The following is a 57,671-nucleotide window of genomic DNA, read 5'->3' on the forward strand; positions in this document are numbered from 1 at the left end:
GGCCTCGCGGTTGAGTTCGTGGGCGATGGCCTTGTCGCCTCGGCCGGCGATGTAGTCGCGGAAGATTCGTTGGACTACCGGTGCGGTGGCCACGTCGAGTGACAGTATCCGCAGTCTGAGGCCGTCGGATGCGCGATTGGGGTTCGGATGCGGTGGACCGTCGACGACCATGTATCCATAGGGTGCTCGGCCGCCTTGGTGGCGGCCTTCGTTGAGGACTTGGGCGTCCATGCTGGCTCGGGTGCGCTGTTGGACGTGTTGGCGTTCGGACTCGCTCAGGCCGCCGAGCATGCTCATCATCATCGAGTGGGTCACGTTGCGTGGATCGAAGCGTCCACCTAGCTCTGGGACCCACACTTCGACCCCGTGCGCTTGAATGCGCGGTGCTACAAGGCTGAACTGATTGCCGAACCAGCAGCGCGTTCCCTCGCCAACCACGATCGCCGACCAGCCGCGGGTGTGACTCTTCAGGTCCGACAGCAGACGCGCGGCCTCCTCGCGGCGATGCCACGGCACCGAGCGCGACTGGCCCACATCGAAGTAGTCCTCGACGATCGAGCCGTCTGCTACGAACTTCTCCGCGTTGCCGCGCTGCCACCGGTACGAGGTTTCGGGGTCTTGGTTGTCCTCGGTGGAGCATCGCCCGTAGAAGGCGAACCGCCGATCCGTACTCGGCTCAACGGTTTCGGGGGCGAGCCCGAGAAGTTCGTCGAGTACGGCCCATTCGTTGGACTCGGTCGGCATCGTCTTTCTTCCTCTCACCAGAACCGTCACGGGCATGTCGAAGAAGCAGCTGAAGCAGCAGCCTAGCTGCGGCAGGGGACAACTCCGGGGGCTCGTCTGGGCAGACAACCTCGATTGATCCAGCGGGGCGTCTGCGAGAAGGATGCGCAACCATCGGCTTCAGCGCTCACGGCCACAGGGTAAGGCCAGCGCGGCAAGTCGAAAGCCGGTCGACTCGGTAGTCCCTTGGGCTGGTTGGTCATCGACGTTTCGATGTGACTGATGAGGGCGGTCTAAGTCCGGGGCGCATATGCGATCGGCATTCCAGGTATCTGGCGTGCTGTTGCCGAAGTGAGCGACAAACCGCTTGTTGTGAATCAAAGGCATGGGACACCACATTCTGGCCCGTCTAGCCTGATTCACCCGCCTACATGAAACCTCATTTTCTGCTTCTGCGCTAGTGATGGCGACTGCGATGCAACCTCGATAGCAGAAGCGACCGTCAAACTTAGTGTGTCCAACCACAATCTGCTGCGGTGCCGTCACTGCTGCTCAGTCGGCGAGTTCCGGGAGCAGACCGTGCGTGCTTGCTCCAGATCGCATCGCGGCGACGTCCGCGCCTCGATCAGCCGGGGGAACCATCCGCTTTGCGGATGCCATCGACCGCCCGGTGGCCTCGCGGGTAGGCGGTTCGGTGGACACCTTGGGCGCTCGGCGGACGTACTGGCTCGGGCTGCTGGCCGGTTAAACGAAGCGTCCGCTGTCTAGGCGGAAGGAAAGCCCCTTACTTATGGGGACTCAGCCCAGTTTGCGGGCCGGAACGCGTCCTAGCTGCGTGATTGGGGTTGTAGCGCAGGAAGTGAAGTAGGACGCAGCGAGGAGGTCGAAAACAGCGGTTCTTTACGTTACTGCATCTGTAAGAGTCCACGGCGCGCTGCAAGCGTGCAACGCGAATGTGTTCATGTCGAGCGAGATTACACCTCCGTTATTTTCTGGGGTGACTGCGAGGTCCGCGGCCCGCGACCGCAGGTCCCACACCGATGCTTCGAAGAAGCGCCGGACCTCCGGGTCCGGCGAGAATCTCAACACGTCGACCGCGACGAAGTGCTCAACCTGGCGAAGGCAGCGCCGGACCTCCGGGTCCGGCGAGAATCTCAACTTCATCGCGACCACACCGCCCACTCCGCGGCCGTGCAGCGCCGGACCTCCGGGTCCGGCGAGAATCTCAACTGGGACAAGATCAAGGGAATCGCCACCGGCATCTGCAGCGCCGGACCTCCGGGTCCGGCGAGAATCTCAACGCGTAGCAGCTGAAGCACTTGGCCGACGGTCTCAGGGCAGCGCCGGGCCTCCGGGTCCGGCGAGAATCTCAACAGGTGCGTGGCGGCCTTGTCCATCAGGCGGCAGACCGCAGCGCCGGACCTCCGGGTCCGGCGAGAACCTCAACGATGTCCTGCCCGCAGGGCGGGAAGGTCAGCGGCGGGCGGCAGCGCTGGACCATCGGGTCCGGCGAGAATCTCAACGTGGAGCGGGAGGCGAGGATGCGGGCGATGGACCGTCGCAGCGCCGGACCTTCGGGTCCGGCGAGAATCTCAACACCGAACCGCTGGGGCTGAACTCGCTGTCGGACAAGGCAGCGCCGACCTTCGGGTCCAGCGAGAATCTCAACACCGCCGTGCCCGCCTGGTGCAAGCAGGCACCCATGCAGCGCAGGGCATTCGGGTCCGGCGAGGGCTCAGCCGGTCGGAGTACCGGGTTGACGGATGCGTCGTCGAGGCAGCGCTCGATCTCCGGGACCCGCGAGCAGTGTTTTGTATTCATGGTGCCGTGCGTGCTGGACGTATCCAGTCAGCGGGCGACTTCCTGGTCTGACGGAAGCTCTTGACTGTAACTTCGTTCGAACCTGCAGGTCGGGAGCTGTGGCGGAGAGGGACTTTGGTCTGATGTTCGTCCTTCGGCACCTTGCGCCTGTAATAGGCTGGCGTAGTGGATCTCTGGGCGCATAGCCGTAGTGAGATATCTGGGGTGCGGCATGGGTTGGCCGATCATTGCCGGTCGACGGCGTGGTGGGCTGCGCGGTTTGCGGATTCGTTCGGTGCCGGTGAGCTGGCATACGCAGTGGGGTTGTTTCACGACGCGGGGAAGGCGTCGTGTGAGTGGCAGGATCGGTTGGCTCTGGTCGACGGTACGCGGGCGCGGGTTGGTATACCGCACAAGGAGTTCGGTTCTCGGCTGCTGGCTCCTGTTGCAGGTGCTGCTGCGCTTACGGTGTTGGGACATCATGGTGGTTTGACGAACGTCTCGCGGATGCGGGATGTGCTGAGGTCGCCGATGGATGTGGCCGATGCGCAGACCGCCGAGCGATTCTGGCGTGCGGTTCCTGAGGCGACGGCGGTGTTGTCCGGGAGAAGCCTGCTGCCTTCGGCCTGGGATGGGGAGGATGCGTGGGTGCGGGAGATGCGGGTGCGGATGCTGTTCTCCGCGCTCGTCGACGCTGATCACTTGGATACCGCCGCGCACCGTGCGGGGCTTGCCGGGCCGCAAGTAGCTGCGCCGACGGATATGGATGGCTTGGTCGCGTTGTTCGAAGCGCGGCGGCACGAGCGTATCAGTGGGAAGGCTACCGAGATCGGTGGCCTGCGTTCGGAGGTCTATCAGGCAGCGGTGGCGGCGGCGGGTAGGGAGCCGGGCATTTTCCGGCTTGCGGCCCCTACTGGTTTGGGGAAGACACTCGCGCAGGCGGGTTTTGGATTGCACCATGCGCGCGCGCATGGGAAGTCTCGTGTTGTCATCGCGGTTCCGTTCATCACGATCACCGAGCAGAACGCCGCGGTGTATCGCGAGATGCTCGACACTGAAGGGCGATCGGTGGTTCTGGAGCACCACTCCGGGGTGCGTTTCCGCGAGCACGATGAGGACGGACGATCGGAAGACGCTGCGGATCGCTGGGCGCGGCTGGCCGCGGAGAACTGGGATGCCCCATTCGTCGTGACGACGACGGTACAGCTTTTCGAATCGCTATTCGGGCGCAAGCCAACTCAGGTGCGCAAGCTGCATCGACTGGCGAACGCGGTGTTGATCCTGGACGAGGTCCAGGCGCTACCTGCTCGCCTGCTGCTGCCGATCCTCGATGGCCTGCGGGTGCTGACCGAACAGTTCAACACGACTGTCCTTCTGACCTCGGCGACCCAACCGGATTTCGAATCGCTGTCGGTGTGGAACGAGGCAGGCAGATCTGGCGCGCGGCTGAATATCCGGGAAGTGATCAGCGAACCGCAATCGTTGTTCACCAGGGCGCGTCGAGTCCGCTATGAGTGGCGGCTGGATCCCAAGCCGACTTGGCAGGAGGTCGCGGATGAAGTAGGTGGTCTCGGCCAGGCGCTGGTCGTAGTCAATTCGATCGCCGACGCGGGGGAGTTGTATCGCCTGCTGGCGGATCGGCGTGCGGACGTGTGGCACCTGTCGACGATGATGTGCCCTCAGCATCGCCGGGGAGCCCTCGAACGCATCACCGAACGAATACGGACCGGTCAGCCCATCATCGTCGTGTCGACGCCCCTGATCGAAGCCGGAGTCGATCTCAGTTTCCCCGTGGTGTGGCGCGCGATCGCCCCTGCGGACTCGCTGCAACAGGCCGGTGGTCGCGCCAACCGTGGCGGCGAATACCCTGACGGCGGCTTGGTGGTGATCTTCGATCCGGCAGGCGGGCGAGCCCCAGCCGACTACGCCACCCCCAGCGAACTGGCTGTGTCCTGCTTTGGTCCTGCCGGTCCCGACTTGGACGATCAGGACGCCCTCGCTGGCTATTACCGGCAACTGTACGACCGGCTCGGACTCGACAACCAGACGGTGAATAGATCGAAAGAGACTGTCGGCCAAACGATTCAGAACAATCGCGCGAAGATGGACTACTTGGCAGTCGCCGACGGCCCCGAGGCAGGCAGCGGACACCGCGACCCGAAACGAGCGTTCCGCATGATCACCGACGACACCGTCCCCATCGTTGTCGTCGACGACCAACACCAGCACAGAATCGAAAGCTGGCTGGCAGAACTCGCGGCCGGAACCGTCGCTGCCGCGGCGGCTCTGCGTGAGCTTCAGCCGTGGATCGTCCAGCTGCGCCGCTCCACCGCTGCACGACCGGAGATCGCGGGGCTGATCGACAATGTTGTCGGTGACCTCGGCCGATGGAAAGGTACCTACGACTGGAACCCGTCGACCTGTCGCGGCTCCGGCATCGTGACAACGATGCCGGAGACGGTTTTCTGAGAGCGTCGGACGTTTGCATCAGAGTGGATGATCGAAGCATCCTGAACAAGCAGCGTCTGGCGCGGCGATGATCCGTTTCCAGGCGAGAATCTCAACATCTATACCGACGGGCTAGGTAGTCCTCAGTCGGGCAACACCCAGTGTGTTGCCCGACTGCAGCGCACGCCTGAGTCCCTTCTGCTGACGGTGTAGCGCGTTCGCGTGTCCTCTCTTCCCGCGTCGAGCGCGCAGAAATTTTCGAGCAGACCGTACGGAATCTTTTCCTGCGCAACATCTTTCAAATTCAGGCTCTTGCGCTGTCGTGACGGCGGGCGATACCGTGGAAAAAGTTCACTGCCCCTCGGTTTAGATGAATCTGCTCAAGGAGAATTGGATGATCTCGGCGTATCCCCCTGGGTTCCGGGAGTGTGCGGTCATGCTCATACGCGGCGGCGAGATTTCGATCCGGCAGCTGGCGCGGGCCCTGCCGGTCTCGGAGACGACATTGCGACGCTGGGCCGCTCCCGCAGTAGGTGAGGGCCACGGCTGTCGGCAGGCAAGTGCTTCCGGGGTAGGGGCTGAGGCCGAAGTGCTTCGGCTGCGACGTGAGGTACAGGCACTGCGCAGGGAGCGGGATGCGACGCGGGTGGCCGTGGCCAAGCTGGCGCGGGAAGTGGATCGGCCGACCTGAATCGAGCCAGACCGATGCCGGTCGCCAGTTCTCGTGGTACTGGCTTCCCATGCAGGTCGGTACACCTGTGGCGTCTGGAGATGCCGGTTCAGGCTGGCCCGGAGTGGCCGCTCACTCCGGCATGTCCTCGATACGCGCGACGCTTCGCTGCGGGTCAGAAGTTGGATTCGGCCCGTTCTTGTCGGTGGTGTGGGGCATCATGCTTCGCGTCGTCTCTTGGTTCTGTATTGGGGCGCAGGGGTGTTCGGTCTGATTCGGATAGGAGGGGTGTTTTGTGCCAGTGGTGATTCAGGTGCGGGGGCCGGGGGCGTGTTTCACGCAGCCGGGGTTGTCGGCCGAGCGGGTGAGCTACCCGGTGATGACTCCGACGGCTGCGATGGGTGTGTTGAAGGCGGTGTACTGGAAGCCGGAGTTCGAGTATCGGATCGAGCGCATCGAAGTGCTGCGGCCGATCCGTCAGTTCACGTTGCGCCGTAACGAGACAACCGATGTCGTGTCGTTGGCCGAGGCGGTGACCGGCCAGCGGAGGGTGGATACCGCGGCGCATCGTGCGCAACGGAATGCCCTGTGCCTGAGGGATGTCGAGTATCGGATCCTGGCCCATATCGACCTGAATTCCCATGCTGACAAGCCGGAGGCGGCCTATCGCGATCAGTTCCGCCGTCGTGTGGCGAAGGGGCAGTGCTTCAGCCAGCCGTATCTGGGGACGCGTGAATTCGCAGCATATTTCGGTGAGGCGGATGATCGCCCGCCGATCGGTGTGTCCGCCGATCTGGGCATGGTGCTGCACAGTATCGACTATTCGACTACGCCGCGGCGGTCGCGGTGGTTCCGAGCCAGGCTCGACCGCGGGATCCTGCAGGTACCCCGACACGGCATCTCCGACGGGGAGGCGTGAATGCTGCTGGAACGTCTGGCCGCCTACGCCAACGACCATCGCGGTGCGGTGGCGCCGTTTCATCGTGACCGGGAGTTCCGGTGGAGCTTGGACATCCAGACTGACGGCGGCGTCGGGGTCCGGGCGGTGTCGCTGCTGCCGTTGCGAGATGTCGACAAGCCTCTGCGCGGTGTGGTGCATACGGTTCCCGCGGCGACCCGCACGGTCGGGGTTTCTGCGAACCTGGCAGCCGATGACGCCCAGTATGTGTTGGGGCGTGGTGACGAGAAGACCCATCCGTCCCGGGTGGCTCAGTGCCACGCGGCGTATGCGGATCTGATCCGGGCGTGGGCGGAGTCGGTTGCCTATGAGGAGGATCGGATCCCTCATGTGTTGGCCGCGTTCTACCGCGACGGCGGGTGTGAGCGTGTACCCGAGGTCGAGGGACTGCAGGCCAAGGACGGTGTCCTCACCACCGTCGATGGTGGGCTGGCGCATCGCAGTACGAGCGCGGCTCGGTTCTGGTGCGATCGGGTGGCTTCGACGAAGGGCAGCGGTCGCAGCGGGCTGTGCCTGGTATGCCGTTTGGAGGCGCCGCTGGCGAACACCATCCCGGGGAAGGTTCCGGCCTCGCTGGTTCCGGGAGCCAGTAACGATGCCGCGCTGGTGAGTATCAACGAACGCAGCTTCGGCTACGACTTGACCACCCAGTTGACCCATACTCCGATCTGTATGACCTGTGCCGACGATGTGATGGTCGGACTGACCGGGGCGCTGTCGTCGGAGCACACCAGGGCCTACAGCGGCCAGGACACCAGATTGGCGTGGTGGACCACTGGAACCAGCGAGTCGGACTACATGTCCTTGGTTTTCCAGCCGGACCCGCAGGACGTGAACGAGCTGTTCAGATCGCTACATACCGGTTCGCCGCCGGCGTCGGAACGTCTAGCTGGGCGGTTCTGCTGGCTGGCCGTTGGGGGGCATGTCGCCAGGATCATGGTTCGCGAGTGGGTCGACATGCCACTGGCCGCCGACGATCCCGACATCGTCAACCACGACGCCAACATCGCGGCCTGGTTCGCCGACCACGAGATCGTTCCCCGGCGCAGGGAAGCGTTCACCCTCCCCGACGGCACACAGGTCCCGGCCGGGCGGCGCTGGCACAGCGTGGGCGCGATGGCGGCAAGCCTCGGGCGATGGGATCCGGACCGCAACCGGTATCTGCCGTTCGTGGGGAAAAACTCCAAGAACTCCGGCCCGAACCCTGACCGGCCCGACAGCGCGATGCGCCACATGCTCGACGTCGCCGTGCTCAATCGTCCGGTCCCGACGGCAATCCGCGCTCATTTGATCCACCGCGTCTGTAGCGACGGCCGCGTCGATGACGTGCGAGCGGCATTGATCCGTCTGAGCGCCACCCGCAGCCCTGACCGAAGGAGAACCATGTCCGTACCGATGGGTCTGGACGAATCCTGCACCGACCCCTCCTACGTCGCCGGACGTCTGTTCGCGGTGTTCGAACAGGTACAACGCGCCGCGCACCAACCGCCGCGAAAGAAGGGCGACAACAGCGAGGACACAGGAGATGAGAATTCGCGAACCTCGCTCAATTCGACCTATGCGGACAAGTACTTCCGCAGCGCGGTGACGAGCCCACGCCCGGCACTGATTCAGGGCCATCGATTGTCCTCGGCGTGGCTGAGCAAGATCCGCCGTCGCGACGGAGATGGCTTGGCGCACTGGCACAAGCAGCGTGTGGAGCAGCTGTGTCAGATCCTCGAGTGGCCGATCGGATGCCCATTGCGCAACGGGCTGCGGCAGCAGGAGTGGTTCGTCCTCGGCTACTACCACCAACTCGGCCACTCCAGCAGCAAATCCGACAACTGACCTCACCTACCTGAAGGGGCCTGCAATGACTACACCTGCGCATCTGAATCCCGCTGTGCGCCATGATCTGGTGTTTCTGTTCGACGTGACCGACGGCAATCCCAACGGTGATCCCGACGCGGGCAATCAGCCCCGCATGGACATCGAGTCCGGACACGGGCTGGTGACCGATGTGGCGTTGAAGCGAAAGATCCGTGACACCCTCGCACTGGCCGCCGCGGACAACCCGCGATACGGGATCTTCGTCGAAGCCGGTCACGCGTTGAACACGCGCCTGGCCGAGTCCTACACCGCCAACGGACTCAAACTCAAAGGCAAGCTCACCAAGGAGCAAGCCGACACAGCGCGACGGTGGTTGTGTGACCGCTACGCCGACATCCGGTGGTTCGGTGCGGTCCTGTCCACCGGCGAGACCAACGCCCTCGGAAGTATCCGCGGTCCACTGCAATTCGGGATGGCCCGCTCCATCGATCCGATCCTGCCCGCGACACACGCCATCACCCGGGTTACCCAGACCCGCGAGGACGACATCGCTCGCGGTGAATCCACCGAGATGGGCTCGAAGTGGACGGTTCCGTATGCGCTGTACCGGGTCGAGATCAGCTACTCGGCCGCACGCGGCGCCCAAACCGGCGTCGACACCAAAGACTTCGAACTGCTGTATCAGGTGATGGAGATGATGTTCGACCACGACGCCTCCGCCGCCCGCGGCCGCATGACCGCCCGAGGACTGCATGTCTTCAGCCACGACAACACCTTCGGCAACGCCCCGGCCCAGAAACTCGTCGAACGCGTACGAGTGGTGCCTGCGGGCGATGCAGAGGAAGAGCGCAGCCCTCGACGGTTCAGCGACTACACCGTGACTGTCGACACCAACGACCTTCCCGAAGGCATCACCTATCACCAGGTCTTCAACTGACATGCCTCTTGAGTCCGCTGCCGAGGAGCGGTGGAGCGTGCCGATCTCAGCTCTGGAACATCACGCCTACTGTCCTCGGCAAGCGGTACTCATTTGGCAGGAATCGTATTTCGAATCCAACGTCGACACCGTTCGCGGGGATCTAGCCCACGAAGCAGTCGACCGTGGCGGTGTGCTCACCGGACGGAACGGCGCGCGCATCTGGCGGTCGCTGCCCGTGCACAGCCAGCGCTTGGCGATCCACGGAATCTGCGACACCGTGCACTGGACCGCCGAAGGGCCTGTACCCGTCGAACACAAGTCAGGGACCTACCGACCGGGTGGTCCTGCTGATCTCCAAGTCGCTGCACAGGTTCTATGCCTTCGGGAAATGTTCGACGACCGTGTGCCCCACGGAGAGATATTCGCTGGCCGGGATCGAAAACACCACATCGTAGTCGTCGATGACGAGATGGAATGCGCAGTACGGTCCGCTGTCGATGACCTTCGTCGGGCGGTTCTCGAGGGCACCGTGCCCAAGCCGGTCAACGATCGGCGCTGCCTTCGTTGCTCACTGCGCCCCGGCTGCATTCCAGAAACACACCCGCGGAGCGCGGTCGATCTCTTCACTCCGCGAGACTCGGGAGACTGTCCATGAGCGAAGTCTTGAAGACCCTGTACGTCACCACAGCAGGGACCAGTCTTCACCTCGACGGCGACGCTCTGCGGGTGTATCACCCGGACCGTCCAGGACGACACCTCCTACCGTTGGTCAGGCTCGATGAGATCGTCGTGTTCAACGGTGTCACCGTCACCGACGACCTGATGCACCGGTGCGCAGCCGACGGCCGAGGCGTGACGTGGCTGACTCGCAACGGCAGATTCCTCGCTCGGGTGTCCGGACCCGTCAGCGGAAACCCACACCTGCGCATCGCACAAGTCCGCGCTCACGACAACCCGACCGCACGCCTCGAACTGTCCAAAGCGATGGTGGCCGGCAAGCTTCACAACTATCGCCAACTCCTGCTGCGCAGCGCCCGCGATCTTTCCGGGCAACGCCACACCACCCTGCGTGATGTCGCGGACCGCCACGCAACCGCACTGACCTTGCTCCGCGACGCGGAGACGCTGGATGAAACCCGTGGTATCGAAGGCCGGGCCGCTCGCGACTATTTCCAATCCTTACCGGCCCTGGCGCCTTCCGCCCAGCCAGGTCGGAATCGGCGCCCACCCACCGACCCGCTGAACTGCCTGCTGTCCTTCGGGTACGGCATGCTTCGCAGCGCGGTCCACGGTGCCCTCGAACACGTCGGGCTGGACCCGTATATCGGCTACCTGCACGGCATACGTCCCGCCAAACCCGCGCTGGCTCTGGACATGATGGAAGAGCTACGACCGTTGCTGGTCGACCGGCTTGTCCTCACCCTCATCAACCGAGGGCAAATCAAATCGACCTACACCGAAACCCTGCCGGGTGGACAAGTTCAGCTCACCGACACCGGACGTAAGTACTTCCTCGAACAATGGTCGCTTGCGCGTGAACGCAACTGGCACCACTGCTATCTCGATCGCGAAATACCAGCCGCGGCAATACCTCTCGTGCAGGCGCGGCTACTCGCGCGTCACCTCCGCGGCGACACCGACAGCTACATACCCTGGACGGTGTCCTGATGGAACTGCTCATCACCTACGACGTCGAAACCATCACCCCCGAAGGCGCCGCAAGGCTGCGCAAGGTCGCCCGAATATGCGAAGGCTACGGCCACCGAGTGCAGAAATCAGTCTTCGAAGTCACGTGCACACCCGTGACCAGGCTTCGACTCGAAGCTGCGCTCGACGCCGCTATCGACCGCAGCCGAGATAGCATTCGCATCTATCACCTCGATCAAGGCACCTTCGCTAACGCCCGGCACCGCGGTGCGTCAGTGAACCCTCCCCACGACGGGCCGCTGGTCCTGTAAGCGGTGTCGAGTCGCTTCGGAACCCCAGGTGCGACCGAATTCCCTGGAAGGTTCCGCAGTACCGACCTGGGTGAACAGACACCCACCAACGGCGCACCACACACCAAAACTGGAGCGTGCGGACAACACCGCAGGTCATCCAGGGCAGCGCCGAGCCTCCGGGCTCGGCGAGAATCTCAACGAATGTCCAGAGACGTCCGCGAAAACCCTCGCGGAGCAGCGCCGAGCCTCCGGGCTCGGCGAGAATCTCAACACCACGATCATGGCGGCCAACCACAACGCCTACAAGGTGCAGCGCCGAGCCTCCGGGCTCGGCGAGAATCTCAACATCGGCTACGTCAACGGCGCGTACAAGTCCTCCGGAGGCAGCGCCGAGCCTCCGGGCTCGGCGAGAATCTCAACGATGCCGGGTGTGTGCCACCCATGGGTGTGAATCCAGGCAGCGCCGAGCCTCCGGGCTCGGCGAGAATCTCAACCCGCCCGATCAGGTCCGCCAGATCGCCTCGATCGCACAGGCAGCGCCGAGCCTCCGGGCTCGGCGAGAATCTCAACAGGGTGATCAGTCGCCGTATCGCCTCCACCTGACGCAGGGCAGCGCCGAGCCTCCGGGCTCGGCGAGAATCTCAACGTCCTCGGTAGGGGTGGTGTGCTCAGGGGTGGAGGCAGCGCCGAGCCTCCGGGCTCGGCGAGAATCTCAACAATCACGGGCGCGATCAGAGGACCGGCCAGGTCCCCAGCAGCGCCGAGCCTCCGGGCTCGGCGAGAATCTCAACTGTATCTGAACTCGATGTTCTTCGGGGTGCCGCAGTCGGCAGCGCCGAGCCTCCGGGCTCGGCGAGAATCTCAACCGCCGTGAACACCCCGAACTGGCCCGCGCCTACACGCAGCGCCGAGCCTCCGGGCTCGGCGAGAATCTCAACTTTCAGTACTCCTGCGAACAGGCCCATGCCCGGGGGGCAGCGCCGAGCCTCCGGGCTCGGCGAGAATCTCAACACGCCCCCCACGGACACCAACTACCGAAAGGAAAAGCAGCGCCGAGCCTCCGGGCTCGGCGAGAATCTCAACCCAGTCGGACGACAAATGACACAGGGGTCACCCCCACGCAGCGCCGAGCCTCCGGGCTCGGCGAGAATCTCAACTGGACCATCTACGGCGCGCTGCTGTTCGCAGCGGCGTGGCAGCGCCGAGCCTCCGGGCTCGGCGAGAATCTCAACGGCAGCTGCTGGGACTTCTGCACACACTAGGGGGCAGCGCCGAGCCTCCGGGCTCGGCGAGAATCTCAACGTGCTGCTGACGCCGAGGTGGACGCCTTGATGGGGAGGCAGCGCCGAGCCTCCGGGCTCGGCGAGAATCTCAACCAATGGGCGGAATGGTGCTGGGCTATCGCGACGGCTGGCAGCGCCGAGCCTCCGGGCTCGGCGAGAATCTCAACACAGTCGGAGGTGCAGGACGAGATCTGCTCGCGGCAGCAGCGCCGAGCCTCCGGGCTCGGCGAGAATCTCAACGCCTCGGCGCGCACGGCGTCGAGCTGGGCGCGCAGCTGACAGCGCCGAGCCTCCGGGCTCGGCGAGAATCTCAACATCGGATGGGACAAGTACCAACCGACTCGCGAGCAAGCAGCGCCGAGCCTCCGGGCTCGGCGAGAATCTCAACAGTTGACCAATACGTTCGGCGTCAGCACTCAAGTGCGGGCAGCGCCGAGCCTCCGGGCTCGGCGAGAATCTCAACGGTCACCGGTGCGACGACCTCGACCGGCAGGGGTGCGGGCAGCGCCGAGCCTCCGGGCTCGGCGAGAATCTCAACTTGTATGTGCCCACCCCGTCACCGAACTGGCAGCGGCAGCGCCGAGCCTCCGGGCTCGGCGAGAATCTCAACCGCTTCGGCGATCTTCTAGAGCTGGCCGGTAAAGGGCAGCGCCGAGCCTCCGGGCTCGGCGAGAATCTCAACATTTCCACCCCGTCGCCCTGGCGCATCCGCTCGAGCAGCGCCGAGCCTCCGGGCTCGGCGAGAATCTCAACTATGGTCCCCGCGGGGTGGGGCGGGTGCGTGAGAGCAGCGCCGAGCCTCCGGGCTCGGCGAGAATCTCAACTTCTCACCAGCGCGGACTATGTACTTGGCCGCGTGCAGCGCCGAGCCTCCGGGCTCGGCGAGAATCTCAACACGTCGCGGAACGTGATCGGATTCCAGGTGGGGTCGCAGCGCCGAGCCTCCGGGCTCGGCGAGAATCTCAACAGGTTGGTCTGGGCGGTGCCGAAGCTGCCGAGTGTGGCAGCGCCGAGCCTCCGGGCTCGGCGAGAATCTCAACGCGAGCTGGCCGGGCTTAACCCATGTCGTGTCCACGCAGCGCCGAGCCTCCGGGCTCGGCGAGAATCTCAACCTTCTCTAGCGCGGAGATGACTTGCCGCACCTGGACGCAGCGCCGAGCCTCCGGGCTCGGCGAGAATCTCAACTCCAAGTTCGTCGAGAAGCTGCGGGCGGATCGGCCGTTCCCCGGGTGATGCCAGGGGTCGGATCGAAGTCAGGGTGTCGGCTGTACGGCAGGAAGGTTCCTCTGATCTGTGTACGCAACCGGTAACTCGGCGTTGGCGCAGGCGATGATCCGCTGTGTCGGGTGGGAGAATGGCACTCACGACTCCTCGCCCATATCAGGAGGGACTAGCCGATGACGGCGCACAGTGCGGCCCACCCAGCCGCCGCCCCTGCCGGGGATCGGCCTGCGCCACATCGACTTCGGTGGCGCGACCTGCCTGATCGCGTGCGAGCAGCGGCATTGGGCCAGTGGGGTACTGACGTTGCGTCGGAGATGTCCATGGCCGGTGGGTATTCACCTGGTGTGGCGTCTCGGCTGGAGTTGCAGGATGGGCGGCGGCTGTTCGTGAAGGCGATCAGTGGGAGTCGGAATTCTCGGGCGCCGGGATTGTATCGGCGGGAGATCGAGGTGATGGCGGCTCTGCCTGCCGCGGCGCCTGCGCCGCGTTTGCAGTGGTCCTACGACGACGGCGACTGGGTGATGCTGGCCCTCGATGATGTCGACGGCCGTATGCCCGGCACACCGTGGCAGCCCCGAGACCTCACCTGCGCGATGACCGCGCTCGAACTGATGGCTGCGACGTTGACCCCGGCACCGACCACCGCGATGCCGATCGCTGATGATCTGGACGAGAATTTCCGTTCGTGGGCGAGAATCGCGGCCGCCGCGGACCTTGCCGCGCGGGTAAATCCCTGGGCGCGTACCCATCTGGCTCGGTTGGTCGATCTCGAAACAGACTGGGCCAACGCAGCCTGCGGCGAGACGTTGCTGCATGCGGACCTGCGTGGCGACAACATGTTGCTGACGACCAACGGCCAAGTGGTCGTGGTGGACTGGCCCTACGCGGTGCTCGGCGCGGCGTGGGTCGACGGGTTGTTGTTTCTGCCGTCGGTGCCCGCCGACGGTGGCCCGACAGACCTCGAAGCCCTCTGGCTTGGATACGCACCGGGCCGGGCGGCCGACCCGGACGCGGTGAATGCGGTCCTGGCGGCGCTGGCGGGTGACTTCACGCTGCAGTCGCTGCTGCCGCCGCCGGACAACATTCCGACCCTACGTGCGCACCAGGCAGCGAAGGCTTCTGCGGCACTGTCGTGGCTGCGGGCGAGGCTCAGCTGATCGTTCCGAAATCACGTAACCCACTCAGCCCCAGTCGAATTAGAAAGGCTGTCTCGGTGTTGCGGTTGTCGTGGTGGTGCCATTCGGCGAGGGCGCCGAGCATCTCCATTGCCGCGGCGGCCCGGGTGAACACGGTCAGCGCCGTCCGTTCACGGTCATCGAGCGGAGCAACGGCGGTCCGAGAGTAGAGCTCGGCGATCCGGTCGGCGCGCTGGGGGAGCGGGTCGGTGTCGCCGTGGGTGAGGTTGGCGGCCACCATCGCGAGTTCCTGGATCCGGGGCGCGCGGATGGCGACGGCGAAGTCGAGCAGGGTCACCTGTCCGTCGGGTTCGATGAGGATGTTGCCTTTGGTGAGGTCGCCATGGATGAGTGCGTGCGGTAGCCCGGCCATGTCGATCGCAGCGAGCTGGTCGACGGCGGCGGTGACGTGGTGGCGCTGTTCGTCGTCGAGGACATCGGATAATTCGGCCGCGAGGCGGTTCAGGTTCGTGACCGCCCAGGGGTCGGCCACAGGGCTCGGGTGCAGGGCGAGGGAATGGATGCGGGCTGCGTCGGCGAGCACGGCGAACAGTTCGGCGTCTGACGGTGCACGACTGTGGTCGTAGAGCGTGGTGCCGACGACCATGTCCATGACGAGTATCTGGTGGCCAGGAAGGTGGAATTCATGGACGCCAGTTCTGGTGTGGTGTAGGCGCGGGTGTCGAACTCCAGCCCGGCGGGCGGCGGTGATCAGCGTCGCAGTGCGGGCGGCGATGCCGGGAGGTCGGGTGGGGCCGAACACCTTGATCACCACCGCCCCGGACGCGCTGGTCTCGGCGGCGATATTGCAGTCCTCATAGCCGGTGCTGAGCACGCGCCAGTCGGTGAGGTCACCGAGTTGGTAGGCATGGGCGATTTCGGCCAGCAGACCGGGCAGGTCAGCGGTGATGCGGGTGGTCGGGCTGGTCATGTGCGCGGCAGGGGAAACGGGATGATCGCTGCGAGGTCGGCGCTGCCGGTCAAGGTGAGCAGCAGCCGTTCGAGGCCAATGCACAGCCCACCCGCCGGGGGCATCCCGCTGCCGAACACCTCTAGCCAGTCGTCGTCGAGCGTGGCGGCCTCGCTGGGCAGGATCCGGTCGCCGTCCGGCGCGAGTCTGCGGCGCAGCTCGACGGCGTCGTCGAGTTCGGTGTAGGCGGTGGCGATCTCGCGGCCACCGATGACCAGATCCCACTTCTGAGCCAGCCTCGGGTTGCGCGGGTGAGTGTGGGCCAACGGGGAGTGCCCGGCCGGGAAGTCGACGTGCAGGGTGGGCGTGACCACCGTCGGTTCGACCAGCCGGTCGTAGAGCTCGAGAGCGATCTCGTCGGCATCGGCGCCGGTCCGCACCGGCACCGCGCATCGGTGGGCGACATCTCGCAGCACGCAGGCTGGGGTATCGGTGGTTATCGACTGGCCGACTGCGGCGGTGAGTGCGGTGTAGAACGGGCGCACAGTCCATTCGGCAGCCAGGTCGACCTCGGTCCCGTCCGAGATGCGGATGACGGTGGTGCCCAGGGCGGCGCGGGCTGCGGTGGTGATGAGTTCGTGGGCCAGTGCGCGCAGGCTGTGGTAGTCCGCTTCGACCTGATAGAGCTCGACCAAGCTGTATTCCGGGGCGTGGGTGGCGTCGGCGGGCTCGTCGCGGAAGCTGCGGCCGATCTCGAACACGCGGGGCCACACGGTCACTGCGGCGCGTAGGTGCAGTGGGGAGGACCGCAGGTACAGGTGCGGGCCGACCGCGTCGGTGAGCGTGCGGAACGACCTGCCGGGAGCGGGCCTGGCGCGTTGCAGCAGTGGGGTATCGACCTCGACGTGGCCGCAGTCGTGGAGCGTCGACCGTAATGCCTGCACCACGCGTGAGCGCGCCTCGAGGCCGCTACGCGCAGCAGGATCTACACGCAGCCGCACGAACCTCTCGGCCAGCGATTGCCCGGGCACCTCGATGCCGGCGGTGCCTGAATCACCGCTGGCTGCCGGTGGCGACGCGGTGCGGCGCAGATCGAGTGTGACGCAGTGGATTCCGCCGCCGAGAGCACGGGAGTGGCGCAGGGTGTGCGGGATGACCCCGACGCCGCGACGCTCCAGCGCACCGATGAGATTGCGCTGGCTGGCGTCGACGATGGCGAGGTCGGGGCGCACCATGAGCAGGTTCATGCCGATCCACTCCGATGACAGCGGGTGTGGTGCGGTCACGGCCGTCGGCGCCATTGGTGGGCACCACAGGAGTTCACGGTCGCGCAGAGGGAAAGGCAGCTGGTCGAGATCGGTGATGCGGGCGGGGTTGACCAGCACCAGGTCCTCACGGATCAGGCTGATTGTGGAGTCGAGATGGGTTCCTGCGTACACACCATGGATCGGATGCACGCGGTGCCCGCCGCCGAGAGCGTCCAGGGTGGTCTGCAGCCAGCGCAGGCCGAGTTCGTTGCCGGATCCAGACACCAAGTAGTACAGATTCTGTCCGTCGCGCAGCACGTTGGCGGCCTCGAAAGCGGGCTCGGTATCGCCGAGTGTCGGGCGCCCGTCGGCATCGAGCGGATACAGCTCATCGGCCAGCTGCGGGACCGGCGCGGACAGCCACGTGGATCCGGCCAGCATCTTGGCCTGGAACAGCCCACGCAGCCCGCTCAGTTCGTGCGCGCGGGCACGCATGGGGCTCGGGGTGGCGAGGATGGTCGATCCGACGATGAGTGCCAGGTCGCGTGGGCAGTAGGAGTAGAAGCCGGTCGAACGCCAATGGGGGGTGGCGAACTCGGCGGCGTGATCGATCGGTGCCGGACGGTGCACCCTGACGCCGAGCCCGGACAGCAGTTGGGCAAGCGTGTCGAGGTCTTCGGTGGTCTCGGAAAGCATGCGCGCGGGGAACGCACCGGCGCGAACCGCGGCCAGTTCGGTGGGTGACAGGTCCGGGTAGAGGTTCAGCCACGCCGACCGGTCCATCGGATCGGGGATCCGCGCGTCGGCGGCGACGCCGATGACCACTTCGGTCAGTGGGGAGAACTCATCGTGCGAGCACGTGGGCAGCTCGGCCGGCGTCGCGTCGGCGGCGGACTTCACGGCGGCAAGTGTGTTGAGCGACATCAGGTTTCGGGTCTTTCTCTCGAAGTGCGTGTCGGGTCAGGAGATGGTGCGCAGCGCTCGGCGTCGGCGGTGCGCGCGCACGGACGCGCAGGTCATCACCCGCAGCAGCCACCGGTCGGCGCCGTCGTAGCAAGGCTGGAATCGGGTGCGCCCGTGCACCACCCGACGGTTGTCGGCCAACAGAAGCTCACCCGGGCGAAGTTCGTGACCGAGCGCGGCCATGTCGATCGCGAGCGCCAGAGCAGCCAGCGCGTCGGCGGCGGCGCGGTCGGTGGGGTCGGCGGGTCTCTGATAGATCGCGTCGTAGCAGATCTCGGGGTCGGACGGGTCGCCGGAGAGCACCGGCATAGGGACGATGTCGCTGAGCGTGGGTAGCCCATGTGCCAGATCCGGCACAACGACGAACCGCGGCTGGCGCAGCACAACCGTGACCCTGTCATCGAGGGCCAGGTTGCGTGCGGGGGCAAGAATCGTCGATGCGCCGAGATCACCACGCAGGCACAGCAATCCGAAGTAGTCGCAGCGAGCGTCGTGGAAGGCGTCTTCGACGTGCCAGTCCAGGTTTGCGCTGCCTTCGCTGGTCTGGGCGGCCTCCCGGCCGCGCACGGGGACGATGTGCTGCACCACGCGGCCTTCGTAGAGGTTGGCGAAGGTGAAGGCTTCACCGAGCACACTGGTCACTGCGAGCAAAGTCAGCGCCGCCGCGTCGATGACAGCCGGACCCGGCGGCGGGGTCGTCGTCGCCGGAGTCGGCGGCAGCGTCGGCAACGCGGGCAGCAGGCCGCGCACGAGCATCGCGTTGTTCGTTGAACCGGTACTGCGGTAGCGATGCAGTGCCACGACCACGGCTCCAGGAAGCATCGTGACCAGCTCTGCAGCGTGGTCTATCGGGTCGCCGCCCCGCTCGACCAGCACCAATGCGGCACGATGAATACGTGCAGCGTCGGGGCAAGCGAGTTCGATGATTTCGGCGGGTGCAAGATGATGGTCGCGCATCAGACCTCCTTGACAACGATCCTCGGACGGGCGAGGGGCCCAGACACATCCATTTCCTCAGGCATGCAGGGTGTTTCGTCAGAGTGAGCGCATACTCACGGTGTACTCACGCACACGCACACCCGGACAGGAGCGTTTGACAGTGACCCAGGCCGACATGCCGCTTCACCACGACCCGGCGGCCGCGCAGAACAACGTCTTCGCGGCCGAGCTGCGCCACTGGCGCGATGTCCGGAGCCTGTCACTGACCGCGCTGGCCACGAAGCTCGGCTACAGCCGCCCGTACGTTTCCAAGATCGAGTCCGGCGCCGAGAACCCCTCACGTCAGTTCGCCGCCCACGCCGATGCAACGCTGCAAGCCGGCGGCGCACTGCGCGCCGCCTACGCGGAGTTCAGCGCGCACCGCTCGGCCGCGGTGCGCGCACCTGTTGCTGTCGAGTCGTACGACTCGATCAGGTCGCTGGTCGTCGATCACGACGATGCGAGCCTGTCCTTCGACGGGCACATCTACCGGCTCAGGCAAAGGCGACGTTTGATCAACGGCGGGTCCGAGCCGATCACCCGCTACCTGATCAGGATCTCGGTGGACCGCTACCCCGGCGATCCCGAACGATCCAACCAGCTCTACCAGGAAAACCCGTTGACCTGGGAGGAGATCGGACTGCACGCCTGGTACGGCGAGGATCGCAGCGAGCCGATGGCTTGGGCTGCCCACCACGACCGTGACGCATTCAAAGAGGTCTGGCTGCAGTTCAGCGAACCCGAAGGCGGGCGGCGCTTCCCGTTGTACCCGGGCCAGTCCTGCTGGATCGACTACGAGTACACCGTCTCGGAGACCCACTGGGGGAACTGGTTTCAACGCGCAGTCCGTCTACCCACCAACCGCTTGTCCGTGCGGTTGGACTTCCCGACCGAACTCGAACCGACGGTCTGGGGACTGCAGACATCGATGACCGCGGAAGGCCAGCCGTTCCGCACCCCGATTTCCCACCAGATCAGCGACGGCCGACACCAGTACTCCTGGTCCACCGACAACCCACCGCTGCACGCACGGTACCGCCTCGAATGGGACTTCCGCGGCCGTAGCGACGACGAACGCACCCCGCCGAGCAAAGTCATGGCAGGCCTGGGCATCGTCCAGGAGGGCGAGGAGATCCTGCGGCAGGTCGCGCGCCCGTTCGACCTGCCTACCGAGGCCGAAGACGCGCGTCGTGTTGTCGCCGAACTGAATTCGGCCGCCGAACGCGTTGCCCAAGCCCACGTGTTCGGTAAGGGAATGGGTGTGGCGGCACCTCAGATCGGTATCGGCAGGGCCGCCGCGATCGTGCGCACCCCCGACGGGGACACCATCACCCTGTTCAACCCGCGCATCGTGGAATCCGGTGCGGTCGAAGACGAACAGTACGAAGGATGTTTGTCGTTCTTCGACCTGCGTGGACGTGTGCCGCGCGCCTTGTCGATCACTGTCGAACACACCGACATCGACGGCAACACCCACATCACCGAGTTCGAACGAGGGGTGGCGCGCCTGGTCGCCCACGAGGTGGACCACCTGCATGGAAAGCTCTACCTCGATCACATGCGCCCCGGAGCCGAACCCATACCTGTCGAGCAGTACCGAGCCACGGGCAAGAACTGGACCTACTGAACCACCCTGCCGCGATCGCGAGAACCAAACCTCGGGCACAGGAGGGTGTGCGCTTAGCTGCCGTAAGCACGTGTGCGGTCGACGCTGCGCGCGTTGGGCATTCAGCTTGGTGCGGCAGCGGGCGTTCGGCTGGCTACTGCCGCAGCCCCTGCCACAGCTGCAGCATCTGTTCGACTCGGTCGCTGTAGGCGCGCTGAGCGGCCAGCAGTCCGGTGCGGGCACGTTCATCGCCGGGGTTCTCGGCATAGGTCAGCCACTGCGACCATCGCCGATACCAGCGTCCCGATCCCGATACCCGCGGCGGAGACGTTCACCATCGCCGCGCTTTTACGATCGACCGTATCGATGATCAAGCGATTTCCTCGTCGAGGGTCTCCCGTTCGGCGCTAGTGAGTTCGTTACGGCGGCGATGGGCTTCGATGAGGGAGGCCGAGAGCATCGCGACCCAGTCTGGACTGTGGACGCTCTACTTGGGAGTCGCCTGAGCCTTGAGGTACGCGGTTGCAGGGTGGTGATGGGGTGGTTGTTCCGGGTTGTGTGTTCGGTTCGGAACCTGGGGTGCGGCTGAAGTTCCAGGAGGGTTCCGAGCTGGCGACGTGGGCAGACCTCGTCGGCGAGTTGTCTTTGACGTATCGGTGTACTGTCTCGCGGAGCATAACTGCAGCTCATGTAGGGCAGCGCCGGACCTCCGGGTCCGGCGAGAATCTCAACGAAAATCCCTCGGGGGTTATTGGATATCGCGGACGGCCAGCAGCGCCGGACCTCCGGGTCCGGCGAGAATCTCAACTGTCTCTTTCGGCCGTACCCGTCAAGGTAGAGGCCGCAGCGCCGGACCTCCGGGTCCGGCGAGAATCTCAACCTCACCCTTCGAGGCGATCAATGCGTGACCTCCGTCGCAGCGCCGGACCTCCGGGTCCGGCGAGAATCTCAACGTGGCCTGGGCGCCGCGCGCGGTCGCCTACGTGTCGCAGCGCCGGACCTCCGGGTCCGGCGAGAATCTCAACAACGTCAGGTAGCGCGCTTAGAACGGCAGCTGACCGGCAGCGCCGGACCTGCGGGTCCGGCGAGAATCTCAACGAGCCTGCGGATCTCGTCCGGGCAGCGCGCGCCGCCGGCAGCGCCGGATCTCCGGGTCCGGCGAGAATCTCAACGGTTTCGCAGATCGCGATGGCGTCGAGTGTGTCGCGGCAGCGTCGGGCCTTCGGGTCCGGCGAGAGTCTCAACCGGCCGGAGTGTCGGGTCGGCAATCGCGTCTTCGAGGCAGCGCGAGATCTCCGGGCGCAGAGAGAATTCTCGGTATTCATGGTGATGGGCGCGCAGCACCATCGAGGGTGGCGCTTCCTCGGCTGACGGAGGTCTCGACTGTTGACTTCGTTTGGAACCTCGCCGAGCCTCCGGGCTCGGCGAGAATCTCAACAAACCGCAAGGGGCGCAACCGATCCCAGGCCGCGCGGCAGCGCCGAGCCTCCGGGCTCGGCGAGAATCTCAACGCCACCGAAACCGAGGTCGACGGCGATCCCGGCTATAGCAGCGCCGAGCCTTGGGGCTCGGCGAGAATCTCAACTGGCAACAGGGATGGGCACCGGCACTCGAGCGCCTCGGCAGCGCCGAGCCTTGGGGCTCGGCGAGAATCTCAACGACAGGTAGATCGGTGCGTGCGTCCGCAGCAAAGGTGCAGCGCCGAGCCTCCGGCTCGGCAAGAATCTCAACGCCCAGCTGATCCGGCTGCTGATGACCGAGATGCTAGCGCCGAGCCTCCGGGCTCGGCGAGAATCTCAACCAGGACAGCCAGGACGTCGTCGGCGGCCGCCATCGCGCAGCGCCGAGCCTCCAGGCTCGGCGAGAATCTCAACGGCATGATGAACAGCTGCAGGAACTGGTCACCGGGCAGCGCCGAGCCTCCGGGCTCGGCGAGAGTCTCAACAGGCTCGGAAACTACGCTCACATCGAAGGCGGGGACGGCAGCGCCGAGTCTCCGGGCTCGGCGAGAATCTCAACGATCTGAAAGCGACACTCACAGAGGGTCGGCGAAGCGGGACATCGTGTTCGCAGCACAAGCAGAGTGATCCACCAGAGGATGAAGCGGCAGAAATCGTTTGGTAGGGAACAGGCTTGGTTCGACTCCTTCGGAGCCCTGTTTGGTCAGACTTTCTGGTTCGAGAAATTGTCGTTTCGGCCTTCGGTGTCAGGTTGGTTCCGCTGGGATCGGTTCATTGGCTCCCAACAGAGGATGGGGCTCGCCTGTAAGCGCGGTAAGGGCTTCGATGACCTCAGGGAGTCCGGCCTTGGTGTAGATGAGTGTGGTCCCGGATCCGGGAGCGGGTCCTGTGTGTCCGGCGTAGGCGCGCGCGACGGCGACGCCGAACTCTCGTTCCACGAAGGTCAGGGTGGTATGTCGGAACCAATGTGCGGAGACTTGAAGCGCAGCGGCCCAGCGTAATTCGGTGCGAAGACGTTGAGTGAGCGTGTCGTTGCGTCGGCGCCCCATCGCGCGGCCGTTGCGGTAGCGGAATACCCGATCGGTTTTCGTTGTGCCGCCTCGCTCGTGGACGTGCTGGACGAGATGCCGCATCAGAGTTGGTGATACCGGTTGCCATCGAAGAGTGCCTCCCTTCTCCCTGAGCCTGACTAGGCAGTGCTCGATGTTCAGATCCGCCACTCGCAGACGTAGCGCACCACCGCGGCGGCATGCCGTCTCGATGTGAAACCGGACCAGCAGCGCATCGAGTTGGCGGTCGTCACCAGTGGTCGACGCGACCCGTGCCAGTTCGTTGATCTGTTGGAGAGGGAGGGCATGGCGGGCACTCGCTAACTGCGCGGGCTTGCGTACGGCGGCGGCAGGGTTGCTGGACGGATGAATGAAGCCGTCTCGTTCGGCGTGTCGATAGAGATGCCGGATCGCGGATACGAACATGCGGGCCGCGCCTCGACCGTCCCGTGTGTTGGCGCGAACCGCCGCTTACTGACGATATTTCTCGATTACTGCCTCGATCTCGTTCGTGCTCGGACTATCTAAAACCCTGTCACCCCAATACTTTTCGAGGAACCGCCAATATGGACCGTAGTTTCGCAGTGTGCTGTCGTTGGCCCTTTCGGAGACGGTGTGGATGTAGCTCTGGAGGGTCGGCATCGGATTTGGCACTCGAGGACTCGATTGCAGGTCGGCGACGGTCAGCCCGAGACGTGATAAAAGGTGTAGTGCGGTGCTGATGTCGTCGTCGGTAGTCACGGCTTGTGCTCCCAGACGTGACGACGGTAGGCCCACAGCGCTCCGGCGACAGCCTGCTGCGGATATATCACAACGACGTCTGAGACGGGTGCTGCCGCAAGAAGGACTCGTTCGCCGGCTGTGAGGTTGCAGTCGCGTCGCACCGCGGCAGGCAGATAGAGGTGGCCATTCGTGCGAATCAAGAACCGACCCGTTTGAGAACGCCGGATGACCGGGAGCTGTCCGTCGATGGTGATCTGCAGATGATCAGCCGAGGTCCACGACAGCAGGCGGAAGAGTGATTGTTGCCGAGACGCCCACGACTGTCCAAAGTCGTGGTGGTATGGACTAACTCATCTATGGGTGTCGCTGGTAGCTCTGTAGGAAACTGAAATGGGACTGTGCCGGCCGTCTTGGCGTGTCGCTTTCGGGTATGGAACAAACCGTCGAACTGGAGGACCGGCTCACTGTCACGGTCGGATTCGCACTGGATGTCTTGCACCGCAAAGTGATCCGGCACCTGCGGGCCAGGCCGTGGTTGGGTCGTGGTGGACGCCGTGGGAAGGTCGTCGTATTTCTTGCTCTTAGGACGAGATCTCGGCGGCCTGTGGTTGTGCGTGGACGCGTGCGGGTCGGGCTGTGGCTGGGCTGGAGGGATCGAAGGCACGGGACGTTCACTTTCTGCCCGTCTAGCCTGATCACCCCAATCCATGAAACCTGAACTTCTGCGTTGGCGCCACTACCCGCTGATGTTCGACCTCCCGTTGGGGGTTCGAGTCCCCTTAGCTCCACTCGGAAATGGCCTGGTCAACGACCGGGGCCATTAGTCCTGTTGCAGGTCCGCGTCACCACGGCGGTCACCACTTGGCGCTTCTCAGGCGACACGTCGACACGTCGCCGACCCGGGAGGCTACACAATGCCCACACCACGTCCACGACCGCGCAAGGGCGGCACGGTCAGCTGGCAGGTTCCGTTCCACTACTACGACATCGACGGCCAACGTCAGCAGTCCTCGGAGACCTTCGACAACTACAGCGATGCCCAATGGTGGGCCGACCTCGCCGACAAGATCGGTATCGACCAGGCGCTCGAGGTCCTCGGGACCAAACGCGATACCGGCTCGGAAGTCGTGTCGTTGGTCGACTGGCTCAGCGCTCGAACCCGCGCCGCCGACGGAAGCGGGCCCTTTCGCCGGCGGACTCGCTCACGAACAAGGCATTTCCGTGTTGGGCACTCCGACTCGGGCCTCGCGACCACACCACCGTGCGGTCCTCTCCAGCCGAATGGTTCTGCTCGACCATGAGACTGCTTAGCTTTGGCGCCACCGTCTCAACCCCGGCGGCAGAGGACCGATTCCGCAATACCCGACTCGGACCAGCCGACTCAGATCACCCGCCAGAGCAACCAGCCCCACCACACGTCGATCGCGGACCTCATCGAGGTCGGGTCGACGCGCCCACTTCGCGGCCCTCGACCAGGACGAGGAGATCGTTTCGAGCCAACAACGGGGGATCGAGTCCGCCCTCGATGCAGAAAGCCTCGGTCTCCCACACGTGGTCAGGAGACCGAGGTACTGGAGCAAGGTGCGCGCGCTATCCCACAGGATCGGGGACAAGAACGCTGTCATCGGCAACGCCAGGTATTGCGAGGGCTCGCGTGGCGCGGTCGATGGGCGCGAGTTCGGGGATCGTCTTCTCGGAAACCTGCATCTCGTCGACCCGGCGGGCTGTGACCAGCACGCGCCGTTCCAACGACCCGATCGCGTCGTTGTACGCCGAGACCGTGGAGTCGAGGTTCTTGCCGAGTTTGGCGATGCGCTCGACGGCGCCACGCAGCCGATCGGTCATCTCCTTGCAGAGCTTGACCATCGTCTCGATGTTCTCCCTGGCCGCTTCCTGCTGTCGGAGCTGGGCGACGGTGCGCAGGAGCATGACCAGACTGGTCGGGGTGGCCAGGACGACGTTGTGCCTGCACGCGTACTCCCACAGCGCCGGATCTTGTTCCTGAGCGGCGAACAAGAACACATCTGAGGGCACGAACATGACCACGAGCTGCGGGGAGCCCTCCACCTGCTCCCAATACTCCTTGCGTCTGAGGTCATCGACATGCTTGCGGACGTGCTTGGCGTGCGCGGACAGCAGCTGGTGCCGCGCGGCGTCGTCGCGAGCCTCCTGAGCGTCGAGGAACGCTTTGAATGGCGACTTGGCGTCGACCACGATCGACATTCCGGCACCCAGTTTGACCACCATGTCAGGGCGAAGGACACCCTCCTCGTCGGTGGTGAAGCTGGGTTGTGAGAGGAAATCGACCTGGTTGAGCATCCCGGCTGCTTCCACGGCGGTTCGCAGTTGCCGCTCGCCCCATTGCCCGCGAGTGATCGGCTGGCGCAGGGCGTTGACCAGCATGCTGGTTTCCTTGCGCACCAACTCGTTGGATGCGCACACCATTTCGTTGGTGGCCCGCATCATCTGCACCTGCTCGCCGAGCGAGGCGAACATGTGCACCCGGTCCTTCTCCACCGACTGCATGAATCCGTTGACCTGCTCCAGCTTGGTGGTCAACGGCTTGACCACGTCATCGATCGCGACCCGGCGCAGATCCAGCTCACGTGCGGCAGCCTTGTCTCGTTGGTCGGCTTGCTCGGCGACCCGCTGGAGCACCTCTGGCATCGTCTGTTTCATCACCTGCGATGCCATCTGCTCGACGACCCTGTGCACCTCGGCCTGCTCGGTGCGCAGCAGGGCGACCTGCTCGTCGAACCGTCGCTTTTCTCCTGCGAGCTCCGCCTCCAGCGCGGCTCGCGCTTCGGCACCCTCACGAACTTGCTGCTGCATCACCTTCGCCTGCTCGGCGGCCGCGTCTCGTTCCCGCCGAGCATGTTCATCTGCGGCGTCACGTTCTTGCCGCATTTGCTCGGCGACCTTCTTTTCGTGCCGCGCCTGTTCCTCGGCGACCGCTGCGCGGCCACGCCCGACCATGAACCCCACACCACCGGCGAGGCCGGCCACCACGATCACCATCACCACGAACACACCAATGCCGATCAAGTCGAAACCTTCCTGAACGTCAGATGCGACCCCGACCCCTTGCGGACCGGGGAAGTGGAACCGCGACCGGCCAGCAACCCGCCGAGCCGCGCACGAACATCTACCACGACCCACCGACAAGCAGGAGCAACGTTGTCCAGCGAAAACAGATGCGTTTTCTCGTCGAGCAAGTGGAAATTCATTGTCGCCCGTGTGTTGTCGTGATGCCTTGCGCAGCCCTGGATCCGGGCTCGACGGAGGTCGGCACCCAACTGCCACACCCTTGCGGGTGTCGCTGGCATGTGGAGAATGCTGAGAATTCAGGGCAAGGGCCGCCCCAGCGTGCGTTGGCTGCCCTACTTCTGGATATTCCGACGCGCGATCGCGTGGTTGGCGATATTGGCGATGCTGTCTATCGCAGTCGCAACGCAGGGTGAGGTTCCCCGCTAATCCGGAGAGCGGATTATCTGGTTCCGGCTGGAACCTGTTGATGGTAGCTGGCTTCGAGCTCGTCCGGTGATCGCCAGCCCAGCTTCTTCTGCCTGCTTTGTGTCCGGGGAGACGTCCTGACCTGAGTTGCTGCTCGTACCAGCGGCGTGACTTGCGCAGTGCGCGGGCGCCCACTGACACCGGGTAGGTCGGCTCATGCGGTGGGGACGGTGCTGATTCGGCCCACTGGTGTCCGCGCAGCTCGGGGTTGTCGTCCACGGCGCGCTCCGGTGGCACGTTGGCGTCCACGGTGGGGGAACCGCCCGTTGCCGGTCGGGGCCGAGCCCCGCGGTATGCCTGTCGAGGGGTGAGGGGTGGTGCGGACCAGCGGTCAATCGAGTTCCGTTGGGCGCAATGTTCATGTCGCACGTACCTTTTCAAGACCTGCCATGGTTGCCTTTCCGTCTAATTGCTTGCATTTTTGTATCGCTGGCCAGGCAAATCAGAGTGAGGGTGATTGAGGAAGAGGCCTGTCGTCAGTGATCGGGCGTCGGCGTTGCCCTGCTGCGATGTGCCACTAATTTGCTACTGGCTGTTGCGCTCCGGCTTCGATGGCTACGGTGGGTTGGCGCGGGCTGTCTCGGACCGGGTGTAGCGCTCATGGCGGAACGGAGGGCTATCGGTGTGTCGCGCTAGCGTGTCGCGAGATGGATGGGCGGTGGCGCAGCGGAGGCCCGGAGTAGGGCTTGCGAATCGCGGTGACGAGTAGCACATGCTCGGATTGAGTGACGTTGGAGATGCTGAGGCTGTAGGACACGGGTTCGTCGGTTGTCGGGTCGAGTAGATGCAGTAGATCGCCGGCGTTGCGGCCGTAGGCGACGCGAATGCTGGCGGTCCAGAAGCGGACGAACTCAGGATTCTGTCCCAGAATCTGCATGAAGTGCTGGGCTTGCTCGGAGTCGCGGTAGCGGCCGAGGATGGTCTTGTGGGAGGCGACGCCCTGGCGGGCTTCGCTGGGCCAGTCGAGGAAGAAGTCTCGGGCTGGCGGCTCGAACACCCACGCCGGGATCAGCTCGGTTTCGCCGAGTCCTGGCGTTGCGGCTCGGAAGGAGTCGTTGCAGGCCAGCATGTTCCACAGGGGGTCGAGGTAGGCGGCGGGGACCCCGTGGTTGTCGAGGTCGCGCAGATGATCGATCGCGGCTGTGCTCTCGCGTACGCACTGGCGCAGGTAGTCGGTCGGAGGGAGAGCTTCGGCGGGAGCGCGCAATTCACGGAGGTGTCGCGCCATCAAGGGGTCGACATCGTAACCGTCGATCATCCTCTCGAGAGCTTCCAGCGAGGGCGGGCGGAGGTCCTTCTCGATATCGGAGAGGTAGGACCGGGAGAGGTTGTGGAGATCGTAGGCCTTGGCGAAAGTGAGCTTCCGCTCACGGCGCAGGAGTCGGCAGGTGTGGCCGAGTGTGGGGATTCTGGCCTGTGGCTGAGGTCTTCTGATCGGTGATCGGTGTGCGGGATTCTGGCTCATGCCAGGCTTCCCCCCTTCGCGATTTTGCTTCCGTTGCAGGGCTGGTCGATATACGATGAACGGTTACCCCCGAGGTGATGGTTCGTTCCTACCAGATGGGATAGCGCCCGGCAAGGGAGTTGCCAACCAAGGGCCTACACGGCGGTAGCTGACCCAGACATACTCGGACCTGCGATCCCACTCGTTCGGCATGCGGCGCCAGAAGGTTTCGCCCAGGGCGGTCAAGTAATCGAACGATCCGCAAATACCCTGCGTGCCACGGGTGGTTGCGTACCCGGCGAAAAATGTCCGATATTTCGGACAGTCGAACCCCTAGCGCTTCAACGGGTTTCAAGGTTTGGATAGAAGGGCAAGTCCGAACCGATTGAAGGGAAACAGTCTTGGACCCGTACGTGATTCTAGGTTGGGTGAACGCCGGTTTATCGGTGTTGTCCAACGGCCTGACCTTGGCAGCGCAGGCACTGACGCTCGTCCTGCCATTCATCTGACCAGTACGCCTGAGATGCGCTCTCCCAGAGGTGATCTCACCTCTGGGGGACCCTAGGCCGACGAAGCGGCCACCCCTCTCGTGACTTAGTTCACCATCTTCTCCTTTTAGCGTCGAAGGGTTATTCGGCATGCCCAAATACAGGAAATTGAGCACCTCGCAGACCATTTCCCCGGGAATGGTCAACAGGTTCGACGGTGGTCTCGGTCGGCGAATCATGTTGAGCCGTAGCGTGGTTTGCAGCAGCCGCGTGCTACTTGCCGGGGCGGTTCCCATGGCCATGGTGATCGCCGCCGCCGGTGCGGCGAGCGCCGCGGACAACCCGGCGGTCATCGCAGACCAGCCCGGGGTGACCGGGCCCGCGCAGCCGGGCACGACCCCGCCCCCGGTGCCACCCGCACCTCCGATACCCGACCCGGAGCCCGCGCCGCAACCATCACCGCCGCCGGTCGTGTACTACTCCCAGCCGCCGCAGGTCCGCAACGAAGCCCCCTCGCGCCCGGCGCCGCCGCCGGAGGCGCCGGTCGAGCCGATCCGGGTCGAGGAGCTGCATCTGCCCGAGCCGGTGGCGCCGGTCGCGCCGATCGAAGCGCCGGAGAACACGATCCGCATCGGCCAGTGGCAGACCCCGCGCCCGGAATGGGTGCCACCGCAATGCGCGGACGTGATCAACGACGCCGCTGCGGGTGCCGAGGCGCAGGTCGCGACCGCACTGGACTCGATCGGTATCCCGGCCGGGCGCTCGGACCGGGTCAGTGGCGCCACTCTGGCTGGTGCCGGGATCGGTGGTGCGGCAGGCGCGACGCTGGCCGGGGTACCCGTCGGCACCGCCGGCGCGGTCGTCGGCGGCTTGATCGGCGGCACCATCGGCGGTATCGCCGGAGCCGCGCTCGGCACCCTCGTCCCGGTACCGGTGATCGGCACCGTCACGTCGGGGGTTGCCGGGACCGCGCTCGGTGCCGCCGCCGGTGCCGCGGCGGGTGCCGTGGTGGTCGGTGTCCCGGCCGCGGCCGTCGGTGCGGTCGCCGGTGGCACCGTCGGGGCGGGTTTCGGTGCCGGAGTGGGGGTCGGTCAGCCATGAACACCTCGACCAACACCCGTGCACGCGCTGCTGCGGCTGCCGCTTCGGTGATGGCCACCGTCGGCTTGGCTGCGGCTACGACCGGCACCGGCCCTGCTTCGGCGGTGCCCATCGGGCCGGGCTGCCCGGCACTGTATGTGCTTGGCATTCAAGGCACCGGCCAGTCCTCGCCCACCGCGGATCCGCTGGCTGACACCGGTGTGGTCGGTGCTCTGATCGCGCCGGTGCTGTCGGCGGCACCGGGGTTGGTGCAGCGTAGCTACATCCCCTACGGCGCCGGATTCGGTGGGGCGGTCCCCGGCGGCGGGCCTGACCCGTACGTGGCATCGGTGAGCGATGCCCGCGCCCAGCTGGATGCCGCCGTCATCCAGATCGCCGAGCAATGCCCCGCCACCATGATCGCTGGCATCGGCTATTCCCAAGGTGCACAAGCGATGTCGTCCTTCGCCGCCGACGTCGGCGCCGGAGCCGGACCGGTCGAACCCGACCGCATCGCTGGGATTGCGTTGTACGCGCACGCCGACCGCGCGATCGGGGCCCCGATCTTCCCGGGCCGCCCCGGCCAGATGGTGCCCGACCCCGCACCGGGAACCAGCGGGGTCGCGGTGTCGGCGGTGCAGATCACCAACCCACCCGCCGCCGGTGGCGGTATCGCCGACGGTGCGACCAGCTACGGCACGCTGACCGGGCGGGTAGCCGACATCTGCACCGACGGTGACCTGGCCTGCTCGGCACCGGACCGTGCCGCACTGCTGCGCGTGGGAGCTGAGATCGCCGCCCAAGCCGACCTGCGCGACCCGATCGCCGCGCTCGGCTCGCTCAATGGCTTGTTCCACGCCGCACTCGGTGATGCGTGGACGACGGTGGTGCTCAATGACTTTCAGGTCGGCGGCGGCAACGTCGACTACGCCCCCCAGCTGCCGCTGGCCGGGCGGCTGATCGACGCCGCCGATCCCCGAATCCCCGAACCTTCCCCGGAAGAGGTTGGTGCGGCGGCGGCGCGGTGGAACGAGATCACCGCCACCGTCGCGGCGAACCCGATCGGGTTGCTACCGAAGCTTGCCGGACAGCTGGGTGCGGCGTGGGGGCAGCTGGTTGCCGACAACGCCGATCTGGTCAACCCGGCGATCTGGCTGCGTTACGCCGACACCGTCGCCCGCCACAACGGTTACGCGCTGACCGGGCAACTGAATTCGGGCGTGGCGTGGATGGTCGCCCTCGCTCACGACATCGCAGGAAGCCAATAATGACCAACCCGACATCATCTCCGGAACCCAGCATCGACGAGTTCTACACCGGCGCGCAGATTGGCTTCGAACCCAAGCCCGGCGACATACTGCGCCAGCGAAGCATCGACCTGACCGGGCTCGATGCGGCTGGGCGCGCCTGGCAGCTCGTCTACGCCAGCCGCGCCTCATTCTCCGCTCCTATCCCCGCCTCGGGAACCGTGATCACCCCAGCCAGCACCAAAGAAGCCGGTGCGAATCCGGTTCTGGTGTACTGCCCGACCTTTCACGGTCTGGGCGGGCGATGCGCGCCATCCCACCTGCTCACCGCCGGTGTCGAACCCGAAGCAGTCTTCATCAGCGCCGCCCTGACGCGTGGCTGGACCGTCGCGGTGCCCGACGGGCTCGGCTTGGGAATGACCGGGCTGGGCCCGCACCAATTCCTTGCCGGGCGCGCCGCTGCCCACGCAGTCTTGGACTTGGCCCGCGCGACTCGTCTGCTGCCTGAAGCCGAGGCAGTTGATGCACCGATCGTGGCGTGGGGATATGCAGACGGCGGGCGCGGCGCGGTCTGGGCCGCCGAACACCAGCCCCAGTACGCGCCCGAACTGGACCTGCGCGGTGTCGCCGCCGGTGCGGTGGTCGCTGATCCCGGCGCCCTCGTCGACAGGATCGACGGCGGAGCATGGGCAGGGCTGGCGCTGGCCGGTCTTACCGGACTGGGCCGCGCGTACGCGCATTTGCCGGTCGGGCACATCCTCACCGACGACGGTCAGCAAACCGTGGCCGCGGCGGCCGGCCTTGATGTCCTCATGCTGCTGGGTACTTACCGTGACCTGCCGCTGGCCCGCTGGTGCGAACGCCCGGATCCCTGGAACGACCCGATCTGGCGCTATGTGCTGGCCAACGAAACCGGTGCACGGGAAACCCCGGAGGTGCCAGTGCATCTTTACCACGGAACCGAAGACACCCTCATCCCGGTCGGGACAGGGAGGCAGCTGTTCGCCGAATACCGCGCCCTCGGCGTTGATTTGAACTGGCGTGAATACCCCTGTGGCCACCGCGGTGCCGCCCAAGCTGGCGCCGGAGAAGCCATCAACCGGCTGGCCAGCTACCTAATGCGCCGCCCTACCGCGCGCTCGGCTCCCCAGTCCACCTGAATCGCCTGCCCGCACCCCAGGACCCCTCGCCGCGGGTGCGGGCAGGCACACCAGCCACCACCAACGCCGAGGTACCACCATGCAGCGCAACTACTTTCACACTCCCACGGCGGTGATGAGCCGTGCTCTGGCGGTGACGGCGACGGTGGCCGCGATCGCGACGGCGCAGCAAACGAGCGCCAGCGCGGACACCGACGTACCGATCGCCGCGAACTGTCCGAGCCTGTATGTCTTCGGTGTCCAGGGCAGCGAGGAATCCTCGGCGGCCGGGGTGAGCACCAGTGACTCGGGTGCGCTGGGGCAGGTGTTCGGACCGCTGATCGCCACGGCCGGAGAGGTCGTGCAGCGCGCCTACGTCCCCTATGGCCGCAGTGCCGACGGACAACAGCTGCCTTACGACCACGCCGTGGCTGCGGCGGCCGAGCGGCTCGAGCAGATGGCGGCCGAGGTCGTGACCCGCTGCCCGGACACCAAGATCGCCGCAGTCGGCTACGCCCATGGTGCCCCGGCGGTCTCACAGTTCGCCCACCGCGTCGGAACCGGCACCGCCGAGGTCGACGCGCAACAGGTCGCGGCAGTGGCGTTGCTGGCCAACCCGACACGGACAGCAGGCACATCGGTGCTGCCTGGCCTGCCGGCCACAACACCAGCTCCGGCCCCCGGCACGGGCGGGGAGAAGGTCTCGGCGATCACCCTGACCAACCCGCCCCTGGCGGGGGCGGGAATCAGCGCAGCCCGGCACTCGGTCGGGTACGGGGTGTTGACCGGTCGGGTCGCGGATCTGTGTGTGCCCGGCGATGCCACCTGCGATGCTCCGGTCGGCGCAGCGCTGACGACCACGGTGGCCAACATCGCCGCGCGATCGGACCTGCGCGACCCGATCACGGCGATTTCCACTGTCGCTGAAGCGATGTCGACGACGATTTACTCGACCGCGGTGGATGTGGTCAACGAAGATCTCACCGGCACGAGCCTGGACCAGCTCTCCTACGACCCGGCAAAACCCCTTGGCCAGCGCCTGGCCGAAGCCTCCCAACCGAACGCGACCGCACCTGCTGGCCACGAAGCGCTGGCGGCGCTGTTCAAGATCGGCACGATCGGGCTGAACGCGGTGGTGTCGGTGGCACAGAAGGTGTTCACGCCCGCTACCGTCGCCGAGCTGGCGGCCGTCGGGCTGGCCAACCCCTGGGCGGCGGTCGCGGCGCTGGGCGCAAAGCTGGCTGGAGCGGTGGTGGAGCTGGTGCCGCCGCAGACCGCGGTGGGCTGGGTCAACGACGCCTTCGAGGCGATCACCTCCACGATCACCGACCCGAGCCAGCTCTACACCGTGGCTGCCTCGGCCCAATACAGCGACACCACCGGCCGCCACGGCTCCTACCGCACGGTCGCCTCCACCCCGGATGGTCGCTCGGTCCTGGCCGTGACCGCCGACTGGATCGCCGCGGTGGCCGACGACCTCGCCGCCACAACCTCCCGGCCAGCTCCCGGTGCGCCCAAGCCCCGCCCCAGCACTACGACCATGACTCCGCCGACCACAGCCACCGTGACCAGCACCGCGCCGACGGCGGCAACGACGCCGCCCGGCGGGCCCTAGACCCCTTCGGGCGGAAAGGCCGAATCAGACGACCAATTCAACCTTCCTGCCGCCTGATTCTCCGGGGCAGATCCGCCCGAAGGGCCATTCCCGGCATCGCTGCCGCAATTCAAGGAGGTGAACATCCCCCATGTCGAATACACAACCCTGCACCTGTACCCGGCCGAGCGCGGCTCAGCGTGGTTGCAATCCATCGACTTTGGAGGGCTTGGATGCAGGGCCATCCGAGACCGGAGACTTCACCCGTCAGCGTGAAACACGCTCATCAGCTGCTCCGTCGACGCGCCTGAGCGCTGCGGCTTCGACGCGGAGCGCAGAAACCACTCCAACCAGTAGCGCGCCAGCGGCGACGGCCACGCCGCCGGGCGCGCCCTGATCCCCTTCGGGCGGGAGCCTCAGCCAGCTAGGGGCCCGTCTAGCACTGATCCGGCACTCCCGCCCGAAGGGCCCCAAATGATCACCTTGAACCGCACACCGAGGAGGTGGGCACCCGACATGACCGACAACCACACCCACCGCCAGGAAGCTGATCCCCATCCCGAACAGGGCTGGGGATGGTTGGAGACCGCCGAACCGGCTGTGCTGCAGGCGTTTCCAACGAACAACGCCGAACGTCACGCGCACGGGAGCACGAACGAGTGGCAGTGGATCGCACACCCACCCGCTGCCATAGACACCGCCGCTACACCGCCACGCCGCGCCCGGCTGCCACGCAGGGCCTGGATCGCCGTGGTCGCTGCACTCGGTGTCGCTGGGGTGCTGGTGGTTGCGGGCATCGTCTCGATCGCCGACCGCGACTACACCGCCGCAGTGATCCCGACCGTGACGGCGAGCCCACCGGCAGCGACCTCGACCTCGGCGGTTGGTGCGTGTGCGGGGTTGTCGGGGCAGACCGTGACCGACGGAGCGGGCGACACCGGGAGTGCGGCAGGGGTGATCGCGGCGTTCGAACACGCCTACTACGTGCAACGCGACCACGAGGCCGCACTGCGGCTGGTAGCGCCTGAGATCGGGATCGTGCCCGAAGCGCTGGCCGTCGGGATCGCTTCCATCCCGGCGGGCACCACCCACTGCGTGGCGATCACCCCGATCGCCCCGGGCACAGCCGAGGTGCACCTGGTCGAGCTACACCCGAACGGGCAGCGCATCGACTACCTGCAACTGATCAACCTCGCGCACCACCCAGACCGCGGCGCCATGGTCATCACCAACATCCAGAAGCGGGGCTGACGATGGCCGCACCGCTTGGACTCAACGCCGACCACCACCCGCACTACCCGGCCCAGGGCCGCCGCATCGATCCCGCCACGGTCAGCGCTCCCCCGCGTGAGCGAAGGGCGCCGGTACGTGAGACACCGTTGCCGATCACCGGCCCCCATCCGCCGCTTTGGGCGGTGCTGGGCGCGCACGGCGGCGCCGGGGCCTCGACCTTGGCGCGGTGGTGGGCTCCGGCCGCCGACAGCGGGCTGGCCTGGCCGGGTTCACCGTTGACGACCCAACGTGTGCTGATCGCGGCTCGACTGTGCATGCCGGGGTTGACCGCGGCGGCGGAGCGGCTGCGGGAATACCACGCCGGACTCGCACCCCCTGGTGTCACCGTAATCGGGCTGGCGCTGACCGCAGCTCGGCCGGGGAAGGTGCCCGCAGTGGTGCGCCGGTATCGCAGCGTCGTCGCCGAGCTGGCCGAGACGGTCTACGAGATCGACTGGCACGACGAACTCATCGTCCGCGAGCTGACCGAGCTGGCGCAGTACCTGCCGTTCGACCCACCACCGCCGCCGCGGCGTCGGCGTCCCGCGCTGACCGAGGCGGTGCCCGCCGACGTGCACGCCGCGGGCACACAGATCATCACCCATCTCGCCGCCACAAAGAAAGTTTCTGCGGCACAACCTGATTCGGAGACCATGTCATGACCACCGCCTACGCGGTCGGCGAGACGCTGACCGTCCTCGCACAAGAAATACGGATCACCCCCACCGAGCCGCCGGGTGCACCAGCACTGACCAACCTGGTCAACTACCTGTCTTGGCTGGTCATGCTCGCCGGCATCGCTGCTCTGATCTACGCAGGCGGCAAATTCGGCTGGGAACGATTCCACGGCGGCGCGGTCGAGTCACCCAAGATCATCCTCGCCGCGCTGGTCGGCGGCATCATCGCCACCAGCGCCGGAACGATCATGAACGCCGTCGTCACCGCCCGATAGCCATGGCCGAGTTCGGAATTCACCCCGCCAGCCCGATCGGTGCGTATCGAGACGCCAGCGCGCTACCGCTATCGACCTCGGGCGGGGAATCGCTGGCAGTGACACGCCTCGGCCCGGCCTCCTCACCGGCGAGCGTGGTCTACGTCCACGGCATGCTGGCTGACTCCCGTTACTGGACGCCGCTGGTCGAACACCTGCATGCGCGTCTCGACGGCGCGATCACCCAGATCGTCTACGACCAGCGCGGTCACGGTCACTCCCCACGCCCGACTGGGGGAGGGGGCATGGGGTTGGCGGTGTTCCTCGAGGACCTGGATACGGTGGTTGCCCACGCGCCCGGTGCGGTGGTGTTGGTAGCGCACTCGGTGGCGATATCGCTGGCAACCGCGTGGGTCGCGCGCTATCGCCCGCGCGCCCGCACGCTGGCAGGGCTCGTACTATTCAACGGCTGCCCCGACTTCCCGCCGCGGCTGCCGTCGGTGATGTCCGCCGGTCGCGCGACACGACGCCGATTTCTCCGCCGCGGCCAGCGCGTCGCCGACCTACTCAGCTCCGGCATCGCCGACGCTGTCGCGGGCGAAGGCAACCTCGACGCCGCACTGGATGTGCTGGCCGCCTACGGGCGATTGCCCCTCACCGAAGACGCGACCAGCACGCTGCGAAGCATCCCGACCTGGGTGCTGGCCGGTCGAGAAGACCCGGTCGTGGCCGCTGGCAGCGCTGCGCGGTTGGCCGAACAGATCTGGGCCGACTTCGACAGCGTGCCCGACGCTGGGCATTCCCTGCCCTTCATCGACCCGGTTCGCGCCGCCGCGCCGGTCCTGGCCGCCCTCGAAGTCGCCTACCGCAGCCAACGCCAGGACGGTGTCCCGTGGTGATCGCCGAACCCCTTCCCCCGCAGGTGATCTCACCGCTGACGCAGGTGCTGAGCTGGTTTGCCTGGCTGGTGATGCTGCTGTGCGTCGCGCGCGCGGTCTGGGTCGGTGGCCTGCTGGCCATTCGTAGCTACCGCGAGGAAAGCCTCGAAGGACTCCTCGGCGCCCTGCTTGGTGCCGCCGTGCTCGGCGCGGCCAGCTCGATCGCCATCGCCGTCCTACCCAACTGACGATCCTCAGGAGAACCCCATTGTGAACCCCACCAGCCGATACCGCCTCGGCGTCCTCGCCGTGGTCGCCTTCACCGGACCGATCGCCGCCGCCGGACTCTTGGCTTGCAGCAGCACCGAACCCACCGCATCGAACCCAGAGACCTCGGCCGCGGTCGCGACCGCACCGACCGGATTGCACTGGCAGTCCTTCCAGGGCCTGGAACTGCCGGTGACCGATCAAGGGCCACAACACGCGGACGGGGCGGTTGTTCGCGGGTTCGAGCGCTCCCCGGCCGGTGCCGCGCTGGCCGCAGTCCACGCCAGTGTGCGGATGTCGATCGCCCTCGACAGCGCCTGGGCCGCGGTGGGCCAGCAAATGCTCGCACCCGGCCCCGGCCGCGACGCTTGGGCGACCGCGCGCGCCCAGATCTCGATCACCGCCCCGATCACCGAGGGCGCCCCGAAACTCCTGGGCTACCGAGTAACCCGCTACACCCCCGATGCCAGCGACATCGAGGTCTACAGCCTGCATCCGGACAACTCCGCCACCTGCCACGACACCCAGGTGCTGTGGCAGCGCGAGGACTGGCGACTGCACCTGCCCGAGAACCCGACCACCAGCCCAATCACCGCAGTGACATCCCCGCCGACCGACATGGTCGCCTTCACGCCCCGCTGAGGAGAACCGCGCGATCATGAAATCCCAACGCCTACTGATCATCCTGCTCGTCAGCATCACCGTCGTCGTCATCGCCGCGTTCGTGCTCACCGTCACCCGCGACAACCCCGGCGCCCGCGACATCCCCACCGACCCCGGCCACGGCCCCACCGAACGCACCTACCCCGAACCGACACCAACGCCAACACCGCCGCTGCCGCCGAGCAGCGACCTGTTCGGCAACCGCCTCGAAACCCCGGCATCTGAAACCGGTGTCATACTGCCCCAGGACTTCACTGCCCGGCCCGACCCGGCGCGCCCCGACTACCTGAGCGCGGCACCGGCGAGGATGCAGTGGCAGCGCGGATGGGGCGGTGCGGCGTTGCCGTTCTCGGGCAGCGACGGCCCCACCGCGGTCTTCGACGGTGTCGCGATCGCGTTCGCGCGCACACCGCAGGGCGCGGCGCTGGCCGCGTTCGACGCGATGGCACGGGCGCTATCCGCGCCGGAAGGCGTCTGGCAGCAGGTGGTGCGCGAGCGCTACTACGGCGGCGGCCAAGACCTGCTGGACCGATTCGCCCGATCCCGCCGCACCATCGGAGCGGCCCGCTACGTCGTGGTCCCCGACGGCGTGCGGATCCAACCCGGCTACGCCGACGACTTAGCCGTCGTCGAGTTCGCCACCCGCGACGACATCGGCTACACGGTCGCGACTTGGCCGATGACCTGGATCGACGGCGACTGGCGCGTCCGCGTAACCGACAACATCGAAACCCTCTGGGGGGCAGGGACTTCGGTAGCAACCTTGACCGGATTCGGGTCATGGAAGGGACAGCCATGACCCACCGCCTCATCGCCTACGCCCCCCGCGGATCCGGAAGCTGGCGGACACAGTTGCCCGGACCCAATCTGTGTGACTTGCCCCTGGGTCCGAGGCAAGCGTGCGAGGAACTCCAGCAGACCGCTTCCGAAGCCGCGAGTTCGGCCTTCGATGATCTCGCCGACATGCTTCTCGAGGCCTTCGGTCGGCTCCTTCGGATGGCGATGGCGTGGTGGACCGATCTTCCCGCTCCAGAGCTGACCGGGCCTGGGGGCGAATTGGGCCCGGCGCTGTCGGCGGTGCGCGGCTACACCAGTGGTCTGCAGGTGGTGTTGCTGACGACCGGCATCATGTTCGCCGCCGCCCGCTTGGCGTTGGCCAAGCGAGGCGGTCTCGCCGGCGAGGCTCAAGAAAGCTTCCTGATGCTGGCGCGGGCGGTATTCGCGTCGATGAGCTTCGCCGCGGTGGTCGCGGCCGGAACTCGAGCCGGGGATGCGTTCGCCAACTGGGTGATCTTCGATGCCAGCAGCGGAGACTGGGCAGGGGTGGTCAACCGGCTGACCGACTTCGACGCCGAAACCCGTTCGGGCCTCGGGACCGGCGTCCTGGTGGTGGTCGGCGTGCTCGGCTTGATCAGCACTCTGATTCAGCTGGTGATGCTGGTGATTCGGCAGGCGCTGTTGATCGTGGTTGTCGCGGTGATCCCGATGGCCGCTGCCGCATCCGGGACCGGTCCTGGGTCGCAGGCCTACAAGCGGTTGCTGGCGTGGTCACTGGCTTTCGTGCTGTGGAAGCCCGTGGGTGCGCTGGTGTACGCGGTCGCATTCGCGGTCATCGGGAACGAGGACCAACGCGATCCGCAGCTGGTGCTGCTGGGGCTGATCCTGCTGGTGATGAGCGTGGTCGTCCTGCCCGCTCTGATCCGGCTCGTCGCCCCCGCGGTCGCGACGCTGGGCGGAGGTGGCGGGGCGACGGCAGTGCTGGCCGGTGGGGCGGCCGGAGTCGCGATGGCTTCCCTCGGCGGACGCGGGGAAGGCCGCAAGGTCAGCGAGGGGGAGAACGCGCCGAGCGGATCATCAGCAACCGGTTCCGCACCGGGACCGACCGCCAGCGGTGGTGGTGGTGGTGGTGGACGTTCGATGTCAGGTGGCGGAGGTTCGCCAGGTTCGGGTCTCGGTACCGCCGGTGGTGCCCAGTCCGGCACGAGCGGGCCGGGTGGCGGAGGCGGTGTGCGGCCTAGCGGCGGAGGGGCGGGGAAGTCTGCGGGCGCCAAGGCTGCTGGCGCTGGTGTTGGCGGTGGTGGCGCTGGCGCGGGTGCTGCTGCCGGTGCAGGCGCGGCCGGTGCGGTGGTGATGGGTGCGCAGATGGGCGCCAATGCGGCTCAGCACGGGGTCGCGGCTGTCGACAGCCAGGTGCGCGACGCGAGCGAAGCCGGATGGGATCCCGATGCCCTCGGCCCGGGTGAGGTACGGCGATGACCGCGCGCATGTACGGCCGCTGGGAACGGCCCCGCTCCGCTGGCTTTTACGGGCTGACGTGGGGTGTGTCGATGCTGGGGCTCGGACTGATCGTCATGGTGATGGTCGGGTTTATGCTCACCCGATCCCTGACCGTCGCGGGTGGGATGATCGCGGTCGCGGCGGTGATGTTCACGCCATTAGCGATCACCCGAAACGGTCGCACCGGCTGGGAAATCCTGTTGCTGCGGGTGCAGTTCGCCGCCGCTCAAGCCCGCGGGGAGCACCTCTACCGCGCGGGCCGGTTTTCCAGAATCCCCGGTATCGCGAAACTTCCTGGGCTGCTGGCTGATTCGCGGCTCAGTGAGTACGAGACCGCCGGTGGAAAGCGGTTCGCGATGCTCCACATCCGCCGCAGCGACCACTACACAGTGGTGCTGCGGGTGATCCCGCGCGGCAAGGAACTCGTCGACCAGGCCCAGATCGACGCGTGGGTCGAAGGATACGGGCAGTTCCTGGCCACCCAGAGTCGCGGCGGGGAAGTCGTGGCGGTGACCGCGGTGCTGGAGAACGCCGTCGAAACCCGACTCAAGCAAGCTCGTGAGGTCGCCCGCCTGGTCCGCCCGGACGCCCCCGCATTCGCTCAGACGGTGATGCGGGAAGCCGCCGCCGCCATCGGCGGGGTCGGGGTTCGCATCGAAGCGCGCATCGCGATCACCTACCGCGCCATCGGCAAAGGCAGGATCCGCCGCGACGAAGCCGAGCAGGCCCGCGAGATCGGCCAACGCCTGCAAGGGGTCCTGTCCCAGCTTGCCCGCGCCGGGCTTCCGGCGACCCCGTTGCAGGCGTGGGAAGTGCTGGGGTTGGTGCGCAGCCGCTACGACCTGGCCTCTCAACGCGATGCCGAATCCGCGGGCGCGGACATCACGTCGAGTCAGTCGTGGGATTCGGTCGGTCCACTCGCCCATCAGGATCGGTGGGATCACTACGTGCACGACGGCGCGCGGTCGATCACCTGGGAGATGGACGCGGCCCCGCGTGGGGCGGTGATGGAGACCGTGCTCGAGGAGCTGTTGCGCCCCCGTGCGGACGTGCCGCGCAAGCGGGTCGCGATCGTCTACCGGCTGCACTCGGCCGCCGAGGCCACCAGCCTCGTGGACTCCGACTTCCGCGACGCGATCGCCGCGGAGCAAACCGAACGCGGAATCTCTACCGCCTCCGCACGTATCCGGGTCGGCAACACCCAAGCCGCTCGCGAAGAGCAAGCCCGCGGCGCCGGGCTGACGCGGTTCGGGGTGCTGGTGACGGTGACCGATCACCTCGACGCCGACCTGCCCGGGATCGAAGCCTCGGTCAAGGGGATGGCGGCGGCCTCACGGTTGGGGGTGCGGCGCTGCTACGGCAGCCAAGCTGCCGCCTTCGCCGCCTCGCTCGGGATCGGGTTGGTCCTGCCCGAGCACATCTCGATCTCGAAGCGGGTGTCGGCATGAAAGCCCGCCGCGCCAATGCTTCTCGTCCTGCCCGTATCGAGATCGTCGCGGGCGTGCGTGTGCTCACCTCCCAGGCGCGTGCCGCGGTCGAGGCCGCCGCCGCCCGGCCTGGTCTGCGTGGTTGGCGGGCGCGGCTGGCGATATCGAGCGATGATCATCGACGTGCCACCGCCGCTCGCCGTGCGGAAGATATCGGTGGCGATGGCTTCGACCGATCGCTGACCACTCTGACCGATCGCGGATATCGCGGGCTGGGAGGCGGTCGCGCCGCGGTCGTCGCGGCCACCCCGGAATGGCGGGCCACCACCGTCCAAGTCGCTGGGTTGTGGCCGTTCAGTGTCGGCGCGAGTGCTCCCACGGTCGGCACCCCGGTGGGTGCGCACTACATCACCGGCGCCCCAGTGCATTTCGACCCCATGTCCTGGTTCCTGCGCGGCTATATCACCGCCCCGATCGCGTTTGTGTTGGCGCTCAACGGTTTCGGCAAATCGAGCCTGATTCGTCGGATGGTGACCGGTGCGGTCGCGGCGGGAGAGACGGTGCTGTGCATGGGCGACACCAAACCCGACTACCGCGACCTGGTGGAGCGTCTCGGTGGTCAGGTCGTCGATGTCGGGTATGGGCACGGCACCCTGAACCCGCTTGATGTCGGCGCGTTGGGCGCGGTCGTGTCACGGCTCACCGACCCCGATCAACGCCGCCAGGTCACCGCACGGGTCGAAGCCGGGCAGGTCAACATCGTCGCCGGACTCATCGAACTGGTGCGCGGGTCGGCGGTCGCGGACTACGAAGAAGTCCTGATCGCCGCCGGATTGCGCAAACTCTACAGCCCCACAAGTGGTTTCAGCTACGAGCGCCCGCCGCTGCTGTCAGACCTGCTCGAGGTCATCTCCGGCGGGGCCGAGCAACTGCGCCGGTTCGCCGAGGAAGACGATAGCTCCGCCTACCGGGCCAGCACGAAAACCCTGCGCCGCTCGCTGCGTGCGCTGGTGGAGGGCCCGTTCGGGGCGATCTTCAATGCCCCCAGCGCCACCCGGCTCGATCTGGCCAGCCCAGCGGTGTGCATCGACGTCTCCCGCATTCCCGAGGGCGACACGAAACTGCTGGCCGCGGTGCTGATGGTCTGCTGGAGCGAAGGGTTCGGCGCCGTGGCGGCAGCGCATGCTCTGGCCGATGCGGGTCTGGCCCCGCCGCGCACGTTCGAAGTCGTCATGGACGAGATCTGGCGCGTCCTCGGGGTCGGCGAATTCATGGTCGACCGGGTCGACGCCCTGACCCGTCTCAACCGTGGCCTGGGCACCGGGTTGATCATGTGCTCGCACACGATCAAAGATCTCGCCGCCTTCGACTCCGCTGCCGCACAGGCCAAAGCGCTGGGGTTCTTCGAGAGGTCGCGTGCGAAGTTGATCGGCCCGGTGGGCCCGGAGGAGATCAACCGCATCCGTAACGCGGTCGGTATCACCGACACCGAGAAACTGCTGGTTACTTCTTGGGCGGCTCCACGCCCACCTTCCGATGACGACCTGGACCCATCACGGCGGGAAACCCCGCCTGGCACAGGCTGCTTCCTGCTCAAAACTGGCGAAGCCGCAGAGCCCGGCATCCCCTTCCGGATGGTGTTCACTCCGAGCGAGCGCGAGACGGATGTGCACAACACCAACCGTCGCTTCGACCACCTGCCCGCCGTCGGTGAGGCGAGCAGGTGATGGCTGGTGGATACCTCCTCGCGCGCGGTGATCGCCACCGCGCTGGGCCTACCGGCGGTACTGCTGCTGTTGTTGCTGATCGTCGTCGGCGCCGAGCCCACGCTCACCTGCACGACACCGCTGGCTTCCGGTGGTGCGGCGGGGGTGAGTGGCCCGACAGGGCAGACGGTGGCCGGTTTGTCGGAGCGGCAGTTGCAGCTGGCCCGCAACGGGGTCGCGATCGGCAAGCAGCGGGGGATGCCGGAGTCGGTGATCATCGCCGAGTTGGCCGCCCAAGCGACCGAGTCCAGCTTCCGGAACTTGGCCAATCCGGCGGTACCGGAGTCGTTGAACTATGCCAACGACGGGCTCGGCTACGACAACGACTCGGTTGGCCCGCACCAGATGCGCGCCGCCGTGTGGGGGGCGGTCGGCATCGCGGCCCTGATGGATCCGGTCTATCAGATCAACTGGTTCTACGACCAAGCCGAACAGTTAGGTGCCGCTGCGGGGGTGATGTCCCCGGCCGAGCTGGCTCAGGAGATCGAGCGGTCGGCTCCCAACGCCTATGCGGGGCAGTTGGATTTGGCGCGTCGGCTGTATGCGTTGTTCGCCGACATCGACCCTGCTTCGATGCCCCGCACACCGGGCGGTGCGCCGGCGGCGGGTTGCGGGCCGAACGGATCCGGCACACCGCTACCGGGCGAGGTGAGCGAGTTCGGGCGCGCGGTGATCGAGCACGCCGCCCGCTGGATGGGCACCCCCTACGTCTGGGGCGGCGGCGATGTGAACGGTCCGACCGGCGGCGGATTCGACTGCAGCGGATTGACCCTCTACGCGGTCTACCACGCCTCGGGTGGCCGAATCCGGTTGCCACACTACACCCAAGCCCAGCAAGACCACTCCACCGCCCAGATCGTCCCGTTCGCCGAGCGGGCGCCGGGGGACCTGATCTTCTTCACCGCTCCCGGCGACGTCGATTCCCATCATGTCGGCATCTACTACGGCCGCGACGACCAGGGCCGCGACTTGCTGCTGCATGCCCCGCAGTCCGGGCAAACCGTGACGCTCACCCCGCTGTCGGCGTGGGACGGCGAGCACATCGACGTGCGCCGCTATTCGGTCCCCGCCACGTCGAGTCCCGACACCAGCCTCCCAGGAGGTCGCACATGAATACCCACCCCCGATCATCGGTCACCGGTGGCCAGATCACCCCGGAAATGGTCGTGCGCGTGCGCTCCGCCGAACTGCGAAAGTTCACCCGGAAACGGCAATTCGATCAGGTCGCGGTCCAACACGGCTTCAGCGACTCGCGCAGCTTCGAGCGGTTCGTGACCGCGTTACACGATGTCGCCGGGATCGACTACGAAGGGTTGCGTCAAGTCGAGGCGGCACGGCGTAGCGTGCACCGACGACTGGTGGCCATGGCGCGGCGGGGTCCGCGATTGATGTTGTGGTCAGCGGCCACCATGGAAGCCTTCACCGTCTGCCGAGCCGACGGGCGAGTCATCTGGCACGACCGCTTTCCGCGCGAGTTCCCGGTTGCTACCGGCGTTGCGGCTGCGGAAACCTCGGCACGGCAGGCGATTTGGCTGGCAGGCCAAGCCCGCGTCCAGTGGGGCGCTGAAGCGGCGACACTGCACCTGATCTTGGCTCGTAGCCGTGGCGTCGAGCTGATCACGCTGCATCACGCGGCCGTCACCGCGGCGCTGGTGCTGGATGTGGTCACCGAGCCGGTACACAATCCCGCCGCCGAACAATGCACCCGCCCCGATCCCATCGACTGGCACCGCACCGACCTGGGCACGCTGATCCATCCACCCCGGGAATCGGCATGAATACCACCGCCTCCGTCCTCGTCGTGGCCGTCACGCTGGGCCTGGCCGCGTGCTCGTCCACCCCTGTCGACACCACGCTGGCCACCCCCGCCCCGTGCCGCGCCGATCGGTTCGCCTCGCCCTTTCACGAACTGGATCCGTGCCAGGCCGAGGCGGTCCTGACCGCGGCGGTGAGCACGATTTTCGGTTACCGCCCGCGCGAGCACGCCGACCCGCGCGCTGCGTTCCGCGCTGCCTCTGCGCTGATGGACCCCCGATTCGCCGAGCGTGCCGAACCGGCCGCGTTGGTGTGGTCGCCGATCACCGCCGAGCAATTCCAGCGCTGGCAGCACGAGGGCGTCGAGCTCGCCACGACGGTGCGGATCACTGCTGATGATCATCCGGCCGCCACCGCCACCGCCACCGCCGCCAGTCGAGTTCTCGCCGTCACCGTCCAACCAGAAGACCAGCCGGGCATCGAATTCGCTGTCTACGCCCACGCCAGCCGCGCCAGCGACGCATCGGCGTGGCTGCTGACGGGGATGGAGGTGGCGGCGTGAGCGGGGATCCGGTCGAGGAAAGCAGCCAAGTCATGCGACAGGGCTTCGTCCAAGCGTTGCAGACCGCGCACACCACCGCCGCGCTGATGCGCGGACGCGGAGGCGAGGCACGCACCAAAGCCGAACACCACCAACGCATGAACCACGCCACCGCCAAGGAACAACGCTCGATCACCGAACACCAGATCCGGGTAATCGATTCGATCGAATCCGCCCGCCAGACGCAGGATTTGAATTCCGCCAGGGTTCAGGAAGTCCGCGCCCGTATCTGGCGCGGTGGGCAGCTGCACGAGCTGGACACACGGCACAAGATCCGTCAGAACGCGAGGGCTGATGCCGACCTGGCCCGCCGCAACGCTGCCGGGAAGTTGGAGCGCGAGCAGAAGACCGCGATCCACCAGCATCAAGTCGACGGCTACGTCAGCAGGGAAGCTCGCGCGGTCGAGGTGCACGACCTGGAGGTGGAGTACAAGAAGCTGCTCATCGATATCCAGCGTCGCGCGGCCGGTTTCAGCGATTCGCTCACCGATCTCGGTGACTCAGGGACGGCGATGGCTTCGGCGGCGGCGTTCGCCAACGCCGAGAGTGCAGAGGGTCTCTCGGATCAGCATCAGCAGGCCGCGGCCGCTTACCGGGCGCGGCTTGCCGAGGACGCCGGTCTCGATGTCGATGACTTCGAGGCTCTGGCCGACCTCGCGGCCGCGTGGGAGCAGGCGGGACCGTGGATGGGGGCCCTCGATGATGTTGCCGGGCTGATCGAACAGCTGGGCTTCGCAACGCAGCTCGAGCACGAAACCGGCGACGTCGTAGTCGAAGCCGAGGTCGTCGACACCGGGGCCCTCGATGGCTCGCTCACCGAGGCAGCCGTCGAGGCCGCGGGGTTGACCGGTGTGGACTACGACGCGGTCATCGACGTGGACATCGAGAGCGATTCGGTCGAGATTCCGCTGGGGCCCGTGACAGACGTCGGGGTCGAGAGATGAACACACCAACAGTTTCGCTGCTGCTGGGTGTGGGCGGGTGCCGGTGATGGCGGCTCCGACTCCGTTGCAGGCGCATCTGCTCAAAGCGGTGCAGAACCTCGCCTATGACAATCAGCAGCTGCGGGAGCGGGCTCGCGCCGCCAGCGAGGCCGATCCGTCGCCGGAGGTGGTGCGCACTCTCGATATCGGTGAGCGCTCTGGTGAGCAGCTCGAAGGCGTCGCGCTCGGGATCGGGGTGCCCAAGGCGTGGATTGATTACGCCCGCGCGGCTGGGCAGCGCGGTGTTCTGTGGCAGCCGGGGCAGGTGATGCTCGGCTCGGGGTACGTGCCGCGCGAGACCGTGATCGCGGCGCTGGCCCGGGAGATCCACGGATTGCAGGACATGGCCGGAGTCGGCGCCGCCCACGTCGGTCGCGAGGAGGTCAGCGCCGACGCGGTCGCGGCATTCCGGCGGGTCATGGGAATGACCTGGCAACGCCTGGGTGCGGTTTCGCATGCACTGACGCTGAGCGAAGAGGAACGCCATCAGGTCTGGAGTCGCGGTTCTCAGCATTGGTCGACCGTGGTCGCCGCACGGGTGCGCGGCTACAGCGACCATGACCTGCTGACGCGCTGGAACACGGTGGCGGGCACGGACTTTTCCGTGGTGGCTGCGCCGGTGCTGGTGTTGCAGTGGGCCGGGATCACCCAGGAAGACATCACCGCCCAGATGCCAGCCTCGCCGGATCGCATGGTCGAGCTCGCCGCCACCGCGCTGACCGAACCCACGTCGAACGCCGCTCCGTTGGCCGTCGCCGCGCCCGGCCGCGACCACGACACCACGACCGCGATCACCGCCGCGATCGACGCGACGGGGGTGAACGCCTCAGGTGCGGGGCAACTCGATTCCGCCGACGACGCGGTCGAGCCCGCTGCCGATCAGCGTGAACTCGGCCCAGGGGCAGGGGCGGAGCTGCCATGAGTCGCGAAAGGCACTGCTGTGAAACGTTTTCCACCGAAAGGAACACCTGATGAATCAACCGCTATCGGAGTTGGAGCGACTGCCGAGCTGGAAAGTGCGGCTGCTCGAAGGCATCCAGAACCTCTCCGCCACCCACGCTCGAGTGCTGCTGCAAGGGCATCCGGAATATCAACCGCACTACGGTGAGGGCACCATCGCGATCCAAACCTGGCGGGCGCATCTGCGCGCGTTGGAAGCCGACCGCGGCGAGCTCGAAATCCACGCCACCGCCGTCGGAGTCCCCGCCACCGCGATCGCCGAGGCGCGGGCGGCCGGGCAGCGGGGACTGCAGTGGGAGGAGGTTTCCCGTGCCGCGCCCACGCTGCGGCACGGTGAGGACCCGGTGCGCGCGCAGCTGGTCGACGCAGTTGCCTCGGATGTGTGGCAGCTCGAGCACATGGCCGTGATCGCGGTGGAGCACCGGCTGCGTGGGTTCGACGGTCGAGTGGCACGCGATGGCGGGGCCGATGCGCAGTTCGATGCGAACATGGTCGCGTTGTGGGCACGCGCCAACACCACTGCCCATGTCATCGGCCTGACCACCGGGGAAGCCGCCGAGTTGTGGGAGCGCGACCCCGCGGGGTGGCAGCAGTTGGCGGTGGCCGTGCGTGGCTACGACGACGCCGAACTGCACGAGCGGTGGCGCACCTACGCCTGGCCCGGTATCGAACACCAAGCTCGCCGCGGCAGTGATCACCTCGTCTTCGCTCACCAAACCCAAGCCGAGCTCGACCTCGCGCCACCCACCCCGCATGTGTTGATCCACCATGCGACGCAAGCAATCGTCACCATCGATCCTGCGCTGTCGGGCACCACCAGGGGGATCGGTGCGGCGGTCGAGGCCGCACTCCCCGATGACACGGGCCGGGATTGGGTCAGCGAAACCAGTACCGAAACCGAGCACCGGGCAACCGATTCCGGTCCAGCGCGCGGCTACGAGCTCTGAGCACCGCGATGAGCAGCCCCGATTCCTCACCGGCGGACACCGTGGCCGGCTGGCACGCCCAGCTGCTGCTGCAAATCCGCATGCTCGAGGCCGAACACACCCGCGTGCGCGACGTCGGCTACGAAACCTCCGACGACCCCGACCTCAACGACGAGCGACGCAGCGCCTACCTGGCGCACCTGGACACCCTGGAAGCCGCCCGCGAGCACGCCGAGCAGACCGCGCTGTCGGCGGGGGTCGAGCCCACCTGGATCGAAGACATCCGCGAACTCGGCATCCGCGACGTCCACCCACCCGTGCGAGCCGCGGCGCGCCGGGCACCCGCGCGCGAGAACGCCGCCCAAGAAATGTATGTCGACATGCTCGGGCTGGACTTGTGGCACCTCGAGCGCATGGCCTCCCTGGTGACCGCGCGCGCGGACCGCATCGATACCGGCCGGTGGAGCTTCGGCACCAACCCGATCGCCGAACAACGCTTCGCCCACAACATGGCGCTGCGTCACCAGCGTGTCACCGCCCTGGCCCACGCCGCCGACCTCACCGCCGTCGAGGCCGAAGCCCTCTGGGGCACCAGCGCGGAAGGCGCGCGCCGTGGGCATGCGGTGTTCGTCGAAACCTACGACGAGCTGAAGTTGGCCGCCGAATGGACCTCCTACGCCACCGCCAGCCCGGAACTGGCGATCCCGCCCTACCTGCCCGAGGTCGCTACCGCCACCCCGGGCGTTGGCGTCACGCCACCGACACCGCAGCAGATGATCAACGCCGCAGGCGCCTCGCTGCACGCACACCTCGTCGACGCCGCCGTCCGGGATCCCGGCGAATTCGACCCCGTCGAAGGCACCGCAATCACCACCGCCATCGACGCCGCACTACCCGAGGGCGGCGAAGCCGCGCTACCCGACGGCGCCGCCTGGGCCGATGAACCCGACCACGTGATCGAGCCGCACGAGCCCCAGCCCGCCACCGAGCTCGACACCGAGATATGACCACCCGAAGGAGGGCTCGCTGTGGACAGGTGAACTGAAACGACCACCATTGCAACGCTTTTCGTCGGCGTCCGGTTACGGGCCAAAGCAGCCGTGACGTCGAACCGTTTCGCCGGGACATCCACCGCAGGACCGCCGCCACAGCGCGGACCGCGGACTACGTCTTCTCCTCCTCCGGAGGTCGTCGATGTCCACCACCACTGCACCACCACCTCATCCACGCGCATCGGTGAGCGCTGAGCCCGGGATTCGGGCATGAGCTGGCCCGATCCGCCGCGCGGACCCACCGACCCCGCCTACTACCGCGACGCCGCCACCAGTCTCGAAGCCGAGGTCCGCGCCGATTTCGCGCTCCACTACCAGCTGCGGGAGATCGCCCCGTACGGCGAAACCCCCGAACAGGTACAAGAACTCACCGCCCGCGCCGACGAGCTGGCCGCCACGCGGGGCCGGAGTGAATCGGTCGAGGCTCGCACACTGTGGGGGCAGCTGCAGGCCGCGGTCGCCGGATATGAAGCCCGCCCCGAGACCACCCGTCAACTCTTCGCCCGCCTCGACCAAGCGAAAGCAGCCGGTGATCTCCCGGTCGACGAGCTGGCGTGGCGCAACCTGCGCCAGGCCGCCGAAGTCACCGGCCACCTGGAAGCCACGGTCACCGGCTCGGACCAGGACGGCGCTCGCTGGCAACCAGCGCAACGCTCCCGTGACCGCGAGGCACACCGCGCGACCGCGTTCGATCGGGCTCTCGGTGGGCGGGGACCCGAGTTGACCACCCTGGCCGAGGTCGACGCGGTCATCGCCGAAACCGATCGGCTGCTGGCGGCCGAAGAAGAACTCGGCGACCTCGACCGCGGCGAGCACGAGCACGCCTCGTTGCTGCCCGAGCGGCTGCGCTCGGCGCCGGTCGCTGACACCTACGCCGGCGAACCCGGTCGCGAGCCCGCGCAGATCGCCGCGCTGCGCGAGGTGCAGGACTTCACCGCCGAGCACGCACGGCTGGTCGAGGCATGGGAGGGCTCACCAGAACACGATCAAGCCCAGATCGCGCGCCTGGAATCCCTGCTCGCCGCCGCGCGCACCGCGCGAATGAACGCCGCTGACGCCGGGGTGGCGCTGGCAGATATCGAAGCGGTCTACCTCGCCGGGCGTGAGGGCACCTACTGGCACCAACAACCCGGCGACCCCCAGCTGACCAACCGTGACCGGCAACCCAGCGAACCAGACCCCCTCCCAGAAGGCGCGGCGATCGAGGCCGCCATCGAGGCCGCGATACCCGACGGCGAGGTCGCCGACTGGAGCACCACAGAACACGCCGAAGACGCCGCCGTGGTGGAGCACCGCGACCTCGGCGTCGATCTCGCCTCGTGAAAACCATCCCACCCCAAAGCAACCCACAACCAAGGAGTTCTGTTCATGATCTCGACCCGGGAAACGCGCCGCCGCACCAAACGCGGGATCGGTGAGGAAACCGCCCTGCTGTTGCTGGCGTTGGCGGTGATCGTCGTGGCGCTGATGGCGTGGGCGGCATTGTGCGTGGGTCGCTGGTGGGCGGGACAACCTGTCATCGCCCACCCATCCCGCGCGCTGCTGGCGGTGATCTCCGGCCAACATCGTTGGCCTTGGCAGTCGAGCGTGCTGCTGGTCGCGTTCCTTGCCGCCGGTCTCGCTGCGGCGGTCGCAGGGTGGCGGGCGCTGTCGGCCGGTAGCGAAATCGACGCCGCCGCGCGCACCATGCAACGGCCCGGCCAGATCCGGCTCGCGCGAGCACGCGACAACGCCGCCGCCAATCGGCGGCTGCTGCGCGACGCCAGCCCCGCCATCCAAGCGATGAAAGGCCCACCGCTGGGAAGAACCGTGATCGGCGGGGTCGAGCTGTACGTACCCACCGAGCTCGGTGTCACGATCGCCGCGGGCACCCGCACCGGCAAAACCATGGCCTGGGCCATCCCTGCGGTGATGGCCGCGTGGGGGCCGTGCCTGGCTACCAGCATTCGACCAGACCTCTACCGGCACACCGTTTATGGGCGTGAACAGGCCGGCCGGGTCTGGCTGTGCGACCTGCAAGCGGTCACCGGAAAGGTCGAGTGTGGGTTCTGGGTGGACTTGCTCGCCCAGGTCACCAATTTGCCTGCTGCCCGCAAGCTGGCTGGGTTCTTCGTCTCCGCGGCCTCTGGCAGCGCTACCCAGGCCGCGAACGCCAAGGTGGACAGCTATTTCGACGGCGGCGCCCAGGAGTTGTTGGCGCTGTATATGTATGCCGCTGCCTGCGCGGAAGGTGATCTGCTGCACGTGGCCGAATGGCTCGGCCGCGACCAGGATCAGACTCCGGCGCTGATCCTGCGCAGCTACGGCCACCCCCGGCCCGCTGAACGCATCCTGGAATCCCAGGCCCTCTATGCGCGTCAACGTGACGGTCTCTACGACATGGCGCGCCGCTACCTCAACGTGTTGACCGATGAGGGCTACGCCCTGATGGTCACCCCACCCCGGCGGAAGAAACTGCAGGTACAGGAGAAACCTGACAAGGACGCGCGAGGCAAAACCCGCCTCGTCGTGGTCAAAACCGAACAGGACCCGACCCACAGCCTGCCGCAGTTCTTTCCGCTGAATTTCGTCACCTCCACCGACACGCTCTACGCACTGTCGAAAGCTGGGCCCGACAGTGCGGCACCACTGACCTCTGCACTGGTCGGGCAGATCCTCGAAGCAGCGCTCGATACCGCCCGGGCCCGCCCCGATGGCCGTTTGAAGGTGCCATTGCTGGGGGTGCTCGACGAGGCCGCCAACTGCGCCCGCATCGCCGATTTGCCGTTGTACTACACCTACGCCGGAGGGTCGGGAGTCATCCTGATGGCAATCCTCCAGGTCCTCGAACAAGGCGAAGACCTCTGGGGCGCAAACGGTCTCAAGACCATGCGGGCGCAGTCGATCGAGGTCTACGGCGGCGGGATCGCCGCCACCGACTACCTCGAACACTGGTCGGCGATGACCGGCCCCCACGATGTGTCCGACCGGTCCCGCAGCCACGGCGCCCAAGGCATCCAACGCAGCCTGTCGTGGCGCTCGGAGCCGATCCTGGACGTCGCCCTGCTCGGCGCGCTCCCGAAAGACCGTGCCCTGGTACGGCTGCCGAACCACGCGCCGGTGGTGGTGCGCAAGATCTGGTGGCAAGACACCGAATACGCGCCCCTGATCTATAAGTCGTTGGCCCGCTTCGACAAAGCCGCGCAACCGATCCCACTCCCGCAGGCCAACACCGGACCCGCGGCGGGGGAGCAGCAGCCATGACCACCCCCAACGCAGCCTCCGCGGCGGGCGCGAAGAAGCCGAAACCACCGGAGTATTCGGATTTCACCGAGTTCGTCGAGCGATGGCTGTTGCCGTTCATCAACGTGCGCCTTGCCTCGGCGAATCGCGAGAACACCTACACCTGGTGTGCCCAGTGGTGGGCCCACCGTGGGGTCGCGGTGCGTGTGGCTCACCTGCACAGCGCTTTCGAAGCCCAACGCCGAGCCCGAACCGGCAACGCGCTGAGCAGCTACCTGCTCTCCCACGTCGACGCCCACTTCAAGGTCATCCTCGACGCGGCAAACGGACCTCTGTACCGCTGCACCCGCACCACCCATGTGTCAACGCCGTCACTGCCGTTCGACCCCGCACCACGGCCCCAGCTCAAACCGGCGAAACCGGTGACCCCCACCGACGACGGCGAAACGCAGGACAAGAAGCCGCCGCCACGGTTCGCACACTACAGCCAGTTCGTCCAAGGCTGGCTGCTGCCAGTCACTTCCGTGCGGATCGCGGCCAACAACCGTGAAGGCCAATACACCTGGTGTCGACAGTGGTGGAGCCACCACGCGGTCGCCGTGCGCTTCGCCGGGCTGCATGCGGTGTTCGAAGCCGCCCTGCGCGCTGAGGACAAGTCGGCGATGAGCACGTTGTTCACCCGTCACATCGACCCGCACATGCGCTACATCCTGGACGCGGCGAACGGGCCGCTACACCGCTGCACCCCCGACCAGCACATCACCACACCCGGTCTGTCCGCGGCACCGATTCCCGAGAACTGGTTCGGCACGCCAGGAGCGAAGACACCGATCGATCGCCTCGGGTTCGGACCCGACTTCCGCGCATTCGGGAATTCGACACACGGGGCCGGGTCGTGAGGGCGCCGACGCGGGCGCAGGTCAAGGTGCTCAAGAGTTTGCAGAACCAGTCGGTGACGGTCAGCGGCATGCTCGCCACCGCCACCGAACACCAGCAGCGGACCGGCCAACCACCCTCACGGGCCTGGTATGCCGACTATCACGACCATGCGGTGGCCCGGGAGGCGTTGACCGAGGCCGCTCTCGCCGGTGGGGTACCACGGGCGTGGATCGACCACGTGCGCGAACGCGGCGCCCGCGGTATCAGCTGGCGCGCCGATCTGTACCTGCGCGCACCGGAACCAGTCGACTGGGACCGGGTACTGGGCGGGCTGGACAACGATGTACTGAGGCTGCGCGAATGGACCGCCCTCGATGCCGCCCACCCCCAGCCCGGCCACACCCACCCCACGGGGCTCGACCACAACCTGCACGCGCTGCACACCAGGATCACCGGCGTGGCCAACCTGCTCGGCCTCACCACCGAGCAAGGCCAGCAGTTGTGGGGCAGCGACCAGGAGTGGGTGCAGGCATCGGTGGCGATGCTCGACGGCGTTCCCGCCGAAGCCGTCGCGCAGCGCTGGCAGCAGGCCGCGCGGACCGTTACCAGCGGCTATACGCTACAAGCCCGTACGCTCGCCGAGGCCGGAATACCGACCGACACCGCGGCAGCGCTGCCACAACTCGATGATCTGACGCCCCGAATCGCTGCGACAGTGAAGCCGCCGCAGCCGTTGTTCCGGTCAGCGCTCAGCGTTGACGAGGAAATCGAGGCTGCGGTCGACGCCGCAAACCTCACCTACGATCCTGACTTGGACGTCGAAAACGCCGCAGCGATACCGATATTCAGTGATCCAGAAGGCGCCGATCCCTGGACCGAGGTCACTGTCATGTCCTCGGCGGACGGGCTCGAGCGATGAGCGGCCCGAACACCGATGTGCGGGTCGCTGATCTCCCGCCCGAGCACGCCATACTGCTGGGCGAGGTCTACCGTTTCGCCGCCGAAGGTGCGCGTCTGCGACACGCCATGCAGACCACGCGTCTGACCGCCGCCGATAGTGTGCAGCTGCTCGAGCGGCTCGGTGAGGTGGATCGGGATCGGGAATTGACCGAGATCCAGGCCCGCGGCGAGGGCGTCCCGGGCAGTTGGGTCGATCAGGCACGACAGGCCGGGCAGTCCGGGCGGGAATGGCGCCGCGAGCAGCTGCTGCGCGCACCGACACGCACACAGGCCGGTCGACGGACGGTCAAACGGGTTGTCGCAGACACCCGCCAGCTCACCGACATGGCCGCGATCACTGCCGCCCGGGAACGCCTTCTCACCTCCAGTGGCGTCACCAATGATCCGGAACCCGCTGCCGCCCAACAGCTCCGACGAAACATGGACGCCTTGTGGACCCGCGCTACACGCACCGCGGCAGCAATCGGGATGAGCGAGAAGGAGCGGGCTCGCGCGTTCACCGTCACCGACGAGCAGTTGCGGCAACAGATCGCCCACTACCTGGACTACCCGCTCGATGAGCTCAATGCGCTGTGGCACAGGCACACGACCCCGGACATCGCCGCCAGCGTTCGACGCTCTCTGTCGAGCCTGCGCCGCAGTCCCAGCCCGAACGCAGCACCAATCCCAGACCTCGACCAAGAGCTGCCCAAACCGGCACAGCTGAGAGAACGCGCCCGCACGGCCCTGGGCGAAGCGGTGGCCGATCAGCCGAGTTCTGCCACCGCTATCGAGGAAGCGATCGCCGCAGCGATGCCCGACCGCGACGACCTCGAGCTGAACACCGCGGCGAGCGTCGATGAGGCCGAACCCGTTACCAGCGAGGCGTTTCCCGACGCCGGACCCGACCCCTAACCCCGGCGGCGGATCCGTCGTACGCCGCCTCCACACCGCCTCAGCCGATCCGACCCCCACTGGGCGTGGACACCGACTCGCCTTCCGACATGACCAGACCACCTCAACGCCGCGACCCGCGCCGCCCGCCACCTCTAGGCCGCCATCGACGGTCGCGACCACGCCTCATCCATCTCGCACGAACAGGAGCACCCGCTATGACCCTCAGCCTTGGCCGCAGCACGCGGCCCGCCACCGTGCACCGCCACCAGCTCGGCGACCACAGGATCACCTACCTGCCCGACGGTGTCGCCCTGCTCGAACCCGCAGCGTGGCTGCCTGATTCGGACGAGCAGGTGTGGGCCCAGCACGCGAACCTGATCAACCCCGACGGGTTCCTCGTCGCCAGCGTCGGCGCACTGCTCGTCGAGCACGGCGAGCGCGCGATGCTCATCGACGCCGGCTTCGGCCCCCTCGCGGTCCCCACCAACGTCGGGCTGCTGCGCGGTGGACAGTTGCTCGACAGCCTCGCCGCCGTCGGCAAAACCCCCGCCGACATCGATCTCATCGCCGTCACCCACCTGCACATGGACCACATCGGCTGGCTTTGGGCCCACCCGCCCGGGCACACGCGCCCCCCGTTCGCTGACACCCCGGTCGTGGTCGGGCGCACCGAATGGGAACACCCCGAACTCGCCGCAGCCGACGGCACACCCGGCGAGGTCCTCGACATCTTCGCCCACCAAGTGCGCACCATCGGTTCCGGCGAGGAGATCTTTCCCAGCGTCACCACGATGGCCACCCCCGGCCACAGCCTCGGCCACACCAGCTACCTCATCGAATCCGTTGGGCAGCGGCTGATCGCTTTCGGCGACGCGCTGACCACCCCCGTCCAGATCACCCACCCGCATCTGACCACGGTCACCGACGATGAGCCCGCCCTCGCCCGCGCGACCGCAATGCGCCTGATCAACGAACTGTCCCGCTCCGACACGGTCGGCTTCGGTGTCCATTTCGCCGACATCCAACTCGGCCGCGTCACCACCCACGCTGGCGGACAGTGCGCGTGGCAGCCCGAATAGCGCTGTGGCCCAAGCAAGTTCGGTGTCCCTGCCGCTGGACCCGTCGCCAGTGGCTTCCCTCTCACGCACAGGAGATCACATGACCCTCCCTCCCAATTCCCGCGCTGGGACCGTTGAGGTCCGACCCGCCCGTTTCCGAGCCGAGCTGCGCGAGTTCCAGCGATGGCATCGGCTCTGCGGTGTCCCACACGCCCGCCGGGCGGCACGAAACCTTCTCCACGCCCACGACGACAAGGTGTTGTCGACCGGCTTGACCCGCGACTACGGCCCCTCGGCACGCGACGACATCAGCGCGGTCGGTGGCGTATCCACGGTGCTGGCCGCGCGAACGATGGCGCTGGTCGCCCTCGCCGAGGACCGGGTGGTCGGCGGGTTGGCGGCCGGGCCCTCGATCCACCTGGTCTCCCAGCTAGCCGTCCTGAGCCAGGCCGCGGTCGTGCAAGCGGCGCTAGCGACGATCAAAATCCATGCTCTCGCAGTTCTACCCGCCTACCGGGGTCGCGGCCT

46 protein-coding genes and 3 CRISPR repeat arrays (1 of these 49 running past the window's edge) are annotated in these 57,671 nt (G+C 66.7%); of the genes, 39 read left to right on the forward strand and 7 right to left on the reverse strand.

Annotated features, from left to right (window positions below; genetic code table 11):
* A partial coding sequence (locus tag NL1_RS10580; protein WP_245673177.1) for a recombinase family protein occupies window positions 1-852 on the reverse strand: 852 nt, incomplete at its 3' end.
* A 923-nt stretch (window positions 853-1,775) separates the two neighbouring features.
* Window positions 1,776-2,320: a CRISPR direct-repeat array (repeat unit 35 nt; unit sequence AGCGCCGGACCTCCGGGTCCGGCGAGAATCTCAAC).
* A 428-nt stretch (window positions 2,321-2,748) separates the two neighbouring features.
* Here NL1_RS10580 and cas3 point away from each other — a divergent pair.
* From cas3 to NL1_RS10620, 9 genes are all read left to right on the forward strand, one after another.
* Window positions 2,749-4,992: a CRISPR-associated helicase Cas3' gene (cas3, locus tag NL1_RS10585; RefSeq protein ID WP_245673184.1), complete on the forward strand. Its 2,244-nt coding sequence runs from the start codon at window positions 2,749-2,751 to the stop codon at window positions 4,990-4,992.
* A gap of 373 nt (window positions 4,993-5,365) precedes the next feature.
* Window positions 5,366-5,662 (forward strand): transposase, encoded by a 297-nt coding sequence (locus tag NL1_RS10590; RefSeq protein WP_067837409.1) that lies wholly within the window; start codon window positions 5,366-5,368, stop codon window positions 5,660-5,662.
* Window positions 5,663-5,936: 274 nt separating this feature from the next.
* Window positions 5,937-6,560, forward strand: coding sequence for a type I-C CRISPR-associated protein Cas5c (cas5c, locus tag NL1_RS10595; protein WP_067837212.1), 624 nt, complete (start codon window positions 5,937-5,939; stop codon window positions 6,558-6,560).
* A complete protein-coding gene (locus tag NL1_RS10600; RefSeq protein WP_067837215.1) occupies window positions 6,561-8,426 on the forward strand; it encodes a type I-C CRISPR-associated protein Cas8c/Csd1 in 1,866 nt (621 codons plus the stop codon).
* A gap of 25 nt (window positions 8,427-8,451) precedes the next feature.
* A complete protein-coding gene (gene cas7c, locus NL1_RS10605; protein ID WP_067837218.1) occupies window positions 8,452-9,345 on the forward strand; it encodes a type I-C CRISPR-associated protein Cas7/Csd2 in 894 nt (297 codons plus the stop codon).
* Between the two features lies 1 nt (window position 9,346).
* On the forward strand, window positions 9,347-9,982 hold the full coding sequence (cas4, locus tag NL1_RS40155) for a CRISPR-associated protein Cas4 (protein WP_084510464.1): 636 nt from the start codon (window positions 9,347-9,349) through the stop codon (window positions 9,980-9,982).
* Window positions 9,979-10,995, forward strand: coding sequence for a type I-C CRISPR-associated endonuclease Cas1c (gene cas1c / locus NL1_RS10610; protein ID WP_067837220.1), 1,017 nt, complete (start codon window positions 9,979-9,981; stop codon window positions 10,993-10,995). The genes cas4 and cas1c overlap by 4 nt, the downstream gene beginning before the upstream one ends.
* Entirely contained in the window at window positions 10,995-11,285 is a 291-nt protein-coding gene (gene cas2, locus NL1_RS10615) for a CRISPR-associated endonuclease Cas2 (protein ID WP_084510465.1), read from the forward strand. The genes cas1c and cas2 overlap by 1 nt, the downstream gene beginning before the upstream one ends.
* 144 nt (window positions 11,286-11,429) lie before the next feature.
* A CRISPR array of direct repeats spans window positions 11,430-13,735; the repeat unit is 37 nt; unit sequence GCAGCGCCGAGCCTCCGGGCTCGGCGAGAATCTCAAC.
* 359 nt (window positions 13,736-14,094) lie between these two features.
* Window positions 14,095-14,931: a phosphotransferase gene (locus NL1_RS10620; protein ID WP_245673178.1), complete on the forward strand. Its 837-nt coding sequence runs from the start codon at window positions 14,095-14,097 to the stop codon at window positions 14,929-14,931.
* Here NL1_RS10620 and NL1_RS10625 read toward each other — a convergent pair.
* From NL1_RS10625 to NL1_RS10635, 3 genes are read right to left on the reverse strand one after another with little or no spacing between them, the layout of a single operon-like run.
* Window positions 14,924-15,880, reverse strand: coding sequence for a phosphotransferase (locus NL1_RS10625; RefSeq protein ID WP_067837225.1), 957 nt, complete (start codon window positions 15,878-15,880; stop codon window positions 14,924-14,926). The genes NL1_RS10620 and NL1_RS10625 overlap by 8 nt on opposite strands.
* Window positions 15,877-18,006, reverse strand: a complete 2,130-nt coding sequence (locus NL1_RS10630) for an amino acid--tRNA ligase-related protein (protein WP_156094788.1) — start codon at window positions 18,004-18,006, stop codon at window positions 15,877-15,879. The genes NL1_RS10625 and NL1_RS10630 overlap by 4 nt, the downstream gene beginning before the upstream one ends.
* 60 nt (window positions 18,007-18,066) lie before the next feature.
* Window positions 18,067-19,026 (reverse strand): TauD/TfdA family dioxygenase, encoded by a 960-nt coding sequence (locus NL1_RS10635; RefSeq protein ID WP_084510467.1) that lies wholly within the window; start codon window positions 19,024-19,026, stop codon window positions 18,067-18,069.
* A gap of 142 nt (window positions 19,027-19,168) precedes the next feature.
* Between NL1_RS10635 and NL1_RS10645 the strand changes: the two genes are divergently transcribed.
* Complete coding sequence (locus tag NL1_RS10645) at window positions 19,169-20,674, forward strand: peptide deformylase (protein ID WP_218024386.1); 1,506 nt, start codon at window positions 19,169-19,171, stop codon at window positions 20,672-20,674.
* Window positions 20,675-21,348: 674 nt separating this feature from the next.
* Window positions 21,349-21,899: a CRISPR direct-repeat array (repeat unit 37 nt; unit sequence GCAGCGCCGGACCTCCGGGTCCGGCGAGAATCTCAAC).
* A 960-nt stretch (window positions 21,900-22,859) separates the two neighbouring features.
* Here NL1_RS10645 and NL1_RS10650 read toward each other — a convergent pair.
* Window positions 22,860-23,588: a tyrosine-type recombinase/integrase gene (locus NL1_RS10650; RefSeq protein ID WP_218024387.1), complete on the reverse strand. Its 729-nt coding sequence runs from the start codon at window positions 23,586-23,588 to the stop codon at window positions 22,860-22,862.
* Between the two features lie 1,211 nt (window positions 23,589-24,799).
* On the opposite strand from NL1_RS10650, the gene NL1_RS10655 reads away from it, so the two are divergent.
* Window positions 24,800-25,186, forward strand: coding sequence for a hypothetical protein (locus NL1_RS10655; protein WP_067837237.1), 387 nt, complete (start codon window positions 24,800-24,802; stop codon window positions 25,184-25,186).
* A 289-nt stretch (window positions 25,187-25,475) separates the two neighbouring features.
* Here NL1_RS10655 and NL1_RS10660 read toward each other — a convergent pair whose 3' ends face one another.
* On the reverse strand, window positions 25,476-27,647 hold the full coding sequence (locus NL1_RS10660) for a DNA recombination protein RmuC (protein ID WP_156094789.1): 2,172 nt from the start codon (window positions 27,645-27,647) through the stop codon (window positions 25,476-25,478).
* 367 nt (window positions 27,648-28,014) lie between these two features.
* On the reverse strand, window positions 28,015-28,863 hold the full coding sequence (locus NL1_RS10665; RefSeq protein ID WP_067837242.1) for a helix-turn-helix domain-containing protein: 849 nt from the start codon (window positions 28,861-28,863) through the stop codon (window positions 28,015-28,017).
* Between the two features lie 761 nt (window positions 28,864-29,624).
* On the opposite strand from NL1_RS10665, the gene NL1_RS10670 reads away from it, so the two are divergent.
* From NL1_RS10670 to NL1_RS10810, 28 genes are all read left to right on the forward strand, one after another.
* Window positions 29,625-30,431 carry a hypothetical protein gene (locus tag NL1_RS10670; RefSeq protein ID WP_067837244.1) on the forward strand — a complete coding sequence of 269 codons (807 nt, stop codon included), beginning with the start codon at window positions 29,625-29,627 and terminating at the stop codon, window positions 30,429-30,431.
* The gene (locus tag NL1_RS10675) at window positions 30,428-31,678 is read left to right on the forward strand and encodes a cutinase family protein (protein WP_245673179.1); all 1,251 of its coding nucleotides are present in this window, start codon (window positions 30,428-30,430) and stop codon (window positions 31,676-31,678) included. The genes NL1_RS10670 and NL1_RS10675 overlap by 4 nt, the downstream gene beginning before the upstream one ends.
* Window positions 31,678-32,817: a lipase family protein gene (locus NL1_RS10680; RefSeq protein WP_067837247.1), complete on the forward strand. Its 1,140-nt coding sequence runs from the start codon at window positions 31,678-31,680 to the stop codon at window positions 32,815-32,817. Before NL1_RS10675 ends, NL1_RS10680 begins: the two co-directional genes overlap by 1 nt.
* Before the next feature lie 79 nt (window positions 32,818-32,896).
* Complete coding sequence (locus NL1_RS10690; RefSeq protein ID WP_084510468.1) at window positions 32,897-34,411, forward strand: cutinase family protein; 1,515 nt, start codon at window positions 32,897-32,899, stop codon at window positions 34,409-34,411.
* A 495-nt stretch (window positions 34,412-34,906) separates the two neighbouring features.
* Window positions 34,907-35,641 carry a DUF8176 domain-containing protein gene (locus tag NL1_RS10695; RefSeq protein ID WP_067837256.1) on the forward strand — a complete coding sequence of 245 codons (735 nt, stop codon included), beginning with the start codon at window positions 34,907-34,909 and terminating at the stop codon, window positions 35,639-35,641.
* Between the two features lie 2 nt (window positions 35,642-35,643).
* Window positions 35,644-36,324, forward strand: a complete 681-nt coding sequence (locus tag NL1_RS10700; RefSeq protein WP_084510469.1) for a hypothetical protein — start codon at window positions 35,644-35,646, stop codon at window positions 36,322-36,324.
* Window positions 36,321-36,614 (forward strand): hypothetical protein, encoded by a 294-nt coding sequence (locus NL1_RS10705; protein WP_067837259.1) that lies wholly within the window; start codon window positions 36,321-36,323, stop codon window positions 36,612-36,614. The genes NL1_RS10700 and NL1_RS10705 overlap by 4 nt, the downstream gene beginning before the upstream one ends.
* Window positions 36,615-36,712: 98 nt before the next feature.
* Window positions 36,713-37,492 carry an alpha/beta fold hydrolase gene (locus NL1_RS10710; RefSeq protein WP_162272711.1) on the forward strand — a complete coding sequence of 260 codons (780 nt, stop codon included), beginning with the start codon at window positions 36,713-36,715 and terminating at the stop codon, window positions 37,490-37,492.
* The gene (locus NL1_RS10715; RefSeq protein ID WP_067837266.1) at window positions 37,486-37,719 is read left to right on the forward strand and encodes a hypothetical protein; all 234 of its coding nucleotides are present in this window, start codon (window positions 37,486-37,488) and stop codon (window positions 37,717-37,719) included. Before NL1_RS10710 ends, NL1_RS10715 begins: the two co-directional genes overlap by 7 nt.
* A gap of 22 nt (window positions 37,720-37,741) precedes the next feature.
* Window positions 37,742-38,380 carry a DUF8175 domain-containg protein gene (locus NL1_RS10720; RefSeq protein ID WP_084510470.1) on the forward strand — a complete coding sequence of 213 codons (639 nt, stop codon included), beginning with the start codon at window positions 37,742-37,744 and terminating at the stop codon, window positions 38,378-38,380.
* A 16-nt stretch (window positions 38,381-38,396) separates the two neighbouring features.
* Window positions 38,397-39,200, forward strand: a complete 804-nt coding sequence (locus tag NL1_RS10725) for a DUF8175 domain-containg protein (protein ID WP_067837268.1) — start codon at window positions 38,397-38,399, stop codon at window positions 39,198-39,200.
* Between the two features lie 77 nt (window positions 39,201-39,277).
* Window positions 39,278-40,657 carry a hypothetical protein gene (locus NL1_RS10730; RefSeq protein ID WP_156094790.1) on the forward strand — a complete coding sequence of 460 codons (1,380 nt, stop codon included), beginning with the start codon at window positions 39,278-39,280 and terminating at the stop codon, window positions 40,655-40,657.
* Window positions 40,654-42,126: an SCO6880 family protein gene (locus NL1_RS10735; protein ID WP_067837274.1), complete on the forward strand. Its 1,473-nt coding sequence runs from the start codon at window positions 40,654-40,656 to the stop codon at window positions 42,124-42,126. Before NL1_RS10730 ends, NL1_RS10735 begins: the two co-directional genes overlap by 4 nt.
* Window positions 42,123-43,832: a putative type IV secretion/conjugal transfer ATPase gene (locus NL1_RS10740; protein WP_067837277.1), complete on the forward strand. Its 1,710-nt coding sequence runs from the start codon at window positions 42,123-42,125 to the stop codon at window positions 43,830-43,832. The genes NL1_RS10735 and NL1_RS10740 overlap by 4 nt, the downstream gene beginning before the upstream one ends.
* Window positions 43,833-43,838: 6 nt before the next feature.
* Window positions 43,839-44,984, forward strand: coding sequence for a C40 family peptidase (locus NL1_RS10745; RefSeq protein ID WP_245673180.1), 1,146 nt, complete (start codon window positions 43,839-43,841; stop codon window positions 44,982-44,984).
* The gene (locus tag NL1_RS10750; RefSeq protein ID WP_156094791.1) at window positions 44,981-45,649 is read left to right on the forward strand and encodes a hypothetical protein; all 669 of its coding nucleotides are present in this window, start codon (window positions 44,981-44,983) and stop codon (window positions 45,647-45,649) included. The genes NL1_RS10745 and NL1_RS10750 overlap by 4 nt, the downstream gene beginning before the upstream one ends.
* Window positions 45,646-46,188 carry a hypothetical protein gene (locus NL1_RS10755; protein ID WP_067837283.1) on the forward strand — a complete coding sequence of 181 codons (543 nt, stop codon included), beginning with the start codon at window positions 45,646-45,648 and terminating at the stop codon, window positions 46,186-46,188. The genes NL1_RS10750 and NL1_RS10755 overlap by 4 nt, the downstream gene beginning before the upstream one ends.
* The gene (locus NL1_RS10760; RefSeq protein WP_067837287.1) at window positions 46,185-47,171 is read left to right on the forward strand and encodes a hypothetical protein; all 987 of its coding nucleotides are present in this window, start codon (window positions 46,185-46,187) and stop codon (window positions 47,169-47,171) included. The genes NL1_RS10755 and NL1_RS10760 overlap by 4 nt, the downstream gene beginning before the upstream one ends.
* A gap of 46 nt (window positions 47,172-47,217) precedes the next feature.
* Window positions 47,218-48,132, forward strand: coding sequence for a hypothetical protein (locus NL1_RS10765; protein ID WP_067837290.1), 915 nt, complete (start codon window positions 47,218-47,220; stop codon window positions 48,130-48,132).
* Window positions 48,133-48,181: 49 nt separating this feature from the next.
* Window positions 48,182-49,117 (forward strand): hypothetical protein, encoded by a 936-nt coding sequence (locus NL1_RS10770; protein WP_067837293.1) that lies wholly within the window; start codon window positions 48,182-48,184, stop codon window positions 49,115-49,117.
* Between the two features lie 8 nt (window positions 49,118-49,125).
* Complete coding sequence (locus NL1_RS10775; protein ID WP_067837296.1) at window positions 49,126-50,103, forward strand: hypothetical protein; 978 nt, start codon at window positions 49,126-49,128, stop codon at window positions 50,101-50,103.
* Between the two features lie 255 nt (window positions 50,104-50,358).
* The gene (locus NL1_RS10780) at window positions 50,359-51,471 is read left to right on the forward strand and encodes a hypothetical protein (RefSeq protein ID WP_067837298.1); all 1,113 of its coding nucleotides are present in this window, start codon (window positions 50,359-50,361) and stop codon (window positions 51,469-51,471) included.
* A 45-nt stretch (window positions 51,472-51,516) separates the two neighbouring features.
* Window positions 51,517-53,391: a type IV secretory system conjugative DNA transfer family protein gene (locus NL1_RS10785; protein ID WP_067837300.1), complete on the forward strand. Its 1,875-nt coding sequence runs from the start codon at window positions 51,517-51,519 to the stop codon at window positions 53,389-53,391.
* Entirely contained in the window at window positions 53,388-54,269 is an 882-nt protein-coding gene (locus NL1_RS10790) for a DUF4913 domain-containing protein (protein ID WP_067837303.1), read from the forward strand. Before NL1_RS10785 ends, NL1_RS10790 begins: the two co-directional genes overlap by 4 nt.
* Window positions 54,266-55,168 (forward strand): hypothetical protein, encoded by a 903-nt coding sequence (locus NL1_RS10795; protein ID WP_067837306.1) that lies wholly within the window; start codon window positions 54,266-54,268, stop codon window positions 55,166-55,168. The genes NL1_RS10790 and NL1_RS10795 overlap by 4 nt, the downstream gene beginning before the upstream one ends.
* Window positions 55,165-56,103 carry a hypothetical protein gene (locus NL1_RS10800; RefSeq protein ID WP_067837308.1) on the forward strand — a complete coding sequence of 313 codons (939 nt, stop codon included), beginning with the start codon at window positions 55,165-55,167 and terminating at the stop codon, window positions 56,101-56,103. Before NL1_RS10795 ends, NL1_RS10800 begins: the two co-directional genes overlap by 4 nt.
* 197 nt (window positions 56,104-56,300) lie before the next feature.
* Window positions 56,301-57,164 (forward strand): MBL fold metallo-hydrolase, encoded by an 864-nt coding sequence (locus tag NL1_RS10805; protein WP_067837311.1) that lies wholly within the window; start codon window positions 56,301-56,303, stop codon window positions 57,162-57,164.
* Window positions 57,165-57,243: 79 nt separating this feature from the next.
* Window positions 57,244-57,671: the 5' portion of a GNAT family N-acetyltransferase gene (locus NL1_RS10810; RefSeq protein ID WP_084510471.1), read on the forward strand. The gene runs 232 nt beyond the window's last position; the window shows 428 of its 660 coding nt (coding positions 1-428); it begins with the start codon at window positions 57,244-57,246; its stop codon lies off the right edge, out of view.

The organism is Nocardia lijiangensis NBRC 108240, assembly GCF_001613045.1.
Taxonomy (GTDB): domain Bacteria; phylum Actinomycetota; class Actinomycetes; order Mycobacteriales; family Mycobacteriaceae; genus Nocardia; species Nocardia lijiangensis.

What these genes read in the sequence shown, in the direction of transcription:
- NL1_RS10590 (WP_067837409.1), top strand. Translation starts at nt 5,366, where the DNA reads ATGATCTCGGCGTATCCCCCTGGGTTCCGGGAGTGTGCGGTCATGCTC.
- NL1_RS10600 (WP_067837215.1), top strand. Translation starts at nt 6,561, where the DNA reads ATGCTGCTGGAACGTCTGGCCGCCTACGCCAACGACCATCGCGGTGCG.
- cas7c (WP_067837218.1), top strand. Translation starts at nt 8,452, where the DNA reads ATGACTACACCTGCGCATCTGAATCCCGCTGTGCGCCATGATCTGGTG.
- cas4 (WP_084510464.1), top strand. Translation starts at nt 9,347, where the DNA reads ATGCCTCTTGAGTCCGCTGCCGAGGAGCGGTGGAGCGTGCCGATCTCA.
- cas1c (WP_067837220.1), top strand. Translation starts at nt 9,979, where the DNA reads ATGAGCGAAGTCTTGAAGACCCTGTACGTCACCACAGCAGGGACCAGT.
- cas2 (WP_084510465.1), top strand. Translation starts at nt 10,995, where the DNA reads ATGGAACTGCTCATCACCTACGACGTCGAAACCATCACCCCCGAAGGC.
- NL1_RS10620 (WP_245673178.1), top strand. Translation starts at nt 14,095, where the DNA reads ATGGCCGGTGGGTATTCACCTGGTGTGGCGTCTCGGCTGGAGTTGCAG.
- NL1_RS10625 (WP_067837225.1), bottom strand. Translation starts at nt 15,880, where the DNA reads ATGACCAGCCCGACCACCCGCATCACCGCTGACCTGCCCGGTCTGCTG.
- NL1_RS10635 (WP_084510467.1), bottom strand. Translation starts at nt 19,026, where the DNA reads ATGCGCGACCATCATCTTGCACCCGCCGAAATCATCGAACTCGCTTGC.
- NL1_RS10650 (WP_218024387.1), bottom strand. Translation starts at nt 23,588, where the DNA reads ATGTTCGTATCCGCGATCCGGCATCTCTATCGACACGCCGAACGAGAC.
- NL1_RS10655 (WP_067837237.1), top strand. Translation starts at nt 24,800, where the DNA reads ATGCCCACACCACGTCCACGACCGCGCAAGGGCGGCACGGTCAGCTGG.
- NL1_RS10665 (WP_067837242.1), bottom strand. Translation starts at nt 28,863, where the DNA reads ATGAGCCAGAATCCCGCACACCGATCACCGATCAGAAGACCTCAGCCA.
- NL1_RS10670 (WP_067837244.1), top strand. Translation starts at nt 29,625, where the DNA reads ATGGCCATGGTGATCGCCGCCGCCGGTGCGGCGAGCGCCGCGGACAAC.
- NL1_RS10675 (WP_245673179.1), top strand. Translation starts at nt 30,428, where the DNA reads ATGAACACCTCGACCAACACCCGTGCACGCGCTGCTGCGGCTGCCGCT.
- NL1_RS10680 (WP_067837247.1), top strand. Translation starts at nt 31,678, where the DNA reads ATGACCAACCCGACATCATCTCCGGAACCCAGCATCGACGAGTTCTAC.
- NL1_RS10690 (WP_084510468.1), top strand. Translation starts at nt 32,897, where the DNA reads ATGCAGCGCAACTACTTTCACACTCCCACGGCGGTGATGAGCCGTGCT.
- NL1_RS10695 (WP_067837256.1), top strand. Translation starts at nt 34,907, where the DNA reads ATGACCGACAACCACACCCACCGCCAGGAAGCTGATCCCCATCCCGAA.
- NL1_RS10700 (WP_084510469.1), top strand. Translation starts at nt 35,644, where the DNA reads ATGGCCGCACCGCTTGGACTCAACGCCGACCACCACCCGCACTACCCG.
- NL1_RS10705 (WP_067837259.1), top strand. Translation starts at nt 36,321, where the DNA reads ATGACCACCGCCTACGCGGTCGGCGAGACGCTGACCGTCCTCGCACAA.
- NL1_RS10725 (WP_067837268.1), top strand. Translation starts at nt 38,397, where the DNA reads ATGAAATCCCAACGCCTACTGATCATCCTGCTCGTCAGCATCACCGTC.
- NL1_RS10735 (WP_067837274.1), top strand. Translation starts at nt 40,654, where the DNA reads ATGACCGCGCGCATGTACGGCCGCTGGGAACGGCCCCGCTCCGCTGGC.
- NL1_RS10740 (WP_067837277.1), top strand. Translation starts at nt 42,123, where the DNA reads ATGAAAGCCCGCCGCGCCAATGCTTCTCGTCCTGCCCGTATCGAGATC.
- NL1_RS10750 (WP_156094791.1), top strand. Translation starts at nt 44,981, where the DNA reads ATGAATACCCACCCCCGATCATCGGTCACCGGTGGCCAGATCACCCCG.
- NL1_RS10755 (WP_067837283.1), top strand. Translation starts at nt 45,646, where the DNA reads ATGAATACCACCGCCTCCGTCCTCGTCGTGGCCGTCACGCTGGGCCTG.
- NL1_RS10765 (WP_067837290.1), top strand. Translation starts at nt 47,218, where the DNA reads ATGGCGGCTCCGACTCCGTTGCAGGCGCATCTGCTCAAAGCGGTGCAG.
- NL1_RS10770 (WP_067837293.1), top strand. Translation starts at nt 48,182, where the DNA reads ATGAATCAACCGCTATCGGAGTTGGAGCGACTGCCGAGCTGGAAAGTG.
- NL1_RS10775 (WP_067837296.1), top strand. Translation starts at nt 49,126, where the DNA reads ATGAGCAGCCCCGATTCCTCACCGGCGGACACCGTGGCCGGCTGGCAC.
- NL1_RS10780 (WP_067837298.1), top strand. Translation starts at nt 50,359, where the DNA reads ATGAGCTGGCCCGATCCGCCGCGCGGACCCACCGACCCCGCCTACTAC.
- NL1_RS10785 (WP_067837300.1), top strand. Translation starts at nt 51,517, where the DNA reads ATGATCTCGACCCGGGAAACGCGCCGCCGCACCAAACGCGGGATCGGT.
- NL1_RS10790 (WP_067837303.1), top strand. Translation starts at nt 53,388, where the DNA reads ATGACCACCCCCAACGCAGCCTCCGCGGCGGGCGCGAAGAAGCCGAAA.
- NL1_RS10800 (WP_067837308.1), top strand. Translation starts at nt 55,165, where the DNA reads ATGAGCGGCCCGAACACCGATGTGCGGGTCGCTGATCTCCCGCCCGAG.
- NL1_RS10805 (WP_067837311.1), top strand. Translation starts at nt 56,301, where the DNA reads ATGACCCTCAGCCTTGGCCGCAGCACGCGGCCCGCCACCGTGCACCGC.